The sequence below is a fragment of the Nocardia sp. NPDC055050 genome, assembly GCF_053608345.1.
In genome coordinates this window covers 1-55,626 of record NZ_JBSGVG010000042.1, presented here as the reverse complement: position 1 = coordinate 55,626, position 55,626 = coordinate 1, and the positions used below count along the sequence as shown (strand labels likewise).

Annotated in this window: 57 protein-coding genes (1 of these 57 only partly in view); 30 read left to right on the top strand and 27 right to left on the bottom strand. The window is 68.2% G+C overall.

What is annotated here, in order from left to right:
- The 3 genes from ACWGCN_RS30365 to ACWGCN_RS30355 all read right to left on the bottom strand — a co-directional run.
- A protein-coding gene (locus tag ACWGCN_RS30365; RefSeq protein ID WP_452460296.1) for a trypsin-like peptidase domain-containing protein crosses the window boundary here: on the bottom strand, positions 1–175 show its 5' portion. It extends 1,313 nt beyond the left edge of the window; only the first 175 of its 1,488 coding nucleotides appear in the window; its start codon is at positions 173–175; its stop codon lies off the left edge, out of view.
- Positions 176–268: 93 nt separating this feature from the next.
- Positions 269–1,723 carry a sensor histidine kinase gene (locus tag ACWGCN_RS30360; RefSeq protein WP_378993264.1) on the bottom strand — a complete coding sequence of 485 codons (1,455 nt, stop codon included), beginning with the start codon at positions 1,721–1,723 and terminating at the stop codon, positions 269–271.
- Positions 1,724–1,732: 9 nt separating this feature from the next.
- On the bottom strand, positions 1,733–2,419 hold the full coding sequence (locus tag ACWGCN_RS30355) for a response regulator transcription factor (protein WP_358071318.1): 687 nt from the start codon (positions 2,417–2,419) through the stop codon (positions 1,733–1,735).
- A gap of 292 nt (positions 2,420–2,711) precedes the next feature.
- Between ACWGCN_RS30355 and ACWGCN_RS30350 the strand changes: the two genes are divergently transcribed.
- The 6 genes from ACWGCN_RS30350 (at position 2,712) to ACWGCN_RS30325 (ending at position 8,373) form a co-directional block, all read left to right on the top strand.
- The gene (locus ACWGCN_RS30350; protein ID WP_452460295.1) at positions 2,712–5,492 is read left to right on the top strand and encodes an ATP-binding protein; all 2,781 of its coding nucleotides are present in this window, start codon (positions 2,712–2,714) and stop codon (positions 5,490–5,492) included.
- Positions 5,489–5,893 carry a roadblock/LC7 domain-containing protein gene (locus ACWGCN_RS30345; protein ID WP_056813970.1) on the top strand — a complete coding sequence of 135 codons (405 nt, stop codon included), beginning with the start codon at positions 5,489–5,491 and terminating at the stop codon, positions 5,891–5,893. Before ACWGCN_RS30350 ends, ACWGCN_RS30345 begins: the two co-directional genes overlap by 4 nt.
- Before the next feature lie 6 nt (positions 5,894–5,899).
- The gene (locus ACWGCN_RS30340) at positions 5,900–6,271 is read left to right on the top strand and encodes a DUF742 domain-containing protein (RefSeq protein ID WP_056813973.1); all 372 of its coding nucleotides are present in this window, start codon (positions 5,900–5,902) and stop codon (positions 6,269–6,271) included.
- Positions 6,272–6,275: 4 nt separating this feature from the next.
- Complete coding sequence (locus ACWGCN_RS30335) at positions 6,276–6,875, top strand: GTP-binding protein (protein WP_266295760.1); 600 nt, start codon at positions 6,276–6,278, stop codon at positions 6,873–6,875.
- Positions 6,868–7,644, top strand: a complete 777-nt coding sequence (locus ACWGCN_RS30330; protein ID WP_452460294.1) for an MHYT domain-containing protein — start codon at positions 6,868–6,870, stop codon at positions 7,642–7,644. Before ACWGCN_RS30335 ends, ACWGCN_RS30330 begins: the two co-directional genes overlap by 8 nt.
- 504 nt (positions 7,645–8,148) lie before the next feature.
- On the top strand, positions 8,149–8,373 hold the full coding sequence (locus tag ACWGCN_RS30325) for a hypothetical protein (RefSeq protein WP_336084385.1): 225 nt from the start codon (positions 8,149–8,151) through the stop codon (positions 8,371–8,373).
- 76 nt (positions 8,374–8,449) lie between these two features.
- Here the strand turns inward: ACWGCN_RS30325 and rpmF are convergent, their stop codons facing one another.
- Genes rpmF through mrf form a run of 3 tightly spaced genes read right to left on the bottom strand, consistent with a single transcriptional unit; the run spans position 8,450 to position 10,194 of the window.
- Positions 8,450–8,623 carry a 50S ribosomal protein L32 gene (gene rpmF / locus ACWGCN_RS30320; protein WP_378635926.1) on the bottom strand — a complete coding sequence of 58 codons (174 nt, stop codon included), beginning with the start codon at positions 8,621–8,623 and terminating at the stop codon, positions 8,450–8,452.
- A 3-nt stretch (positions 8,624–8,626) separates the two neighbouring features.
- Positions 8,627–8,893, bottom strand: a complete 267-nt coding sequence (locus ACWGCN_RS30315) for a type B 50S ribosomal protein L31 (protein WP_378635925.1) — start codon at positions 8,891–8,893, stop codon at positions 8,627–8,629.
- A complete protein-coding gene (mrf, locus tag ACWGCN_RS30310) occupies positions 8,890–10,194 on the bottom strand; it encodes a ribosome hibernation factor-recruiting GTPase MRF (RefSeq protein WP_387445796.1) in 1,305 nt (434 codons plus the stop codon). Before mrf ends, ACWGCN_RS30315 begins: the two co-directional genes overlap by 4 nt.
- Positions 10,195–10,297: 103 nt before the next feature.
- Here mrf and rpmB point away from each other — a divergent pair, with 103 nt between their 5' ends.
- From rpmB to rpsR, 4 genes are read left to right on the top strand one after another with little or no spacing between them, the layout of a single operon-like run.
- On the top strand, positions 10,298–10,534 hold the full coding sequence (gene rpmB / locus ACWGCN_RS30305; RefSeq protein ID WP_194826729.1) for a 50S ribosomal protein L28: 237 nt from the start codon (positions 10,298–10,300) through the stop codon (positions 10,532–10,534).
- A 9-nt stretch (positions 10,535–10,543) separates the two neighbouring features.
- A complete protein-coding gene (gene rpmG, locus ACWGCN_RS30300) occupies positions 10,544–10,714 on the top strand; it encodes a 50S ribosomal protein L33 (protein WP_452460463.1) in 171 nt (56 codons plus the stop codon).
- A complete protein-coding gene (gene rpsN / locus ACWGCN_RS30295) occupies positions 10,714–11,019 on the top strand; it encodes a 30S ribosomal protein S14 (protein WP_378993269.1) in 306 nt (101 codons plus the stop codon). Before rpmG ends, rpsN begins: the two co-directional genes overlap by 1 nt.
- Before the next feature lie 36 nt (positions 11,020–11,055).
- Entirely contained in the window at positions 11,056–11,313 is a 258-nt protein-coding gene (rpsR, locus tag ACWGCN_RS30290) for a 30S ribosomal protein S18 (protein ID WP_067449582.1), read from the top strand.
- Positions 11,314–11,372: 59 nt separating this feature from the next.
- Here the strand turns inward: rpsR and ACWGCN_RS30285 are convergent, their stop codons facing one another.
- Positions 11,373–11,930: a LysM peptidoglycan-binding domain-containing protein gene (locus ACWGCN_RS30285; protein ID WP_452460464.1), complete on the bottom strand. Its 558-nt coding sequence runs from the start codon at positions 11,928–11,930 to the stop codon at positions 11,373–11,375.
- A gap of 170 nt (positions 11,931–12,100) precedes the next feature.
- Between ACWGCN_RS30285 and ACWGCN_RS30280 the strand changes: the two genes are divergently transcribed.
- Positions 12,101–12,544: a hypothetical protein gene (locus ACWGCN_RS30280; protein ID WP_452529148.1), complete on the top strand. Its 444-nt coding sequence runs from the start codon at positions 12,101–12,103 to the stop codon at positions 12,542–12,544.
- 54 nt (positions 12,545–12,598) lie between these two features.
- Here the strand turns inward: ACWGCN_RS30280 and purH are convergent, their stop codons facing one another.
- The 6 genes from purH to sucC form a co-directional block, all read right to left on the bottom strand.
- Positions 12,599–14,164, bottom strand: coding sequence for a bifunctional phosphoribosylaminoimidazolecarboxamide formyltransferase/IMP cyclohydrolase (purH, locus tag ACWGCN_RS30275; protein WP_378993273.1), 1,566 nt, complete (start codon positions 14,162–14,164; stop codon positions 12,599–12,601).
- Complete coding sequence (gene purN, locus ACWGCN_RS30270; RefSeq protein ID WP_378636340.1) at positions 14,157–14,837, bottom strand: phosphoribosylglycinamide formyltransferase; 681 nt, start codon at positions 14,835–14,837, stop codon at positions 14,157–14,159. Before purN ends, purH begins: the two co-directional genes overlap by 8 nt.
- A 36-nt stretch (positions 14,838–14,873) precedes the next feature.
- Entirely contained in the window at positions 14,874–16,388 is a 1,515-nt protein-coding gene (locus ACWGCN_RS30265) for a cell division protein PerM (RefSeq protein WP_452460475.1), read from the bottom strand.
- A 114-nt stretch (positions 16,389–16,502) separates the two neighbouring features.
- Positions 16,503–17,537 carry a DUF5336 domain-containing protein gene (locus ACWGCN_RS30260; protein ID WP_378993276.1) on the bottom strand — a complete coding sequence of 345 codons (1,035 nt, stop codon included), beginning with the start codon at positions 17,535–17,537 and terminating at the stop codon, positions 16,503–16,505.
- Between the two features lie 204 nt (positions 17,538–17,741).
- Positions 17,742–18,659: a succinate--CoA ligase subunit alpha gene (sucD, locus tag ACWGCN_RS30255; RefSeq protein WP_378993277.1), complete on the bottom strand. Its 918-nt coding sequence runs from the start codon at positions 18,657–18,659 to the stop codon at positions 17,742–17,744.
- Between the two features lie 12 nt (positions 18,660–18,671).
- Positions 18,672–19,841, bottom strand: a complete 1,170-nt coding sequence (gene sucC, locus ACWGCN_RS30250; RefSeq protein WP_358109230.1) for an ADP-forming succinate--CoA ligase subunit beta — start codon at positions 19,839–19,841, stop codon at positions 18,672–18,674.
- A 517-nt stretch (positions 19,842–20,358) separates the two neighbouring features.
- Here sucC and ACWGCN_RS30245 point away from each other — a divergent pair.
- Positions 20,359–21,399, top strand: a complete 1,041-nt coding sequence (locus ACWGCN_RS30245) for a M23 family metallopeptidase (protein WP_378993280.1) — start codon at positions 20,359–20,361, stop codon at positions 21,397–21,399.
- Between the two features lie 238 nt (positions 21,400–21,637).
- Positions 21,638–23,017 carry a DUF1731 domain-containing protein gene (locus ACWGCN_RS30240; protein WP_452459094.1) on the top strand — a complete coding sequence of 460 codons (1,380 nt, stop codon included), beginning with the start codon at positions 21,638–21,640 and terminating at the stop codon, positions 23,015–23,017.
- Between the two features lie 52 nt (positions 23,018–23,069).
- Here the strand turns inward: ACWGCN_RS30240 and ACWGCN_RS30235 are convergent, their stop codons facing one another.
- Positions 23,070–25,652: a UvrD-helicase domain-containing protein gene (locus tag ACWGCN_RS30235; RefSeq protein ID WP_452459095.1), complete on the bottom strand. Its 2,583-nt coding sequence runs from the start codon at positions 25,650–25,652 to the stop codon at positions 23,070–23,072.
- A gap of 377 nt (positions 25,653–26,029) precedes the next feature.
- Here ACWGCN_RS30235 and ACWGCN_RS30230 point away from each other — a divergent pair, with 377 nt between their 5' ends.
- Positions 26,030–26,323 carry a chorismate mutase gene (locus ACWGCN_RS30230; RefSeq protein ID WP_056816138.1) on the top strand — a complete coding sequence of 98 codons (294 nt, stop codon included), beginning with the start codon at positions 26,030–26,032 and terminating at the stop codon, positions 26,321–26,323.
- Positions 26,324–26,425: 102 nt separating this feature from the next.
- Here ACWGCN_RS30230 and ACWGCN_RS30225 read toward each other — a convergent pair whose 3' ends face one another.
- A complete protein-coding gene (locus tag ACWGCN_RS30225) occupies positions 26,426–27,880 on the bottom strand; it encodes an NAD-dependent succinate-semialdehyde dehydrogenase (RefSeq protein WP_378993284.1) in 1,455 nt (484 codons plus the stop codon).
- A gap of 190 nt (positions 27,881–28,070) precedes the next feature.
- On the opposite strand from ACWGCN_RS30225, the gene pgi reads away from it, so the two are divergent.
- Positions 28,071–29,714 (top strand): glucose-6-phosphate isomerase, encoded by a 1,644-nt coding sequence (pgi, locus tag ACWGCN_RS30220; RefSeq protein ID WP_452459096.1) that lies wholly within the window; start codon positions 28,071–28,073, stop codon positions 29,712–29,714.
- On the opposite strand, the gene ACWGCN_RS30215 is transcribed toward pgi, so the two are convergent.
- Genes ACWGCN_RS30215 through ACWGCN_RS30200 form a run of 4 tightly spaced genes read right to left on the bottom strand, consistent with a single transcriptional unit; the run spans position 29,683 to position 33,274 of the window.
- Positions 29,683–30,249: a potassium channel family protein gene (locus ACWGCN_RS30215; RefSeq protein ID WP_378993286.1), complete on the bottom strand. Its 567-nt coding sequence runs from the start codon at positions 30,247–30,249 to the stop codon at positions 29,683–29,685. The two genes, pgi and ACWGCN_RS30215, sit on opposite strands and share 32 nt — an antisense overlap.
- Before the next feature lie 59 nt (positions 30,250–30,308).
- A complete protein-coding gene (locus ACWGCN_RS30210; protein WP_452459097.1) occupies positions 30,309–30,974 on the bottom strand; it encodes a nucleoside/nucleotide kinase family protein in 666 nt (221 codons plus the stop codon).
- Positions 30,975–31,021: 47 nt separating this feature from the next.
- Positions 31,022–32,650, bottom strand: a complete 1,629-nt coding sequence (locus tag ACWGCN_RS30205) for an acyl-CoA dehydrogenase family protein (protein WP_452453911.1) — start codon at positions 32,648–32,650, stop codon at positions 31,022–31,024.
- Between the two features lie 18 nt (positions 32,651–32,668).
- A complete protein-coding gene (locus tag ACWGCN_RS30200; RefSeq protein WP_387445789.1) occupies positions 32,669–33,274 on the bottom strand; it encodes a TetR/AcrR family transcriptional regulator in 606 nt (201 codons plus the stop codon).
- 64 nt (positions 33,275–33,338) lie between these two features.
- Between ACWGCN_RS30200 and ACWGCN_RS30195 the strand changes: the two genes are divergently transcribed.
- Positions 33,339–34,151 (top strand): crotonase/enoyl-CoA hydratase family protein, encoded by an 813-nt coding sequence (locus tag ACWGCN_RS30195; RefSeq protein WP_378993291.1) that lies wholly within the window; start codon positions 33,339–33,341, stop codon positions 34,149–34,151.
- A complete protein-coding gene (locus tag ACWGCN_RS30190; RefSeq protein ID WP_452459098.1) occupies positions 34,151–35,518 on the top strand; it encodes a hypothetical protein in 1,368 nt (455 codons plus the stop codon). The genes ACWGCN_RS30195 and ACWGCN_RS30190 overlap by 1 nt, the downstream gene beginning before the upstream one ends.
- Here ACWGCN_RS30190 and ACWGCN_RS30185 read toward each other — a convergent pair whose 3' ends face one another.
- The gene (locus ACWGCN_RS30185) at positions 35,519–36,208 is read right to left on the bottom strand and encodes a TetR/AcrR family transcriptional regulator (protein WP_378993294.1); all 690 of its coding nucleotides are present in this window, start codon (positions 36,206–36,208) and stop codon (positions 35,519–35,521) included.
- Between the two features lie 57 nt (positions 36,209–36,265).
- Here ACWGCN_RS30185 and ACWGCN_RS30180 point away from each other — a divergent pair, with 57 nt between their 5' ends.
- Positions 36,266–36,940 (top strand): DUF4386 family protein, encoded by a 675-nt coding sequence (locus ACWGCN_RS30180; RefSeq protein ID WP_387445786.1) that lies wholly within the window; start codon positions 36,266–36,268, stop codon positions 36,938–36,940.
- Here the strand turns inward: ACWGCN_RS30180 and ACWGCN_RS30175 are convergent.
- On the bottom strand, positions 36,889–37,581 hold the full coding sequence (locus ACWGCN_RS30175) for a TetR/AcrR family transcriptional regulator (protein ID WP_452459099.1): 693 nt from the start codon (positions 37,579–37,581) through the stop codon (positions 36,889–36,891). The genes ACWGCN_RS30180 and ACWGCN_RS30175 overlap by 52 nt on opposite strands.
- A gap of 44 nt (positions 37,582–37,625) precedes the next feature.
- Positions 37,626–38,924: an alpha/beta hydrolase gene (locus tag ACWGCN_RS30170; protein WP_449970277.1), complete on the bottom strand. Its 1,299-nt coding sequence runs from the start codon at positions 38,922–38,924 to the stop codon at positions 37,626–37,628.
- Positions 38,925–39,056: 132 nt separating this feature from the next.
- Between ACWGCN_RS30170 and ACWGCN_RS30165 the strand changes: the two genes are divergently transcribed.
- Positions 39,057–41,159: a bifunctional lysylphosphatidylglycerol flippase/synthetase MprF gene (locus tag ACWGCN_RS30165; protein ID WP_452459100.1), complete on the top strand. Its 2,103-nt coding sequence runs from the start codon at positions 39,057–39,059 to the stop codon at positions 41,157–41,159.
- A 17-nt stretch (positions 41,160–41,176) separates the two neighbouring features.
- Here the strand turns inward: ACWGCN_RS30165 and ACWGCN_RS30160 are convergent, their stop codons facing one another.
- Entirely contained in the window at positions 41,177–41,869 is a 693-nt protein-coding gene (locus tag ACWGCN_RS30160; protein WP_452459101.1) for a pyridoxamine 5'-phosphate oxidase family protein, read from the bottom strand.
- 79 nt (positions 41,870–41,948) lie between these two features.
- On the opposite strand from ACWGCN_RS30160, the gene pdxR reads away from it, so the two are divergent.
- The 3 genes from pdxR to ACWGCN_RS30145 are packed head-to-tail and all read left to right on the top strand — an operon-like array spanning position 41,949 to position 45,081.
- Positions 41,949–43,343: a MocR-like pyridoxine biosynthesis transcription factor PdxR gene (gene pdxR, locus ACWGCN_RS30155; RefSeq protein ID WP_452459102.1), complete on the top strand. Its 1,395-nt coding sequence runs from the start codon at positions 41,949–41,951 to the stop codon at positions 43,341–43,343.
- A gap of 50 nt (positions 43,344–43,393) precedes the next feature.
- On the top strand, positions 43,394–43,639 hold the full coding sequence (locus tag ACWGCN_RS30150) for a DUF2630 family protein (RefSeq protein WP_101465668.1): 246 nt from the start codon (positions 43,394–43,396) through the stop codon (positions 43,637–43,639).
- Entirely contained in the window at positions 43,636–45,081 is a 1,446-nt protein-coding gene (locus ACWGCN_RS30145) for a dihydrolipoyl dehydrogenase family protein (protein ID WP_452459103.1), read from the top strand. Before ACWGCN_RS30150 ends, ACWGCN_RS30145 begins: the two co-directional genes overlap by 4 nt.
- Here the strand turns inward: ACWGCN_RS30145 and ACWGCN_RS30140 are convergent.
- Both ACWGCN_RS30140 and cobF read right to left on the bottom strand, forming a co-directional pair.
- Entirely contained in the window at positions 45,074–45,943 is an 870-nt protein-coding gene (locus ACWGCN_RS30140; RefSeq protein WP_378993308.1) for an Fpg/Nei family DNA glycosylase, read from the bottom strand. The genes ACWGCN_RS30145 and ACWGCN_RS30140 overlap by 8 nt on opposite strands.
- 18 nt (positions 45,944–45,961) lie before the next feature.
- A complete protein-coding gene (gene cobF, locus ACWGCN_RS30135; RefSeq protein ID WP_452459104.1) occupies positions 45,962–46,720 on the bottom strand; it encodes a precorrin-6A synthase (deacetylating) in 759 nt (252 codons plus the stop codon).
- 58 nt (positions 46,721–46,778) lie between these two features.
- On the opposite strand from cobF, the gene ACWGCN_RS30130 reads away from it, so the two are divergent.
- The 6 genes from ACWGCN_RS30130 to ACWGCN_RS30105 all read left to right on the top strand — a co-directional run bounded on the left by ACWGCN_RS30130 (position 46,779) and on the right by ACWGCN_RS30105 (position 51,049).
- The gene (locus ACWGCN_RS30130; protein ID WP_378993310.1) at positions 46,779–47,582 is read left to right on the top strand and encodes a thymidylate synthase; all 804 of its coding nucleotides are present in this window, start codon (positions 46,779–46,781) and stop codon (positions 47,580–47,582) included.
- Positions 47,579–48,064 carry a dihydrofolate reductase gene (locus ACWGCN_RS30125; RefSeq protein ID WP_378993312.1) on the top strand — a complete coding sequence of 162 codons (486 nt, stop codon included), beginning with the start codon at positions 47,579–47,581 and terminating at the stop codon, positions 48,062–48,064. The genes ACWGCN_RS30130 and ACWGCN_RS30125 overlap by 4 nt, the downstream gene beginning before the upstream one ends.
- Positions 48,065–48,168: 104 nt before the next feature.
- Positions 48,169–48,495 (top strand): cupin domain-containing protein, encoded by a 327-nt coding sequence (locus tag ACWGCN_RS30120; RefSeq protein WP_101465662.1) that lies wholly within the window; start codon positions 48,169–48,171, stop codon positions 48,493–48,495.
- Positions 48,496–48,572: 77 nt separating this feature from the next.
- Positions 48,573–49,628, top strand: coding sequence for a Dyp-type peroxidase (locus tag ACWGCN_RS30115; protein ID WP_379313120.1), 1,056 nt, complete (start codon positions 48,573–48,575; stop codon positions 49,626–49,628).
- Complete coding sequence (locus ACWGCN_RS30110) at positions 49,629–50,426, top strand: family 1 encapsulin nanocompartment shell protein (protein ID WP_378993315.1); 798 nt, start codon at positions 49,629–49,631, stop codon at positions 50,424–50,426.
- A 95-nt stretch (positions 50,427–50,521) separates the two neighbouring features.
- Positions 50,522–51,049 (top strand): hypothetical protein, encoded by a 528-nt coding sequence (locus ACWGCN_RS30105; RefSeq protein WP_101465660.1) that lies wholly within the window; start codon positions 50,522–50,524, stop codon positions 51,047–51,049.
- 6 nt (positions 51,050–51,055) lie between these two features.
- On the opposite strand, the gene ACWGCN_RS30100 is transcribed toward ACWGCN_RS30105, so the two are convergent.
- Positions 51,056–51,976, bottom strand: a complete 921-nt coding sequence (locus ACWGCN_RS30100; protein WP_378993316.1) for a GlxA family transcriptional regulator — start codon at positions 51,974–51,976, stop codon at positions 51,056–51,058.
- A 203-nt stretch (positions 51,977–52,179) separates the two neighbouring features.
- Between ACWGCN_RS30100 and ACWGCN_RS30095 the strand changes: the two genes are divergently transcribed.
- A complete protein-coding gene (locus tag ACWGCN_RS30095; RefSeq protein WP_452459105.1) occupies positions 52,180–53,001 on the top strand; it encodes an alpha/beta fold hydrolase in 822 nt (273 codons plus the stop codon).
- A 37-nt stretch (positions 53,002–53,038) separates the two neighbouring features.
- Here ACWGCN_RS30095 and ACWGCN_RS30090 read toward each other — a convergent pair whose 3' ends face one another.
- Positions 53,039–53,710: a TetR/AcrR family transcriptional regulator gene (locus tag ACWGCN_RS30090; RefSeq protein ID WP_378993320.1), complete on the bottom strand. Its 672-nt coding sequence runs from the start codon at positions 53,708–53,710 to the stop codon at positions 53,039–53,041.
- Between the two features lie 217 nt (positions 53,711–53,927).
- On the opposite strand from ACWGCN_RS30090, the gene ACWGCN_RS30085 reads away from it, so the two are divergent.
- Positions 53,928–55,463, top strand: coding sequence for an amino acid permease (locus ACWGCN_RS30085; RefSeq protein WP_452459106.1), 1,536 nt, complete (start codon positions 53,928–53,930; stop codon positions 55,461–55,463).
- The last annotated feature ends 163 nt before the right edge of the window (positions 55,464–55,626 follow it).

The window sequence follows — 55,626 nt, the reverse complement described above, 5'->3', positions numbered from 1 at the left end:
GCGGCTGGTCGCCGAAGGGAGCCGGTCCGGCATGCTCGCCGTAGCGCGGCTGGTCGCCGAAGCCCGGCGCCTGCCCCTGGTGCCCGGCCGGTAGCCCCGACTCGGTGGGATGGCCCGTGTCGCCCGGCCCGGTAGCGGCGGGCCGGTCAGCGGGGTGCTGGGGATCGTCGGTCATGGTGTCTGTCTCCTCACGCTTGCTGACCAGCTTCCTGACGGCTACTGAGAGGCGCCTGAGATCGGACTATCAGTTCGCCGTGACTGACGGCGATCACCCGGCGTCGGACTCGTCGAGAACGATCGGCGCCTCCCCCGGCAACACGATGCGCACCAGCGCGCCGCCCCGATCGGAGGTGTCGACCGCGATGGTGCCGCCGTGTTTGGTCACCACCTGCTTGACGATGGCCAGCCCGAGTCCGGAACCGGGCATCGAGCGCGAGGCGGTCGTGCGGTAGAAGCGTTCGAAGACCAGTTCGCGTTCGCCGGTGGGGATGCCGGGGCCCGCGTCGCCGACTGCCAGTTCGAGCAGTCCGGGGCCGGCCGGGCGCATGGTGATCCGCACGACCGCGTCGGGCGGACTCCACTTGGCCGCGTTGTCGAGGACGTTGAGGACGGCCCGTTCCAGCCCCGCCTCGTGCCCGTAGACGAACCAGGGCGCCAGATCGGCCACGAAGGTGATCCCCACCCGTCTGCGGCGCGCACGTTCGAGCGCACGCTCGGCCACCTCGCCGAGATCCACCCGCTCGTACACGGTTTCGGGGGCATCCTCACGGGCCAGGTCGACCAGGTCGCCGACCAGCGTCGACAGCTCACCGATCTGGGCGACCACATCGGCGCGCAATTCGGCCATGTCCTCGTCGGGCAGCCGGGGCGCGCCCGGCCTGCCCGAGGCGATGAGCAGCTCCATATTGGTGCGCAGCGAGGTGAGCGGCGTCCGCAGTTCGTGGCCCGCGTCGGCGACGAGCCGACGCTGACGATCGCGTGATTCGGTCAGCGCCCGCAGCATCGTGTTGAAACTCTCGGTGAGTCTGGCCAATTCGTCGTCACCGGTCACCGGGATCGGCGTCAGGTCGTCGGTGCGGGCGACGCGCTCGGTGGCCGCGGTGAGCCGGGCGATCGGGCGCAGACCGGTACGACCCACCGCGGTTCCGGCGGCGGCGGCGAGCACGACGCCGCACGCGCCGACCACGAACAGCAGCCATGCCAGCTGATCGAGCACCTCGCGGGTGCGGTAGAGCTTCTGCGAGATGATCAGCGTCGCGCCGCTGTGCGTACGCGCGGCGAGTACCCGCTGGTCACCGACGGTGCGCAGCGAGGAATTGATCTTGCCGTCGGCCACCGCGAGCTCCTGGGCGCCGACCGGTGGAATTGTCTGCTGGGGTGGCATATACGGCTTGTGACCGGCATAGATCAGCGCGACGCCGACATCGTTGGAGAACAGCCCGGCCAGCACGATCGACTGGAAACCGGCGGTCTCGAAATTGTTGTTGATCATCGTCGCCGCGCGGGCCTCGAGCTGGGCGTCGACGTCGGCGTAGAGCGCGCGCGCCACCATCGCGTAGGCGGCGATCGAGGTGACCGCGACCGCGATCAGCACCACCGACGCGGCCAGCAGGGTCACCCGCCAGCGCAGGGACACCGAGCGGGTGAGCGGGGTAGGGGGACGCATCTCACTCGCGTCCAGCGGCCTGCCGAGAACGGCGACCGCGGGTTCCTTGTGTGCCATCTCGCCCGCCTACGGAGGGGTCTCGCGCAGCACGTAGCCGACGCCACGCACGGTGTGGATCAGTCGTTCCTCGCCGTCGGCCTCGGTCTTGCGGCGCAAATAGCCGATATAGACCTCCAGCGCGTTGCCGGAGGTCGGAAAGTCGTAGCCCCAGACCTCTTCGAGGATTCGTCCGCGAGTGAGCACTCGGCGCGGATTGGCCATCAACATCTCGAGCAACGAGAACTCGGTACGCGTCAGACTGATCGCGCGTTCGCCGCGCGAAACCTCGCGGGTGACCGGATCCAGCGACAAGTCAGCGAACACCATCGCCTCCGACGCTTCACCGGGATCGGGCGTTCGACGACGCAGCAACGCCCGTAAACGCGCCAGCAATTCCTCCAACGCGAAAGGTTTCGGCAAATAATCGTCGGCGCCCGCGTCGAGGCCGGCCACTCGTTCGGACACCGAATCGCGCGCGGTCAAAACGAGAATCGGCAGATCGTCGCCCGTACTGCGCAGCCTTCGGCACACTTCGAGGCCGTCCAGGCGCGGCATCATGACGTCGAGAACCAGCGCATCGGGCCTGGCCGCGGTCACTTTCTCGAGTGCGTCCAGACCGTCGACAGCGAGGTCGACGGTGTAGCCGTTGAAGCTCAGTGACCGGCGCAGTGATTCCCGCACCGCGCGATCGTCGTCGACTACCAGAATGCGCATGTGCTGTAGTTTGCCGTGACCGACTGAGAACGTACTGAGAGGCCTCGGCGCGCCGAACGTCGTGTTCTCGCCGGAGGTATGTTGTAGGTCTTGACAAACCCGAACGAATCGTCGTTGTGTCAGCGCATATTCGGCGAATTACAGACCGTGTGGCCCGGATTGCCGATGCCCACTCGGCACGGTATCTTTCCTGCGGTAAAAGAAGACCTCCAGTTGGTTCTGCGCTCGCATCGCTCCGCGACCTCCCCGCGCGGGCCGGGGTCACACGTGGAAGCAGAGGCAACGCACGCGGATGGAACCTGCATCGCGCTCCTGGCAATTCAGCCTGTCCAACTGGTCGGTTACGCGCAAGGTCGGTGTGGTGCTGGTGCTGCCGGTGATGCTCGCGACCACCTTCGCCGTGCTGCGGATCAACAACGAACTGCAGACGATGACGCAGCTGGGCGCGGCCACCGAACAGGCCACCGTCATCCGTCCCGTCGTCAAATTCGCCACCGCCACCGAACAACTCGCCGTCGCCGCGACGGCCAACTGGGGTGCGATCGCCGACCCCCAGACCGACGCCGCGCTCACCACCTACGACCAGGCCCTCGCCGAGGTGCAGAGCGCGCTGCGCTCGGCCCGCATCGACCCTGTCGTCGCCAGTGAACTCACCGCGGCCACCACCACCGGCGCCACCCTGCGCAATACCGTGCGCGGCGGGTCCCCGGCGATGGTCGGCGAGCAGACCGACGAGATCGGCGAACGGATCGGAAAGGCGCTGTCCAAGACCCCGCAGGTCCAGGACTTCGTCGTGCAGCGCTACTTCCTCCAGCTGGCCGCGCTGCACCAGGCCCGCCGGGTGCTCACCCGCGAGCGCACGCTGGTCGTCTCGCCCGAATCCGGTCGCAGCCAGAGCGCGCGAGCGAAGATGCTCGTCGAGCTCGGCTCCGAATCGAACATGATCAAGACCTACGCGATGGTCTTGCCCGACCAGGCGGGCAGCATGGCCGCGCTGCTCGACGCGGTGCAGACCCGGATCAGTGTGTTCAGCCAGAACAGCGGTGATCCGACCACCAACGCGGCGGTGCTCAACACGCTCCAGGTGAGCGCCGACACCTACGCCTCCACGATCTCCGCGCTGCTCGACAACATCGACCACACTCTCGACAGCAACACCGCGACGGCACAGACCGGCGCCCTGCGCGAGACCACCCTGGTGCTCGGCATGCTGCTGGCGGGCCTGGCGCTCGCGCTGGCCGTGGCCCGCACCCTGGTGGTGCCGGTGCGCAGGCTGCGCCGCGACGCGCTCGAGGTCGCGCATGTGAAGCTGCCCGACGAGCTGGCCGTGGTCCGCAGCGGCGGCGCGACGCCGGAGATCATGCCGGTGGGTGTGCACTCCACCGACGAGATCGGTCAGCTGGCCCGTGCCGTCGACGAGATCCACGAGCAGGCGCTGAATCTGGCGGGCGATCAGGCCCGCCTGCGCCTGCAGATCGGCAACATGTTCGAGACGCTGTCGCGGCGCAGCCAGTCGCTGGTGGAGCAGCAGCTCGCGCTCATCGAGGAACTCGAGCACGACGAGGACAACCCCTCGCGCCTGCAGACGCTGTTCCGCCTCGACCACCTCGCCACCCGCATGCGCCGCAACGGCGACAACCTGCTGGTGCTCGCGGGCACCGTGCTGCGCCGCGGTCATCTGCCGCCGGTGCCGCTGTCGGACATGCTGTGGAGCGCGGTCTCGCAGGTGGAGGACTACCAGCGGGTCGAGATCGGCAATGTGCCCGACGGCGTCGTGGCCGGTGAGTCCGCGGTCGATATCGAGCACCTGCTCGCCGAGCTCATCGACAACGCCCTGCGCTACTCCCCGCCGAGTACATCGGTGGCGGTCATCGTCGGCCGGGCGGTCGACAGCGGCTATCTGATCGAGATCACCGACCGCGGCCTCGGCATGTCGGCCGAGGATCTGCAGACGACCAACGACCGGCTCGCCTCCGGTGGTGAGGTGACCATCGAAACCGCCCGTCGCATGGGTCTTTTCGTGGTCGGCAGGCTCGCCAAGCGACACACCATCACGGTCAGCCTGCGCCGTACCAGCGGTGCGGCCCCGCAGCCCGGCATCACGGCCAGCGTGCATCTGCCCAGTGCGCTCGTCGCGCCGTCGCCGCCCATGTCGTCGGGTCCGGCCACCGGGCCGAATCCGATCGTCCCCGCCGGGATCGGCCCGTACGCGCTGACTCCGGCCGACATCACCGGCCCGAATCCGATCATGCCGACCGGACCGCGCCCCTTGGTCTCGCTCGACGCCGTGACCGATCTCGACCTGCCCGCCTCACCGCTTCCCGCGCTGCCGACGTTCGCGGATCCGAATCCGCTCGTCCCGGCCAACGGCGCGAGCACGCCCAAGAACCCACTCACCAGTGTCGGTCTCCCGCAACGTGTTCCGGCCGCGGTACCGGCGCCCCCGCCGGAACCGGCCATCGTCGAACCCGACGAGGACGCGGCACCGGCGGGCATGTGGGCCGAGCACGATCACGACACCGACGATCTCCCGGTGACGACCGATCCGGCGGCCCCCGCTCCCGACTCGTCGCCGTTCGGCCTGCCGCAGCGCATCCCCGCGACCGCGCTGGCCGAGCTCGCCGCGTCGTCCGCACCGGCCGCGCCCCAGGAGCCGCAACCCGCGCCGCGTCCCCTCGACGTCGACCCGATGCCGACGACGAGCACCCGTTTACAGCCGGTCTCCGGCCCGGCGCCGACCCCGATCTACCAGCGGATGGTCTCGGAGTGGCTCGTCGAACCCGCCTCAGCCCCCACCGAATCCGGTAACGGCAACGGCGCGTCGTGGAGCGCCCCCGGCGACGCGGGCTGGTCGGCCGCCGCCGAGGCGGACCACCCACCTACGTCCTCGCGAACGAGCGGCGGGCTGCCGATCCGCAAGCCGGGCGCTCAGCTCGTCCCCGGTGGGCTCACCCCCGCGGAGGAAGCGGGCGCTCGCGACCCCGAGGAGATCCGCAACAACCTGACCAGACATCTCAGCGGCGTCCGCAGCGGCCGTGCCGAGATCCAGTACAACGACGGAGGCCTCGAATGAGCAACGCGCACCCCACAGACGAGAATCTGAACTGGTTGGTCGCCCGCTTCACCCGCGACGTACCCGGCGTCTCACACGCGGTGCTCGTCTCGGCCGACGGACTGCTCCAGGCGACCAGTCCGCATCTACCCGCCGACCGCGCCGAGCAATTGGCCGCGGTCACCGCCGGTCTGGCCAGCCTGTCGATGGGTGCCGCGCACCTGTTCGACGGCGGCAAGGTGATGCAGTCGATCGTGGAGATGCAGCGGGGCTATCTGCTGGTGATGAGCGTCGGAAACGGTTCGCACCTGGCCGTTCTCGCCAACAAGAGCCACGACATCGGCCGCATCGGCTACGAGATGGCGTTGCTCGTCGACCGGGTGGGCTCGGCGGTTACCGCCACCGCCCGCTCCGCCGGCTGAGGTGAGATGTCGAGCCCTTACGGATCCGATCACCGGCCGACTACCCGGGTCAGGCCCTATGCCCTGACCTCCGGCCGCACCGAGCCCGCGATCGCGCTGCCCTTGGAGGCGGTCGTCGAGACGGTATCTTATACAGCGCACAACGACTGGTCCGCAGGCGATTTGCGGATCGAAATCGTGCGTCTTGCCACACATCGGCTTTCTGTCGTCGAGATTGCCGCATACCTTGGTCGCCCACTGGGTATGGTCCGGGTGATGATCGGTGATCTCGTAGTGGGCGGGATTCTTCGAGTGCATTCGACGCTGACCGAACAGGCGAGCTACGACGAACGCCGATCACTGATGGAGAGGACTTTGCGTGGACTCCGTGGCCTCTGATGGCATGCGCCCGCCGGCACAAGAACAACGGGTCGCGTCGACCAAGATCGTCGTAGCGGGCGGATTCGGCGCCGGTAAAACGACTTTCGTCGGTGCGGTGTCGGAGATCGTGCCGCTGCGCACCGAGGCGATGGTGACCCATTTCTCCGACGGCATCGACGATCTCGCCGAGACGCCGGAAAAAGAAACCACCACCGTGGCCATGGATTTCGGGCGCATCGTGCTGCCCGGCAACCTGGTGCTCTACCTGTTCGGCACCCCGGGCCAGAAGCGCTTCTGGTTCATGTGGGACGACCTGATCCGGGGCGCCATCGGCGCGGTGGTGCTGATCGACACCCGCAGGCTGGAAGACAGTTTCGCCGCCGTCGACTTCTTCGAGGCGCGTGGACTGCCGTTCCTGATCGCGGTGAACCGCTTCCCCAACGCTCCGCGCTTCCCCATCGCCGAACTGCGCGAAGCGCTCTCGGTGCGCGAGGGCATCCCGATCGTCGACATCGACGCGCGCAATGCCGTCGAGGTCCGTCAGGCACTGGCGGCGGTGACCGAATACGCCATCGCCCAGCTCGAGCCGCAGCAGTTCGAAGGAGCGGGCAGGCGTGCCTGATCTGCTCGCCGCGACCGGTGCCGAGACATTCGCGCACGGCACCGGGATCGCGTGGCTCGCGTTGGACCTGTCGGCGCTCGGCGCGCTGGTGGCGTTCGCCTGTATCCGGCATGCGAAGTACTCGATCCGGTTCCGGCTGATCTGGCTGACGATGGCCGCGGTCTCGCTCGGCGGGGTCGGGCTGTGGCTGGCGAATTCCGTCGCGCTGCTGGCGATGCGGGTGAACGACAGCACGATGCGCTACAACGTCGCGCTCGGTGCGGCGGCACTGGCCATCGCGGTGGTCGGCGTCCTGGCCGGATTGCTGATCAGTGGCCGGACCCCCCAGGTGCCGCGGCTGATCATCGGTGGGCTGACGATGGGGTTGAGCATCGGACTGTCGACCTATCTGACCCTCGACGCGCTCGCCGTGCAGGGCACCGTCGACGAGTCACTCGGCCTCATCGGGGTGTCGGTGCTGGTGTCGATGGCGCTGTGCACCGCGACCCTGTGGGTATCGCAGGTGGTCCGGCGGGTGCCGATGCGGGTGCTGGTGTCGGTGCTGTTCGCGCTCGGCGTCGCGGCGGTGTATTACACGGCCATCGCCGCGCTGAGCTTCGCGATCGATCCGGGTATCCGGACACCGGCCGGGATGCCCCTGTTCGACCTGGTGTTCCCGATGTTCGTGATCGGTGCGCTCGGCCTGACCGTGCCGATCACCGCGGTGCTGGTGGCGCCGGATCGACGCGATGTCGCGGTCCCGGTGCGTCAGCCCGTTCCGGCCCGTTGACCGCAACCAGCTAACGTCCGGTTTGTCGGAATATTTCCGGTCTTCCGCCCCGCTGATCCGAGCTCTCGCAACCTGCGGCGAACTGCCGCGAAAACCGCCTCTGAAGTGGCGATGAGCGGGTTCCCCATACTCGGGGAACCCGCCCTCCCGCACGAGAGTACATACCTGTGAGGGACTCCGCATCAGTGGTTCGGGAATTTTCTTGTGGCGAAAAACAAACCGAGAGTTGGTAATTCGACCGTCAGCAAATACTCCGCAAGCCCTTGCGCGCGTTCGTGCCAAGTGGCGTGCATCACACGGTTAACGGGGCGGTTGCCCCACACCCTTCCCTAGGGCCCTGAACAGGCAGAACAGCACCGCAGTAAGTCCCCTGGACAGATGGCAGGGCAGAACGAACCGCCGAGCCCCCGGAAGCCCACCACCTGGTGCGCCAACCGAGTTATGGTCGCTGATGGGCGCATCCGTCTCGCCCGGCACATCCAAGGTTCGTTCGAAGGAGTTCGCATGGCCGTCAACGTGGTGCTCGACAAAGTCCTCGACAAGGAATTCGAGAACAAGACGCTCGCCGAAATTCTCGCCGCGCCCCCGTCGGCGCTGGCCGGCCTCACCGAGGCGCACGACAAGCAACTGCTCGAGGCGCTGAAGATCAAGACCATCGCCGACCTGGGCAACAACAAGTTCTTCCAGCTCGCCGCGACCCTCGTAGCGCTGGCCGAACGAGAAGGATGACGCGGGCCGCAAACCCAGGGCGGTAGAGACAGGCAACGGCCTGCCGGGCGGTTCCGGCAGGCCGTTGTCGTCGGCGTCAGAGCCGGGCGGGGTCGATCATGCCCTTGCGGACGGCGTTGACGATGCGGCGTGGTACTCGGTACTCGACACCGCCCACTGTCACCGGGACCAGCTGCGGGACTTCCGCTTTCCACTGCGCGCGTCTGCTTCGGGTGTTCGAGCGCGACATTCTGCGCTTGGGGACCGCCATGATTCAGCCTTCCTTGCCTGCGCGCGAGCGCTTTCCGTACTTGCGCTCGAACTTCTCGACCCGGCCCTGGGTGTCGAGGTTGCGGGCGGTGCCCGTCCAGAACGGGTGCGAATCCGAGGTCACGTCGACCAGCATGAGCGGGTAGGTGTTCCCGTCGGCCCATTCGATCGTGCGGTCGCTGTTCGCGGTCGACCTGGTCAGGAACTGCTTGCCGGTGCTCGCGTCCTCGAACACGACGGGGTGGTAGTCGGGGTGGATGCCCGCTTTCATGCCGTTTCTCCTCTCGGGTTTGTGCGCTCGCTCGCCGAGGCCGTTGCCTCGGTGGGATCGGCGCAGGGATCTTGATGCCAGTCGCCGAAGGGGTCCTCCCACAACGCGACTCGTTCCGGCGCCCGGTCGACGAGCAGCAGTTCGTCGTCCTCGACCAGCGCCCAGTGCAGGGCGTGCCGGATCTCGGCGGGGTCCGCGTCGTGAGCCAGGATCACCAGCGACACATCGCGATCGCCGAATCGCTCGTCCCAGCCCAGCGCGCCCATCGCCCGCCGATCCGGGTCGGCGCCGGCCTGTTCCTCGGCGCTCATCGTGGCCAGCCAGCGACCGGCGCCGCCGACCCGCAGCCCGCCACCGGCCGACTCGAGCCAGACCACGTGGTCGGGCTGGGTCGCCAGCCAGATCCGGCCGCGGGCGGTGACCACGCCGTCGAGGAGTACGTCGAGGGCTTCGTGCAGCCGCTCGGGATGAAACGGCCTGCGCGCGGCGAATTCGACGATCGAGACGCCGCAGTCGGTGCTCAGCGGCGGCTGTCCCCGCAGCAGCGGTGCGTGCGCGTCGAAGATCCGGCCCCGGCGTGAGTCCGCGGGCACGCGGGTCAGCAGCGCACCGATCTCGATGGCGTCGAAGCCGGACAGGTCGGGTAGCCAGGCGACCGGCGCCGCGGGTGCGAGGCGGGCGAGCACGGCTGCCAGCCGCTCGTGATCGAGCGCGTCGGCGCCCGCGGTGAGTACCACCAGCGCGTCGGCGAAGTCGACCTGGCCGACAGCCACCTGCGCGACCGTGCGCTCATCGTCGGCCGAGGCGAGCCCGCGATCGGCCAGCACCTCGTCACCGGTGGCATCGGCGAGCCACTGCTGCCCGTCCAGGCAGGTCAGCACGGCTTCGATCCGTACGCTGCGGCCCGCGGGCCCGTCGACACGATCGGCCACCCCGCTGACCTCGACATGCTCGATCGCGTGGCACAGCGCCTCCGCCTCGATGCCGGGATCCAGCGCGAGCACGATCCGCTCGACGTGATCGCGGGTGGCGAGCGTGCACAGCATCGGCAGCAGATCGGCGCGCAGCGTGCACGACACGCACCCGTGCGCCAGTTCGAGCACCGTGGTGCTCACGTTGCCCGCGGTCCGCACCGTGCGCCGCACCACTCCCTCACGTAGCTCGGCGAGGTCGTGATGCACCACCACGGTGCCCGCGTCCTCGCTCAGCGTCGCCGCGATGTGCTCGACGCCGCCCATGGCGGGTCCGGAGAAGCCGGCCAGCAGCACCACGGGCGTTCTCCGGTCTGACTGGTCCAGCACCCGATACCCCTTTCGACAATGATTTTCATTTACCTCACGGCGACTGTACAGTGCGGAATAATCGTTGTCGAAAATGGTTGTCATAACCATGGAAGGAGGTCGCATGTCGGCCCACTGCCAGGTCACCGGTCGCAAGCCCGGCTTCGGAAAAGCCGTCTCCCACTCGCACCGGCGCACCAACCGACGCTGGAACCCCAACATCCAGCACAAGACCTACTACCTGCCCAGCGAGGGCCGCCGCATCACGCTGACGGTCTCCACCAAGGGCATCAAGACCATCGACCGCGACGGGATCGAGGCCGTGGTGGCCCGCATCCGCGCTCGTGGGGACAAGATCTAGGAGCTGAACATGGCCTCGAAAGCGACCGATATCCGGCCGATCGTCAAGCTGAAGTCCACCGCGGACACCGGCTTCACCTACGTCACCCGCAAGAACCGCCGCAACGACCCCGACCGGCTGGTTCTGCACAAGTACGACCCCGTCGTGCGCCGCCACGTCGACTTCCGGGAAGAGCGCTGATGGCGAAGAAATCCAAGATCGCCCGCAACGAGCAGCGGCGCGAGATCGTCGAACGGTTCGCGGCCCGGCGCGCCGAGCTCAAGGAGATCATCCGCAAGCCGAGCACCGGCGAGGCCGAACGCTCGGCCGCCCAGGCCGAACTGCGCAACCAGCCACGCAATGCCAGTCCGGTACGATTGCGCAATCGGGACGCTGCTGACGGCCGCCCACGCGGCTATCTCCGCAAGTTCGGCCTCTCCCGTGTTCGTGTGCGCGAGATGGCCCATCGGGGTGAGCTTCCCGGGGTCCACAAATCGAGCTGGTAGAGACTCCCCAAACTGATTCGTGAGAAGGAATATCCCATGGCAGTGAAGCGAGCACCGTCCAAGAAGGCACGCGCCGACCAGGGGCGTAAGCCGAAGAAGAATCCGCTGATCGCCGCGGGCATCGAGTACGTCGACTACAAAGACGTCAACCTGCTGCGGACCTTCATCTCCGATCGCGGCAAGATCCGCAGCCGCCGCGTCACCGGCCTGACCCCGCAGCAGCAGCGTCAGGTCGCCGTCGCGGTGAAGAACGCGCGGGAGATGGCGTTGCTGCCGTTCACCACCACCAAGTAGCGCCGTGAACACGAGAATGGCCCCGAAGCTGTTGCCTCGGGGCCACTTTCGTCTGCGCCTTACGGGATGGTCAGTACCTGACCGGCGTTGATCAGATCCGGATTGTCGATACCGGAGGCCGCGGCGATCTCCTGGTAGCGGTTGCCGTCACCGTAGAAGCGCTCCGAGATCGCCCACAGGGTGTCGCCCGACTCGACCGTGTAGGTCTGCGCGGCCGGCGGCGGCGGGACCTCCTCGGCGATCGGGGACGCCGCGACCGGCTCCGGCGCGGGCAGCGGGTTGTCGGTGTTGGTGGCGGTGGCCCACGCGACCGAGCCGTCGGTGCCGTAGAGCACGACGTTGCGGTCGGGCTGCACGACCAGCTTCTCGACGTTCTTGCCGCTGGTGTCGGTCGCCCAGATACGCGCGCCGCCACCGCTGTAGACGACGAAGTCGCCGTCGTGCTGCAGGGCCGCGCGCTGCGCGTCCTGCCCGTGCGTCATGGCGGCCCAGACGACGTTGCCGTCGGGCTCGGTCAGCACCAGGTTGCCATCCGGCTGCAGAGCCAGGGTGTACGCACCGCCGGTCAGGGACTGCCCCAGTCCCAGTTCTTCGCCTACGCGCAGCGTGTCGGCCACGTTGTTCCTTTCGAAGATCGCCAATTGCTTCAGCCCAACAGAAGATGCCGGCCGATTGCCGCAGAGCCGCATCGAAGCCGAATGTAGTCGCCGCGGCCGGGAAATGGAGGAGTTATGCGCAGGGTTCGCGGAAAGTTCACGGCCGGGCCGGGCCGTCTAGGGTCGACACCATGAGAACGATGTCGCGCTACACCGCCGCCGCGGCAGCCGTGGCCGTGCTGATCGCACCGCTCACCGCCTGCGGATCCTCGGATGATGCTGCGCCCCAACCGAATACATCGACAACAAACACCCGGCCCGAAGACCCGAACCCCGGCATCGGGCAGCCCTTCACCGCGGATCCCACCCTCGTCAACCCGCACCCGATCCCGTTCACGTCCTGGAACCGGCTGAGCGAGAACAAGATCAGCGTCAACTTCCAGACCGGCAACCCCGAGTGCTACGCCGTGGACGCCTCCGTCACCGAAACCGCCGAGGTGGTCACCGTATCCCTGCGCTCCGGGACCCGAGCGGACTCCGTGAACAAGATGTGCACCATGAACGCCGTCTTCGGCACCTTGGAAATCCCCTTGAGTTCCCCGCTGGGCAGCCGCGAGGTAGTCGACCCCGGATAGCCGAAACGGGTGCCGCACCGAGGATTCGGTGCGGCACCCGTTTCGGGTTCGGACTCAGTGAGCGAAGTGGCGTGCGCCTGTCAGGTACAGGGTGACGCCGGCTTCCTTGCAGAGTTCGATGGTGTCCTTGTCGCGGATCGAACCGCCGGGCTGCACGATCGCGCGAACACCCGCGGCCACCAGGATCTCCGGCCCGTCCGAGAACGGGAAGAAGGCGTCGGAGGCGGCGACGGAACCCTTCGCACGCTCACCCGCGCGCTCGACGGCGAGCTTGCAGGAATCGACACGGTTGACCTGGCCCATGCCGACGCCGACCGCGGCGCCGTCCTCGGCGAGCAGGATCGCGTTCGACTTCACCGAACGGCATGCGCGCCAGGCGAATTCGAGGTCGGCCAGGGTGGTGACGTCGGCCGGGTCGCCCGCGGCGAGAGTCCAGTTGACCGGATCATCGCCCTCGGCGTCGAGAACGTCGCGGTCCTGCAGCAGCGCACCGCCGCTGATCGGGCGCAGCTCCACGCCCTTGCGCTGCGGCGCGTCGGCCACCAGCACGCGCACGTTCTTCTTGCGCTGCAACACTTCCACGGCACCGGGCGCGTACCCGGGGGCGATGATCACCTCGGTGAAGATCTCGGCGACCTGCTCGGCCATCTCGACGCTCACCTCACGGTTGGCCGCGATCACGCCACCGTAGGCACTCACCGGGTCGGTGGCATGCGCCTTGCGGTGCGCCTCGGCGATATCGCCTGCCACGGCGATGCCACACGGGTTGGCGTGCTTGATCACCGCGACCGCGGGCTCGTCGAAGTCGAACGCGGCCCGCCAGGCGGCGTCACCATCGGTGTAGTTGTTGTACGACATCTCCTTGCCGTGCAACTGCTTCGCCTGCGCGATCCCGACCGTGCCGTCGTTGCTGGTGTACAGCGCGGCGGCCTGGTGCGGGTTCTCGCCGTAGCGCAGCACCGCGGCGCGCTCCCACGAACCGGCGACCCAGCCGGGGAACTGCTCGGTCTCCTCGGCGACGGCGGGCACGGCGACCGAGCCCATCCAGCTCGCGACGGCCACGTCGTAGCTCGCGGTGTGCTGGAAGGCCTTGGCCGCCAGCGCGGTCCGCTCGGCGAGGGTGAACCCGCCGGACTTCACCGCGGCGAGCACGTCGTCGTAGTCGGTGACGTCGACGACCACACCCACCGACGGGTGATTCTTCGCCGCGGCACGCACCATCGACGGTCCGCCGATGTCGATCTGCTCCACGCACTCGTCGACGCTCGCGCCACTGGCCACGGTCTGGGTGAACGGGTACAGGTTCACCACCACCAGCTGGAACGCCTCGACACCCAGTTCCACGAGCTGCTCGACATGCTCGGCACGACGGGTGTCGGCCAGGATGCCCGCGTGCACGCGCGGATGCAGCGTCTTGACCCGGCCGTCGAGGGTCTCCGGGAACCCGGTCAGATCCTCGACCTTGGTGACCGGAATCCCGGCCTCGGCGATCTTGCCCGCGGTAGACCCCGTCGACACCAGCTCCACACCGGCCGCGTGCAGCCCGGTGGCGAGCTCGACGAGCCCGGTCTTGTCGTAGACGCTCACCAGCGCCCTCTGGATCGCCTTACGTTCACTCACCGGCGTGCTCGCTCACTGGTATTTCTGCCTTTCGTCCGTCGGAGACAATGCCTCGCGTCGCGACGGCGGCGATGACCTCCGCCAGTAACCGTCGCTCGACAACCTTGATGCGCTCCTGCAGCGTGTCCTCGTCGTCGCCGGGCATCACGGCGACCGCTTCCTGCGCGAGGACCGGGCCGGTGTCCACGCCCGCGTCGACCAGGTGCACGGTGCAGCCGGTGACCTTGACGCCGTAGGCGAGCGCGTCACGCACCCCGTGCGCGCCGGGGAACGACGGCAGCAGCGCGGGATGGGTGTTGATGAGCCGGCCGCCGAAACGTTCCATGAACGCGGGGCCGAGGATTTTCATGAAGCCGGCCAGGACCACCAGATCGGGCTTGTGCGCGTCGACGGCCTCGGTGAGGGCGACGTTCCAGGCGTCCCGGTCGGAATAGTCTTTGAGCCCCACCTTGAAGTGCGGCACACCGGCGGCCTCGGCGTGCGCGGTGGCCGGGCAGTCGCGGTCGACACCGACGGCCACGATCTGCGCCGGGTAGCCGGGCTCGCGTGCGGCGGCCAGCAGTGCGTTGAGCAGCGAGCCGGTGCCCGAGGCCAGAACGACGACGGTGGCCGGTGTTCTGGCGGGCTTCCACGGGGCAAACGAGGACGTCAGCGCTCTACTCCTGCGTGTGATCGGGCGGCGGCGATGGCGACAGGCGCCGGGTCGAGCTTAGCGACCGGGGGTCTTGTCCTCGTCCGGCAGGTCCGACTCGACCACTTCGACGTCGACGATGTCGTCGGCGGGCTCGTCGGTCGAGCCGGGCGCGGCGATGCTCACTTCGAGGTCGTCGTCGAAGTCCTCGACCAGTTCGCCGTCGACTTCGACTGCGGGATCGTCGTATTCGACAGCATCGGCGTACTCGTCGGGATCGTCGTCCTCGTCGTCGTACTCGTCCTCGTCGTAGTAGTCGTAGTCCTCGTAGTCGTCTGCGTCGTCGTAGTCGTCGTACACCTCGGCCGGCGCGGTCGGTGCCAGGAAGCGGCGGGCGAACACCATGCCGACGAAGCCGCCGAAACCGAACCAGGTGACCATCAGCACGACCAGCATCAGCAGATCGACGCCCACCCACCCGACGGCGCCGAGCTGACCGCTGCCGAGGATCGCGAGCATCAGGAACGTCAGCGTGGACAGCGCGGCGCAGGTGAGCGTCGCCCACGGCGCGCCGGGCCGGTCATCGCTGGTGCGGCCGAGTTCGATCCCGCCGAGCACGCCGACGGCGAGCGGGACCAGCAGCAGCGCCGCCCACCACGGGGACGCGGGGCCTTCCGGCACGGGAATCAGCGCGGGCAGGACCGGCATGTGCCCGCCGGTCACGCCGAACAGCCCGACCGAGCCCGCTCCGAACAGCACCGCGGCGCCGCTGAGGATCCCCGCCGCGCCGATCACCACATTCGGCAGATAGAGCAGGGAAAGCAAGGTCATACCCAGCACGTCGGTGACGTTGTGGGCCTGCTGGAAGGCACCGTCGAGCCGGGACAGATGCACGAAGAAGGAGATCACGGTGGCCAGCACGGCGCAGCCGAGCATGCGCAACACGGTGCGACGCGCCGCGCGGGCGCCGAGGACCGCCCATTCCGGGATCTCGATCGGCACCAGCGCGCACACCGAACTCCACGCCCGGCCGGCGATCCCGGCGGCGGCCGCGAACAGATACAGCACGAACACCCAGCCGAACGCCGCGATCGGACCCGAGGATTCGAGCGGGGTGACACCCGCGGCATCGCCGGTGACCGCGAGGCAGACGGCTGTCATCAGCAGCGGTCCGGCCAGCACGGCACCGGTCAACCAGCCCAGCTCGACGGGAGTGGGGCGGTTCGGAACGGCCCGCGCGCATTCGCGGGCGGCCAGCCAGACCAGCACGGCCGTCGGCGCCAGCGGCAGCAGGCCGAGGGTCGTCCTGCCGACCGTGAGCGGAACCTGGTGGGCGGCAAGCCACGTCGCGGCGACCGCGGCGGGCGCACTGGTGAGATCGGTGCCGGTGGTGAGCATGACCACGAGGACGAGCAGCACCGTCGCCGCCAAGGCGGTGATCGTCGGCCTCGCCGCGACCAGCAGCAGGGTTCGCGCCCGCTCGGGCGAGAGCGACCACCAGCCGGGCTCCTGCCCGGGCGGTGATGCGGCGACTGTCTCCCCGGTGCCGCGTGACCCGGAGGTCCGGCGCACGAGGGCGTTACGGGAGCTCATGACAATTCAGCGTGGCAGCTTCCCCGGCGGCCGCGGGTCAGGCGCGCCGCGAGCCCACAGGCGTTCCGCTGGGGGGGCGCTCGAAACAGAACCACCGTGCGGCAGCCGTCGGTTTTACTTGTTGTCGTCGTTCGGACGGAACGCGGTGGTCGCATCGGCCGCCGGGTCGGCGGTCTGCTCGCCACCGAACGGCTGCGGCTGACCGGGCGACGACGGCTGCGCGCCACCGTAGGTCGGCGCACCGAACGGCTGGCCCTGCTGCTGCCCGCCGAACGTCTGCGTCGCGCTCTCGTCGGGACGCGGCTGTGCCTGCGGCGCAGCACCATACGGCGAGGGCTGCTGCTGCGCCTGCGGGGCACCGTACTGCTGGCCGTACGGCGACTGCTGTGCCGGCTGACCGTAGGACTGCTGGCCCGGCTGGCCGTAGGCCGGCTGCTGCGCCTGCGGCACCGACGGCTGGCTCTGCTGGCCGTACGGCGACGGCGACTGCGTCGGGTACTGCCCACCGGTCTGGGCCTGGCCGTAACCGGTCTGCCCGTAGGGCTGCTGGCCGGTGCTCTGGCCGTAGCCCTGCTGGCCGTAACCCTGCTGGGCGTACTGGCCGTACTGGTTCTGCTGCTGTTGCGGCTGGGCCGGTTTCGGCGCCGGCACCTTGATGATGCCGAGCCCGAACAGCAATGCCAGCACCAGCAGCACGGCGACGATGAACGAGAACGCGGCCACCGCGAACGCGCCCCACTGCAGTTCCATGCCCTCGCCCACGCTGATCAGCGAGACCACGACGCCGAGGAACGAGGCCACGGCCAGCGCCGCGGCGACGCCGAGAACGTTCTGCTTGGGTAGCAACGACAGCCCGGCCAGCAAGGCGGCGGCCAGGATCAGCGTCGCGAGGGCGCCGCTGCTCGACTCGAACATGCTGCCGGTGGTGGTCTCACGCAGCGCGGTGAAGCCGACATACGGCGCGAAGCCGAGGAGGAAGGTGACGACGCCGAGTCCGGCGGCGGCCGCGGTCAGGATGAACGGCAGTCCTTTGCCATCCGAACCGGTCGCGGTCGATGGCGAAGCCGCGGCGGCTCCGGTACTCGGGCCCTGAGGCGCGGCGGGTGTCGCGGGTGTGTTGTACCCGGAGCCCCCGGTCGGGTATGACATGTCTCGTCGTCTCCTTGTCGAGTCGTGCGCATCGGTCGCGTCGAACTGACTGGTGCCTGATCCGATACCTGACGCTACTGCACGCCACGGCCCCGGTCATCACCTACCGATGCAGGCTGTGGATAAACCACCGCCTGTGGATGAATCGACGAAGGCCGCCCAGGTTAAACCTGAAGGCGGCCTTCGACAGTGTGAGATTTCAGATCACGCAGAAGCGATGGACGCCTTCTCCAGGATCTCGCGAGCGAGCGCGGCGGTGGCGGACGGCGTCTTACCGACCTTCACGCCTGCGGCCTCGAGCGCTTCCTGCTTGGCCTGCGCGGTGCCGCCACCACTGGAGACGATGGCGCCTGCGTGGCCCATGGTCTTACCCTCGGGCGCGGTGAAACCGGCGACGTAGCCGACGACCGGCTTGGTCACGTTGGCCTTGATGTACGCGGCCGCGCGTTCCTCGGCGTCGCCACCGATCTCGCCGATCATGACGATGATCTTGGTCTCGGGGTCCTTCTCGAACGCCTCGATGGCGTCGATGTGGGTGGTGCCGATGACCGGGTCGCCGCCGATGCCGATCGCGGTCGAGAAACCGAAATCACGCAGCTCGTACATCATCTGGTAGGTCAGGGTGCCCGACTTCGACACGAGGCCGATCGGGCCCTTGCCGGTGATGTTGTTCGGGGTGATGCCGACCAGCGCCTCGCCGGGGGTGATGATGCCGGGGCAGTTCGGGCCGATGATGCGGGTCTTCTCGCCCTTTTCGACGTTGTAGGCCCACGCGAAGGCGGAGTCCTGCACCGGGATGCCCTCGGTGATGACCACGAGCAGCGGGATCTCCGCGTCGATGGCCTCGATGATGGCGTCCTTGGAGAAGGCGGGCGGCACGAACGCGATGGAGGTGTCGGCGCCGGTCTTCTCGATCGCCTCGGCGACGGAGGCGAACACGGGCAGCTCGATCGCGTTGCCGTCTTTGTCGGTGTGCTTGACCGTGGTGCCGGCCTTGCGCGCGTTCACGCCGCCGACGACGTTGGTGCCCGCCTTCAGCATCAGCGCGGTGTGCTTGGTGCCCTCGCCGCCGGTGATGCCCTGGACGATGACCTTGTTGTCCTTGTTCAGGAAGATGGACATGTTCGCTGTTCCTTACTTGGCGCTGAAGGCGAGTTCGGCGGCCTTGTCGGCGCCCTCGTCCATGGTCTGGGCCAGCGTCACCAGCGGGTGGTTGGCCTCGGCGAGGATGCGGCGACCCTCTACGACGTTGTTGCCGTCCAGACGAACGACCAGCGGCTTGGTGGCCGCGTCACCGAGCACCTCGAGGGCGCCCACGATGCCGTTGGCGACCGCGTCACAGGCGGTGATGCCACCGAAGACGTTGACGAACACGCTCTTGACCTGCGCGTCGCCCAGGATGACGTCCAGGCCCGCGGCCATCACGGAAGCCGAAGCGCCGCCGCCGATGTCGAGGAAGTTGGCCGGCTTCACGCCGCCGTGGTTCTCACCGGCGTACGCGACGACGTCCAGGGTGGACATGACCAGACCGGCGCCGTTGCCGATGATGCCGACCTCACCGTCGAGCTTGACGTAGTTGAGGTCGTTTTCCTTGGCCTTGAGCTCGAGCGGGTCGGTCGCGTCGACGTCGGCGAACTCGAGGTGGTCGGGATGCCGGTACTCGGCGTTCTCGTCCAGGGTGACCTTGCCGTCGAGGGCGAGGATCTCGTCGTTGGGAGTGCGCACCAGCGGGTTGACCTCGACCAGGGTGGTGTCCTCGTTGACGAAGACCTCCCACAGCTTCTGGATGGTCACGGCCGCGGCGTCGAGCACGTCGGCGGGCAGGTGGCCCTTCTCCGCGATCTCACGGGCGAAGGCCAGGTCGACACCCTTGACGGCGTCGACGGCGATCTTGGCGAGGCGCTCGGGAGTCTTCTCCGCGACCTCTTCGATCTCCATGCCGCCCTCGACCGAACACATGGCCAGGTAGGTGCGGTTGGAGCGGTCGAGCAGGAAGGAGATGTAGTACTCCTCCGCGATGTCCTTGGCCTCGGCGACCAGGAGCTTCTTGACGATGTGGCCCTTGATGTCGAGGCCGAGGATGTTCTGCGCGTGCGTGAACGCGTCTTCCGGGGTGGCCGCGTACTTGACGCCGCCAGCCTTGCCGCGGCCGCCCACCTTGACCTGCGCCTTGACCATCACGGGCTTGCCGATTTCCTCGGCAATGGCGCGTGCTTCTTCGGCCGTGTCGCAAACACGACCCTCGGACGAAGGCACTCCGTGCTTAACGAAGAGCTCCTTCGCCTGATATTCGAAGAGATCCATGTACTCACCGTCTCGTCTGCGTTGCTATGACAACGTCTTTGTTGGCGGCCCGACGTCGGTAGCGGGTCGGATCGGACTGTAGCTAGTCACGGGGAGGGGTAAACGACCACGTTCATAGTAAGTGGCGCAGGTCACGACCCATAACGGGAGCCCCGGAAAACCGCTGGCCAAGGCTACTGGCGAGTAGTTTTTGGATGTTTCACAACGCCTTGGCAGGTCGGGCCGCCTAAAACCGGAACCCCCCGGCATCTACTACGTTATGTCGTCGACAGACCTCACCCGAGATGCCGGAAAACGGTGAGATATTCCATGGCGTTACGGTGACGAATGTCACACACGCGTGTAGGTTTTCAACCAGCGCTTGCCACTCTGCAATCGCTTCGTTACCGTCAATGCGGTCGAAGTCACAACCAGGTCACGACAACCAGGTCACGACTGGCAAGTCAGGACTGAGGAGGACGACAAGCTTGAGGTACTTCAGTACTCGCTTGGAACAGCTGGCGAATCGGCACGGCCGATGAACCACCGCTCCACCCTTCCAGTCGAAAATCGCACCAACTCCGGCCACCGTTACCGGTACGCCGACGAATACACGTCGCATCCGCAGGCCCGCCGGGCTCCCGCCGCCGCATGGCCGCAGACCGACGACGCGTGGCGCGACCAGAACTCGTGGTCCGACGACGCGGCGTGGACGCCCGCCGAGGACGAATGGACCGCGGACGAGTCCTATGACACCGGCACGTACGGCACCGACTGGGCGCCCGCGGCCGAAGAGACCACCGCGGAAGAATCCCCCGCGCCGCGCCGCGCCGAACGGCGTGGTGGCGCACACCGCGTCCCCGCACCGCCCGCCGCGCTGAAGGGCCGCGCCGCGGTCATCGCCGTCGCCGCCGGCGCGGTTGTCGCCGCAGGTCAGGCGGCCATGGCCGATCCGGGCCAGCCCGCGCACGGTATCGATTACGAGGCAGCGGGTCAGGTCCACGAGATCGCCGCCCAGTCCATGAGCACGGCCGACGTCGGCGACCCGGGCACCGGCGCGGCACCCCAGGTACTCGACGCCACCACCATCGCCGACAAGAACCACTTCGACGACATCCTGGCCAAGGGCGCCAAGTTCGCCGAAGACCTCGCCGCCCAGGAATCCGCCAAGCTGCGGCCCCTGTTCACCAAGTTCGCCGCGGGCAACTACACCTCCGGTTTCGGCGCCCGCTGGGGCGTCCAGCACCTCGGCATCGACGTCGCGGGACCGATCGGCACCCCGATCTACGCGGTCGCCGACGGCACCATCATCGAAGCGGGCCCGGCGTCCGGTTTCGGCATGTGGGTCCGCGTCCTGCACGACGACGGCACCGTCACCATCTACGGCCACATCGACACCGCCACCGTCTCGCAGGGCGAGCGCGTGATGGCGGGCGACCAGATCGCCACGATGGGCAACCGCGGCTTCTCCACCGGCCCGCACTGCCACTTCGAGGTCTGGCTCAACGGCACCGACAAGATCGATCCGGTCCCGTGGCTGGCCACCCGCGGCATCAGCCTCGGCGCCCAGCGCGATTAGTGATCACCGGTAAGAACAGGGATAACTCGCGGTCCGCCTTCCCATGAATTCAGGCCGGACCTCAGTACTGGTCGGCTTGCTGTGACTGCCGTCGGGATGCCGACGCGTGGTCGGTGAAAAAGACCGATCATCTTTTGTTCGCCCGGCTGTTGCGTAATCGAGGCAGCTTGTGGACGGTCTTGTTGCGTGACCAGCGGCACGCTTCCCCTGAGCAGGTGGCGGGGTTAGCGTTTCGGCTATGGCTGGTACGACGAAGTACACGCAGTTCATCGGGCTCGCACCGGAATTGGTGTGGGGGGTGCTCGGGGATCTCGAGCAGTGGCCGGAGTGGAACCCCGGGGTGCGGTCGGTGCGGATGCACGGGCCGGTTGCCGTCGGCGCCACCGGCGACTATCTCCCCGATGGCAAGGTCTCCGCGCGGATTCACGGGCGGTTCGCGGAACCGTTCACTGTCACCGTGTTCGAACCGAATCGTGAGCTCGGCATCGAGCAGCCCGAACCCGCGGGCACCATGCACCTCACCTGGCGGTTGACTCCGCGCGACGGCGGCACCGAGATCACCCAGGAACTGCGGTTCACCGGCCCTTCCGCCGCCGCGGCGCGCACCATAGTCCGTCCGTTCATCGAAACCGATGCGCGCGTGAACTTCTCGCGGCTGGCCCGGCTGGCCGGACTGGCTCCCGTCGACGACGCGCTGAATGTCGTCATCGCCGGTGGCACCGGCGCGCTCGGTCTCCAGATCGCCGCCGATCTGACCTGCCGCGGACAACGTGTCACCCTGCTGACCCGCCGCCGCAACCCGGATCTGCCGTTCCGCCAGACCGAGTGGGACGGCCGCTCGGTCGGCTCCTGGTCCGCCGAACTGCGCGAACCAGGGCGCCTCGCGGTGATCAACCTCGCCGGGAAACTGGTCGACTGCAGGCCGACCGAACGCAATGTCGCCGAATTACGCTCCAGCCGAGTCGATTCCACCACTGCTCTCGTCGCCGCGGCCCGCCTGCGCGACACCCCCGTCGACTACTGGGTCCAGGCGAGCACTACGGCCATCTGGTCCGACGCGGGCGAAACCCGGTGCACCGAAACAACTCCTCTGCCCGTCGGCCTCCCGCAGATGACCGGCGTCGCCCAGCCATGGGAGGAGGCGTTCGACCCCGCTCGCGCCGACCACTGGACGATCCTGCGCACCTCCATCGTCCTCGACCCCGACGCCCCCGCCCTCAAACGCCTGGGCCAGCTCACCAAGGCAGGTCTCGGCGGTCGCGTAGGCCCCGGCGATCAATGGTTCAGCTGGATCCACATCGAGGACTGGCTGGCCATCGTCCGCGCTTCCCTCGGCCTCGACCCCTCCGTCACCCTCCCCGACGGCATCCTCGTGGCCGCCACCGAATTCCCGGTCCGCAACACCGAACTCATGGCCACCCTCCGCCGAATCCTGCACCGCCCCCCATCACCCCCCACGCCGAAGGCAGTGCTCACCGTCGGCGCCGTCTTCCTCCGCACCGACCCAGCACTCGGCCTCACCGGCCGCCACGCCACCTCCGAAGTCCTCCACAAGGTCGGCTTCGACTTCCGCTACCCCACCCTCGACGAGGCCCTGACAGACCTGTTGCCCCACTGACCCGACCCGCGCCCACGCTCCGCATGCCGGGAGCGTGGGCGGGGGCCCACCATCACAACTTCACAATCGTCCGGCTGAACTGCGGAATCAGCCGAATCTTGCCCGCCGACCCGAAGTCGATGGTCACCGTAGCCAACGGCCCCACCCCATCGGCGGCCACAACCCGCCCCAACCCGTACTTGTCATCGGTAACCCGATCCCCCACGGCAAGAACGAGTTCGGTGTTGTTCCGCTTCACCGCCCCGCCCGGCGCGGGCCGGCGCTCGCCGGATCCGCCACGCACACCCGGCCGCTGATCCCAGCCACTCCCACTGGTCCAATCCCGATCGAACCCGCTGTCCTCACCCCGGCGCCGCCCGCGCTGCACCGGCGAGACAACCGGCTCCAATCTGCGCCAATCCAGCAGATGCTGCGGGATCTCCTGCAGGAAACGGGATTCCGGGTTCGACACCGGCTGCCCCCAGCCGGACCGCACCACAGCGCGCGAGAGATAGAGCCGCTGGCGAGCCCGCGTGATCCCCACGTAGGCCAGACGACGTTCCTCGGCCAGCTCGTTCGGGTCCCCCAGCGCCCGCATGTGCGGGAATTGCCCGTCCTCCCAGCCGGTCACGAAGACCACCGGGAATTCCAGCCCCTTGGCTGTGTGCAGCGTCATCATGGTGACCACGCCGGTGCCCTCATCGGGGATCTGATCCGTATCGGCGACCAGCGACACCCGCTCGAGGAACGCAGCCAGCGACCCCGGCTCGGGTTCGCCGTCGCCCGCCTCCGGCACCAGCCCTTCCTCACGGGCGGCCTCGGCGTTGTTGAATGCCTCGGAACTGAATTCGCGTGCGACGCTGACCAATTCGTTGAGGTTGTCGAGCCGCGCACCGTCCTGCGGATCGTCGGAGGCTTCCAATTCACCGCGATATCCGGTGCGGTCGAGCACTGCCTCGACGACATTGCCCACATCGGGATAGTCGCTGTCGGCCCGTTTTCCGGCCACCCGGATCTCGTCGAGCAGATCGAGGAATCCCGCGATGGCCCGCTGCGCGCGGGTATTCAGCAGGGCGACTTTGCCCTCGGCGGCATCACGCAGCGCCGCGGCGAAACCGATACCGCGCTGTTCGGCATGCACTGCCACGCACGCCTCCGCACGATCGCCGATCCCGCGACGTGGAGTGTTGAGAATGCGGCGCACACTCACCGCGTCTTCGGGATTCTCCAGCACGCGCAGGTAGGCAACCACGTCGCGCACTTCTTTGCGCTCGTAGAACCGCACACCACCGACGACCTTGTACGGCAGGCCCATGCGGATGAAGATCTCTTCCAGCGCACGCGAATTGTTGTTGGTGCGATAGAACACCGCCACGTCGCCGTAGTTGGCCTCGCCCGTGTCGACGAGCCGATCGATCTCCTTGGCGACGAAGGACGCTTCGTCGTGCTCGTTGTCGGCGACGTAGCCGGTGATCAGTTCACCTTCGCCGGAATCGGTCCACAGTTTCTTCTCGCGCCTGCCCTCGTTGCGCGCGATCACCGCGTTGGCGGCGGACAGAATGTGCTGGGTGGAGCGGTAGTTCTGTTCCAGCAGAATGGTTTCCGCGTCCGGGAAGTCGCGTTCGAATTCCTCGATGTTGCGGATGGTGGCGCCACGGAACGCGTAGATGGACTGATCGGCGTCGCCGACCACGCACAGCTCGCTCGGCTCGACCGCCTGCTCCTGCGCCGTGCTGTGGTGCCCCACCAGCTCACGCACCAGCACATACTGGGCGTGGTTGGTGTCCTGGTACTCGTCGACCAGCACGTGCCGGAACCGGCGCCGGTAGTACTCGGCGACCTGGGGATGGTTCTGCAGCAGGGCCACCGTCTCGCCGATCAGATCGTCGAAGTCCATCGCGTTGGCCGTGCGCAGTCGCCGTTGGTACTCGGCGTAGACCCGGGCGACCAGCGCGGGCAGTTCGGTGTCGTCGGCTTCGGCGTCGGCGGCGGCCTTTTCCGGACCGATCAGTTCGTTCTTCAGATTCGAAATGGCGGTCGACAGCAAACGCGCCGAATACTTCTTCGTATCGATCTCGAAATCGCGACTGATCATCGTGAGCAACCGACGAGAATCGTCGGCGTCGTAGATCGAGAAATTCGAATTCAGGCCGGGCAGCAGGGCCGCCTGCATCCGCAGAATGCGCACACAGCTGGAATGGAAGGTCGACACCCACATGCTGGCCGCCCGCGGACCGACCAGCCCCGCGACCCGTTCCCGCATCTCGGCGGCGGCCTTGTTGGTGAAGGTGATGGCCAGGATCTCCCCGGTGCGTACGCCGCGCGCCGCGAGCAGATAGGCGATCCGGCGGGTGAGCACGGCGGTCTTGCCCGAGCCCGCGCCCGCCACGATCAGCAGTGGGGAGCCCGCGTGCATCACCGCGGCACGCTGGGGCGGGTTGAGCCCGTCGAGCAGACGCTCGATCTCCTCGGCGCGCTGTTGTTCCCGCTCCTGACGACGCTGTGACTGGTCGGCGCTGTTTCTCGCCGCCGCCTGAGCCAGCGCGGACACGCCGGTGCCACCCCCGTCCCGAGGCGCTGGCACGGCACCCTTCGCCGCGGGCGCGGGTTCGCTGGGATCGGTGGCTGAGGCGTGGGGAGCGACCGTGATATCCATCGTGTGTCCACGCTACCGGCGGGCACCGACAAGCCGCGAACTGCCGCTGCCGCGATGACCGGACAGCGACAGCCGGGCAAACTTCCGGTGAACCCGGCCAGGTCGACGCGGGCGACGCTTGGTGAACGTTCTCAGCGAATTCACAAACAGAACTGTTTTGCCTACCTAGCGCCCCGTGGCAGACTGAGCCACATGGTCAGCGCTTCTCCGCATGTCCGGGTCGGCAGCCGATCCGATATCGTGGCGGGGAGTACTGATCGCGCACTCCCGGGGGGATCCAGTACTGCCCATCGGGAAAAGTTTCAGGGTGACGGAACAGATCGGGTAACAGGCCGTTCGGTTTGACCGATCCAAGTTCTGACACGAGGAGATGAATGATGAGCACCCCTGCTACGACCACCGGCTCCGATTCGGCCTTGCCGCAGTCCGAAGCTGAGATCGACAAGCTCCGCCTCGAGATCGATCAGCTCGATGCCACGATCCTCGCCGCGATCAAACGCCGCAGCGAGATCTCCCGGATCATCGGCCGCACCCGGATGGCCTCCGGTGGTACGCGCCTGGTCCACAGCCGTGAGATGAAAGTTCTCGAGCGCTTCAGTGAGCTGGGCCAGGAGGGCCACACCCTCGCCATGCTCCTGCTCCGCCTCGGCCGCGGCCGTCTCGGCCGCTAGCCCCCAGACCACAAACCATGCGGCGGACCAGCCAGTTCGCCGCTTCCGAAAAGCCGCCCCGGGTGCGACACCATCCCCGGGGCGGTTATTTTTCTGTCCGGCTCAGGTCAGGGCGATGTATTTGGTGTTCAGGTATTCCTCGATGCCCTCGGTGCCGCCCTCGCGACCGAAGCCCGATTCCTTGACGCCGCCGAACGGGGCGGCGGGGTCGGAGATGACGCCGCGGTTCACGCCCACCATGCCGCTCTCCATCGCCTCCGAGATGCGCAGCGCACGGTCGAGATCTCGGGTGAACACGTAGCTGACCAGCCCGTATTCGGTGTCGTTCGCGGCGGCGACGCCCTCCTCGTCGGTGTCGAACGCGACGATCGGGGCGACCGGACCGAACACTTCCTCGCGCAGGATGCGGGCGGACGGCGGGACATCGCCCAGGATCGTGGCGGGGTAATACCACCCTGGACCGCCGGGAACCTTGCCGCCGATCAACGCTCGCGCGCCCACGGCGACAGCATCGTCGACCAGGTCGCTCACGATCTCGCGCTGATCCTCGCTCACCAGTGGGCCGAGGGTGGTCGCGGCGTCGGTGCCGGGGCCCATCACGACGGTGTCGGCCATCGCGGCGACGAACTTCTCGGTGAACTCGGCGACCACACCGCGCTGGACGTAGAACCGGTTGGCGGCGGTGCAGGCTTCGCCGCCGTTGCGCAGCTTCGCCTGCATCGCACCGGCCACGGCGGCGTCGATATCGGCATCGTCGAACACGACGAACGGCGCGTTGCCGCCCAATTCCATGGACGTGCGCAGCAGCCGGTTCGCGGACGCCGCAACGAGCTTCTTACCGACTTCGGTGGAGCCGGTGAAGGTGAGCTTGCGCAGCCGCGGATCGTCGATCAGCGGGCCCGTGACGGCCCCGGAACGCTGGGTGGTGATCACCGACAGCACCCCGTCGGGCAGGCCTGCCTCGCTACAGAGCTCGGCCAGCGCCAGCATGGTCAGCGGCGTCGCCGAGGCGGGCTTGACGATCATCGTGCAGCCCGCCGCCAGCGCGGGCCCGATCTTGCGGGTGCCCATGGCCAGCGGGAAATTCCACGGTGTGATCGCCAGGCACGGACCCACCGGCTGCTTGGCGACCATGATCCGCCCGGTTCCCGACGGCGCGTTCAGATACCGCCCGTGGATCCGCACGGCCTCTTCGCTGTTCCAGCGGAAGAACTCGGCGCCGTAGCGCACCTCGTTGCGGCTCTCCGACAGTGCCTTGCCCATCTCGAGCGTCATCAGCAGCGCGAATTCCTCCGCTCGCGCGGTGAGCTGCTCGAACACCGTCCGCAGGATCTCGCCCCGCTCCCGCGACGGCGTCGCCGCCCACGCCGGTCCCGCCGCGACGGCCGCGTCCAGCGCCCGCATCGCGTCCTCGGGAGTCGCGTCGGCGACCTGCGCGATCACCGTCCCATCGGCCGGATTGTGTACGTCGAAAGTGCCACCCCCGGTGGCGTCGACGGGACCGGAGCCGATCCACAAACCCTTGGGTACGAATTCGAGTACATCGCGTTCAGACACTGTCCCGCCTCTCCGAGAATGTAGCGCGTCGTCCGGGAGCTCGACTGGCAGCTCTCGGCCCTGCGTCGCGTGCGCGGCAGTGGGAGGCGGTGGGGCCTCGTGCCCGGCACACTCCCAGACCGTACCGGTGGCTTGTCGGGGTCGTCGACACCCGCGCGCCTGCCCGCCGGTAACGCGGTACCCTCGGCTCGTGAGCAGCAGCGACATCACCGCGTCGGCGGCCTGGCAGGCACTGCACAGCAATCACCGCACCGTTGCGCCGATGCACCTGAGGCAGCTGTTCGCCGATGACCCGGCACGCGGTCGCGAGCTGACGATGCAGGTGGCGGACCTGCACATCGACTACAGCAAACATCGCGTGACCCGCGAAACCCTGCGCCTGCTCGTCGATCTCGCGCGCACGGCGGGTGTGCCGCAACGCCGCGACGCGATGTACGCGGGCCAGCACATCAACACCTCCGAGGATCGCGCGGTCGGCCATATCGCCCTGCGCCTACCGGTCGGCGACCAGCTCTGCATCGACGGCACCGACGCCGATGCCGAGGTGCACGACGTCCTGCGCCGGATGGGCGAATTCGCTGATTCCGTGCGCTCGGGCGCGTGGCGCGGCGCGACCGGCGAACGCATCGAGACCATCGTCAATATCGGCATCGGTGGCTCGGATCTGGGCCCCGACATGGTGTATCGCGCACTGCGCCACTACGTCGACGCGGGCATCGGTGCCCGTTTCGTCTCGAATGTCGACCCGGCCGATCTGGTCGCCAAGCTCACCGGCCTCGATCCGGCCACCACCTTGTTCATTGTCGCGTCCAAGACGTTCTCGACGCTGGAAACCCTCACCAACGCCACCGCCGCGCGCCGCTGGCTGGTCGACGCGCTCGGTGAGGAAGCGGTCGCCAAGCATTTCGTCGCGGTGTCGACGAACGCGGAACGCGTGGCTGCCTTCGGCATCGACACCGCGCACATGTTCGGCTTCTGGGATTGGGTCGGCGGCCGTTACTCGGTGGATTCGGCGATCGGCCTCTCGGTGATGGTGACCATCGGCAAGGACCAGTTCGCGGAATTCCTCAGCGGAATGCACGCCATAGACAAGCATTTCGCCACCGCGCCGCTGGCGGAGAACGCGCCGGTCCTGCTGGCGATGCTCGGTGTCTGGTACTCGAATTTCTTCGGCGCGGAATCCCGTGTGGTCCTGCCTTATTCGAATGACATGGCCCGATTCCCCGCCTATCTCCAGCAATTGACGATGGAGTCCAACGGCAAGTCGGTCCGCGCCGACGGCACCCCGGTCACCTCGTCGACCGGCGAGATCTTCTGGGGCGAGCCGGGTACCAACGGCCAGCACGCTTTCTACCAGCTCCTCCACCAGGGCACCCGCCTGATCCCCGCCGATTTCCTCGGCTTCGCCAGGTCCACCGACGACCTGCCGACCCGCGACGGCACCGGCAGCATGCAGGACATCCTGATCAGCAACCTGTTCGCGCAGTCGAAGGTGCTGGCGTTCGGCAAGACCGCCGAGGAGATCCGCGCCGAGGGCACCGACCCGGAACTGGTGCCACACAAGGTGATGCCGGGCAACCGGCCCAGCACCACGATCCTGGCGGCGGAGCTCACGCCGTCGGCGCTGGGTCAGCTGATCGCGCTCTACGAGCACCAGGTGTTCGTCGAGGGCATCATCTGGGGTGTCGACAGTTTCGACCAGTGGGGTGTCGAGCTGGGCAAGCAGCAGGCCCTCGCCCTGATGCCGCTGCTGAGCGGACCGGAAAAGCCGGTGTCGGTGGGTGATTCGTCGACCGACGAGCTCATCGAGTGGTATCGGGCGCATCGCCGCTGACCTTGTGCGCGGCACGGGTCGCGGCCTGGATCCGGCCGGTCACGCTGGTAGTGATGATGGTGAGCAGGGTGCCGAGCACCACCAGGTCGAACACGATCTGCACCATCGTGGCGATGCGCGCGGCCTGACCGACGGCGTGCACGTCGCCGAATCCGACGGTGCCGAGGGTGACGAGCGTGTAATACAGTGCGTCGGTGCGAGTTTCGAGCCCGGCGAACTGATCCGGATGAAGCTGCTGCAAGCGGTAGTAGAACAGGGCGAACACCACACCGACGATGCATACGAGCAGCAGCAATCCGTCGACCTGTGCTCCCGCGGCGGTCGGCTCCCGCAGATAGTTGTCGATCCGCCGCCAGACCAGCCAGCCCAGCCCCGCGATCCCGCCGGCGAAGAGGACCACCCCCACCAACCGCCCCGGCCACGCGTCGAGCTCGAACATCCAGCCCACCGGCACGCTGTAGTACAACAGCACCGCGCACAACGCCGCCGCGCCGTTGCGCATCGCATGCCCGGGGAACCGCCGACCTCGCGTCATCACTCCATGATTGCCCCGAAGCCGCCGATTTCCGTGCCACACGCGCCGTTCGACACGAATCAGGTCACGCGATAGCCGTCCCCCACCGCGGTCAACACGTGGTCAGCGCGGTTCCTGCTCGCCGCGATGAGATCGGCGTTGCGCAGATCGCTCCCCAGCACCTTCTCCTGCGCCTGGTCCGGTGTTCGCCCGCCCGCGGTGTGCCGGTCCATGAGTCGTTCGGTGAGCACCTGCCGCGGCGCGTCCAGGTACCAGCAGGCGTCGAGCAGCCCGCGGACATCCGCCCAACCCGGTGCCTCGGTCTCGGTCAGCAGCAGATAGTTGCCCTCGATGACGACCACCCGCTCGTCACACACGACAACACCGCCATCGGTCGGCTCGTCGATCGCACGATCGAACAGCGGCCACGGCACCGGCGCTCCGACCGGCGCTTCCCGCAGCAACCGCAGATCCGCGACGAACCCGCCCGCATCGAAGGTATCCGGCTCACCCTTGCGCGCCAGGGCGTTCCGCGCCCGCAACACCTCGTTTCGCAGGTGATAGCCATCCATCGGCGCCACCGCCGCGGGCCGCCCCGACCGGCACAGCTCGACGCGAAGCCGCTGCGCCAGTGTCGATTTCCCGGCTCCCGGCGGCCCGGCGATCCCCAGCAGAAACCGCTCAAGGCGCACCGGGATTCGTTGCGCCAGTTCGCCCACCGACAGCACCTCGTTCGCCCAGGTCACGGGCCCACCCTACGCACCGGGTGGCAGCACGTGAGGACAAGACGGACTCAGCGAACGTCGACGAAGCCTCGCTCGAGGATCGCACCGGTGTCGACGCCGACGGGCAGCGTGCCGAAGGCGATGCCCCAGTCGGCGCCGAGTCGGGTGGCGCAGAAGGCATCCGCGACGGCGGGATGCCCGTGCCGCACCAACTGTGCGCCCTGCAGGACGAGTGCCATCAGTTCCACGACGCGGCGGGCACGATATTCGATATCGGACAGGTCCGTGAGTTCCTTGCCCACCCGGTCGATCGCGTCGTCGAGGCGCGCATCGGCGCCGCGGGCGAGTCCGACCTCGGCGAAATAGGCCTCGACCGTCTCGGGCTGACGTCCCATGGCGCGCAACGCGTCCAGCGCCGCCACATTGCCCGACCCTTCCCAGATCGACATGAGCGGCGCCTCGCGATACAGCCGCGGCATGCCCGACTCCTCGGCATAGCCGTTGCCGCCCAGGCATTCCAGTGCTTCGGCGGCGTGGGCGGGAGCACGCTTGCAGACCCAGTACTTGGTGATGGCGAGCGCGATGCGGCGCAGCGCGGCCTCGGCCGGATCGCTGCCCGCGCGGTCGGTGGCCCCGGCCAGTCGCATCATCACCGTGGTCGCCGCATCCGATTCGATGACGAGGTCGGCCAGCACATTGCGCATGGCGGGCTGGTCGATCAGCTCGGCGCCGAAGGCTTTTCGGTGGCGGGCGTGGTGGATCGCGGTGACCGCGCCGAGCCGCATGCCGGTGGCCGAGCCGATCACGCAGTCGAGACGGGTCATGTTGACCATCTCGATGATCGTCTTCACGCCTGCCCCCTCGGCGCCGACGAGCCAGCCGGTGGCGTTCTCGTATTCGATCTCCGAGGACGCGTTGGACTTGTTGCCCAGCTTGTCTTTCAGCCGCTGGATGCGGAGGGGGTTGCGGGTGCCGTCGGGCAGTACCCGGGGCAGCAGGAAACACGACAGGCCGCCCGGGGCCTGCGCGAGCGTGAGGAACATGTCCGACATGGGCGCCGAGGTGAACCACTTGTGCCCGACGATGCGGTACGAGCCATCGGGTTGTGGTGTGGCGGTGGTGGTGTTGGCCCGGACGTCGGAGCCGCCCTGCTTCTCCGTCATCGACATGCCCGCGATGAGACCTGCCTTGGTCGATGGTTCACGCAAGCCGAAATCGTAGGTGCGCGAGCCGAGCAGCGGCTCGAAGCGGGCCGCCAGTTCGGGGTTGTGGCGCAGCGCGGGCACCACCGCGTAGGTCATCGAGATCGGGCACATGTGTCCGGCGTCGGCGGCGCCCCAGGTGTAGAACTTGGCGGCGCGCGCGGTGTGCGCGCCGGGCCGCTCGTCCAGCCACGGCGAACCGTGCAGCCCATGTGTCACCGCGACATTCATCAGGTCGTGCCAGTGCGGGTGGAATTCCACCTCGTCGACACGATTGCCCCACCGGTCGTGGGTGTGCAGCACCGGCGGGTACTCGTTGGCGAGTCTGCCCCACTCCTGCGCCGCGAAACCGCCTGCCAGCGCTCCGAGTTCGCGCACTTCGGCTTCGGCCCAGCCCGCGCCTTCGCGGTGCAGACCTTCCAGCAGCGCGGGGTTGCGCGCGGCATCGAAGGGGATCAGTGGTGGCGCCTGGTTGAAGACTTCGTGGGTCGGCATATCCGGTAACTCCTTCGACTACAACGTTTCCGGGCGCGCACCGAGTGCGCGCACCGCGAAAGCGACCAATTCGGGGATGACGGTCTCGGCGTGCGGCGCGGCGGCCAGCGGGCCGACCAGCACCTCGCCGATCGCGCCGACGAGGGCGGCGGCGGTGAGGCTCGATTCCTGGGCAGGCAAGCGGCCTTCGGCGACACCGTGTGCAATCGCGGTCTCGAACGACGCGGCGAACGCCCGCCGGAATTCCAGCCGCTGCGCGTCGACGGCGGCGTCGACGGGCTCGGCCAGCAGCACGTAGGCAAGTTTCGGATTCTTCATCGCGCGCCCGGCGAAGGTCTCCACCGCGGCGGTGACCCGCCCCACCACGTCACCCTCGGCCACCGCGGCCCGGACCGCGTCGACCTCGCGGGCGACGACCGTCTCGAAGACCGCCGCGACCAATTCGGCCTTGTTCTCGAACTGCTTGTACACGGTGCCGGTCGCGATGCCGGCCTCCGCCGCGACCGCCGCCATCGACAGCCCGGCGAACCCGTCACGGGAGAGCACGCGGGTGGCGCCGTGCACGATCAGCGCCCGTTGCGCGTCGAGCCGGGCCTGTACGGCCGGGGTCCTGCGGTACACCATGTGAAGAAGTGAACCATTGATTCACCTCTTCACACAAGGGGCACCGTGGCCGTATGGTCGAGGAATGGAAACAGGTTCACCCGCCGAAACCAGCGCATCCGGTCCGGCGAATTCCGTGCGCGTCGAACACGCGGGCCCGGTCACGACGGTGATCCTGGATCGCCCACACGCCCGCAACGCGGTGGACGGCCCGACCGCTCGCGCGCTGGTGGAGGCGTTCCGCGCGTTCGACGCCGACCCCACCTCCTCGGTCGCCGTGCTGTGGGGCGAACACGGCACCTTCTGCTCCGGCGCCGACCTCAAAGCTCTGGGCACCGAGAACAGCAATCAGGCCACCGAGGACGGTGACGGCCCGATGGGCCCGACCCGGCTGCGCCTGTCCAAGCCGGTGATCGCGGCGGTGTCCGGGTACGCCGTGGCGGGCGGGCTCGAACTGGCCCTGTGGTGTGATCTGCGAATCGCCGAGCAGGACTCCATCTTCGGCGTCTTCTGCCGCCGCTGGGGCGTCCCGCTGATCGACGGCGGCACCGTGCGCCTCCCGCGCATCGTCGGCGAAGGTCGCGCACTCGACATGATCCTCACCGGCCGCCCGGTGAGCGCGCCCGAGGCGCTACAGATGGGCCTGGTCACCCGGGTCGTGCCCACCGGCGACGCCCGCCGCGCGGCAGAGGAACTGGCCGCCCAGCTCGCCGCGCTCCCCCAGACCTGTCTGCGCACCGACCGCGCCGCCCTGTACGACCAGTACGGACACACCGAGGAGGAGGCGCTGCGCGTCGAATTCCGGCACGGCATGACCGCGCTGACCGGCGGCGCACTCGACGGCGCCGCCCGCTTCGCCGCGGGTGAGGGCAGGCACGGTAGCGCCGACCACCGCTGATGGACCGCCTCACGGTCGTCGACGAGATCTTCCTGCGGACCCACCGCGGGATGGGCACCCCCATCGCGCTACAGGGTCTGTGGCGTACTCCCGATGCGATGGAACCCGCGCTGTTGCAAGCGATTCACGATCACTTGCGGCTGGGCAGGCTCGGCCGCAGAGTGGTCGGCTCCCGGGTTCCGGGCGCCCGCAGAGGCTGGCAGCCCAACACCAGCGCCCACCCCCTCGACCTCCTCCCGAACCGGACCGCGATCTCCGAGACCGGCTGGCCGGCAATGCCGATCGCCCAGCACGATTCCGGTCGCGGTATCGGCCCACTCCCCGCCCACGCGGTCCTGCCATGGGCCGACAGCCTCGGCACCGATCTGGACCCCGAGTTCGCGCCCGGCTGGCGCCTGTCCGCTGCCCGCCTCGACGACGGCGGAACCGTTGTCGCCCTGACCTGTTCGCATGTCCTGGCCGACGCCCGTGGCCTGATCCACGCTGTCACCGCCGCCCTGCGCTCGCTCGATCCGGCGCACGCCTCGATCGGCCCAGCGCCCACCAGCGAAACGCGTTACTGGACAACGTCGTCGGAGTGGACGGATGCGGTCTCCCAGTGGGTCACCATCTTCGGCGGCACGACCCGTGCGCTGTTACGCAGGTTCCCCCGGCGGGCGGCCCGACCGACCACGGACCACGTTCCGCGCGAGTCGGCCTCCAGCAGCGCTGCGCCGGCGAATCCCGGTTCGACCGGCGACCGGCACCTGCGCCCCCTCCTGCTGACCTTCGATGCCGCCCACTGGGACGCCACCGCGAGCACTCTCGGCGGGACCCCGAACAGCCTGTTCATCCACTTGATCGCGAACATCCTGTGGCAGAACGGCTTCCCGAACCCGATCATCACCGCGAGCCTGCCCGTCGACACGCGCGAGGAACCCCGAGTCGACAACGATCTCGCGGTGACCGAGATCGCCATCCACCGCGTCGACACTCCCGCGACCATTCGCGACAAGGCGAGGTCCGCCTATCAGCACCGAATGTCCAGCCCCGCGGGCCTGCCCGAGGAGATCCTCCAGGTGATCCCCGACCGCTGGGCCTACACCCTCAGCAAGGGCGCGGGCGAGCGAGACATCCTGTGCTCCAACATCGGAACCCTCCCCGACGCGGTGCGAAGAGTCGGCCCGCACGACTGCACCCGGGTGGCCGCCCGCGCGATCCATCCCGGCATCACCGCCTTCCCCCGCACCCAGCTCGCGGGCTACCTCTCCCACCTCGGCGATACCTACACACTCGCCCTGGTCAGCCTCGCCGCCGACAACGATTCCCTGCCCGACGCCGTCGACAAGGCCTGTGCGGCAACGGGATTACATCCCGCGCCCTGGTAGTCAGCCGGCAGCGATCCCCGTGAGCAAGGCACGCAGCCCCCATACGAACTGATCCTCGGAGTTCCACGCCGCCATCGCGTCGACCTGTGCTGCCGAGCGTGGCCAGCGATCGCCGTCGAGCAGGGCCAGCCCCTCGCGACGTTGCGCGACCCGCTCGGATTCCGGGGTGAGCGGCGGCTTTCCGTCGGTCTCGGCGACCGTGAGCGCGATGCCGCCGAGCACCTGCACGATCAGCGAGTACACACCGTTCGCCTGCCTCGCCTCGGACAAACCGCCTCGAGCCAGGCACCCGAACAGCGCCTCGCCGACATCGCTCGCCGACGGCCCGTCCATCGGCCCCGACATCATCAACAGCGCGACCGCCGGATGCGCGAGCAGCTCCGCGCGCAGGCCGCGCGCGAACTGGATCACCGCGTCGGCCCACTCCACGCCGGGGTCGCGCAGGGGTTCGAGGGCAACCGCCGAGAGCACGCGTTCGATCACGGCGCGCTCCAGATCGGCCCGGCTCGCCACGTAGGTGTACACGGCATTGGGATTCACCCCGAGCTTGCCCGCCACCGCCCGGATCGACAGCGCCCCGGTCCCGCCCTCATCGAGGAGCTGTAGCGCGATGTCCACCACCTGCTCTTCGGTGAACGAGCGCCGCGCCGGCCGCGCCGCGCCGCCACCTGTTGACTTCGCCTTCGACATGCGGTGGACTGTACCCCGTACAGCTACCTGTACTCCGTACAGCCAGAATGGATTCTCGTGCACAACAAGCCATGGACCACCATCACGCTGCTGATCGGCGCCCCGATTCTGATGAACCTCGCCTTCGTCGGCCTCGGGATGACGTTCGACTACCCCGACGTCCTGCAATTGCCCGCCACCGAGGTCCTCGCCCGATTCCGGGCCGAGCAAGCCACGATCGTCACGCTGTTCGCCCTCCTCGCGGCCGCGGCGTGCGCTTTCGTCCCGTTGTCCGTTCTGATCGGGCGCCTGGACGACTCCCCCACGATGCGCTGGGCGGTGCGAGCCGGCATCGCCGCCGCCCTCGTACAAACCATCGGCCTGCTGCGCTGGCCGCTACTGGTCCCCACCCTGACCGACGCGGACACTTTCGAACGACAGCACACCCTGCTCGGCACCCTCCTGGGCGAAACCGCCGGCTACACCCTCACCGCGATCTGGACCGCACTGGTCATCGCGGCCCTGCGCACCCCGCGGTGGTTCGCCGCACTCGGCTACACCAGCGCCGCCGCCATCGCGACCGGCGTCGTCATCCCGCTCGGCATCGAGCCCGCCGCCGTCGTCAACTTCCTCGGCTACGTGTTGTGGAGCGGGTGGCTGCTGGCCTTCGCGGCCCTGCTCGGCCGCGGCGCGTTCGCGCGTCAGGTCGCCGTCATCCCGACGAGCAGCACACGAAGCCCCCAGACGAACTGATCCACCGAGGTCCAGGCGGCGATCTCCTCCAGGTGCGCCGCGGTGCGCGGCCACCTGGTTGGATCCAGGTCTCGCAGCGCCGCGCGGCGGGCCGCGATCCGCTCCGATTCGCCTGGCAGCGGCGGCTTTCCGTCGGTTTCCGCCACGTCGAGGGCGATCGAACCGAGCACGTACACGAATACCGCGTAGACCCCGTGCGCACGGATGGGCGCCTGGAGGCCGCCGCGGGCGAGGCAGACGAACAGCGACTCGGTCATATCCCGCGCCACCGGTCCATCGGCCGACGGACTGTCCATCGACCCCGACATGATCAACTCCGCCACGGCGGGGTGGTCGAAGAGCCGAGCGCGCATGCCGAGCGCGAACTGGATCACCGCCGCGGTCCACTCCACACCGTCGTCGGAGAGCGGCCCGAGCGCCACCGACGACAGCACGTTGTCGATCACCGTGCGTTCGAGGCCGTCCAACCCACCGACGCGGGCGTGCACAGCGTCCGCGTCGACCCCGAGCCGTCGCGCCACCGCACCGACGGACAGGGCCCCCGCGCCGTCCGCGTCGACGATGGCGAGCGCGGCCTCGGCGATCTGCTGCTCGGCGGGCGGGCCACCAACGTCCGTACCTGGGGTTTTCGCCTCGGACATGCGTCGAACTGTACTCCGGGGACCCTTGCGGAATCCGTCGCCGATCAGGGTGTCAGGCCGAGCCGGGTAGCCAGCCACGGCAGCTGATCACGCAGCCCGAACTCCCACAGCGCGAAGCTGTGTCCGCCGGGCAGAATCCGTAACCGCACGTCCATCCCCGCGTCCTTCGCCGCCTGATACATCCGCTCCACCTGCGGCCGGTACGTCTCGTCATCGGCGCCGACCACGAACGCGCCGGCGGAGTCCGGATACGCCCGCGTCCGCAGCAGATCGAGCGGGTTGACCCGCAGCAGCGCCGCGGTATCCCCACCGAACGCGGCGTCCACCGTGCGCTGACGGTCCCCCAGGGTCGGCTCGTCCTCACCCGACATGTCGAGGAAGGTGGGATAGACGGCGGGGTAATTGGTGGCGAGTTGCAGTGCGCAGGTGCCGCCGTAGGAGAGTCCGCCCACCGCCCAGGAACGCGGATCCGGGTCGATCTGCAGATTCGCTCGCGTCCAGTTCGGCACGTCGACGGCCAGGTACGTGGCGACATTGCCGAGTTTCGAGTCCAGGCACAGCGGGTTCGCCAGCTGGGAGCCGGTCCCGTCGGCCACCACGACGACCGGTGCGAGCCCGTTGTGCGCGCGGGCGAACGAATCCATGGTCTCGACCAGCTGCCCACCGACGAACCAGTCCTGCGGCGCACCCGGCTCACCGGCGAGCAATACCAGCACCGGCAGCAGCGGACGTGGATCCGCGAAATAGGCGGGCGGCAGATAGATCTGGGCATCGCGCGCGGTGAATCCGGACGCTGTCGGCGGCACCGTCGCGGTCAGAACTCGCCCGCCGTCGGGCAATCCACCGGGCGCGGGCCAGGCCGGCTCGAGCGGACGCGCGCTGATCACCTGCTCGCGCCGGGTCAGCTCACGCGCGTCGACCCGGTCGATCTGTTCGACCCCGAGCGCCGCACCCACCGTCGGATACGACGCGTACTCCAGGTTGATCCTGACTCCCACCGCCACCAGCACCGCCACGGCCGCGAGCACAGTCACCACGCCGGTCCACACCGTCCGGCGCACCAGGATTCGCGGCACCACCAACAGCACTGCCGCCACCGCGATCCCGATCAGCACGTACACCGACACGGCGATCGGATCGGGAAAGGGCCGCCACACCTCCTCCACGAACAAGTACAGCGCCACGGTGAGCACCACCGCGGCCAGCACCACGATCGGCATGATCGTCGTGACATATCGTCGTACGCGAGGTAACAGCAACCAGACCGCACCCAGGGCGCCGAGGACCGTCAACGCCACCGGCAGCCATCCGGTGAGCAACGACAGATCGGTGATTCGCGTCATCTCTGACCTCCACAGATGCCACCTCGACTGCCCTGGCGCGCGCATCGCGGTCCTGGTACGACCGCGATGACATACGGTACACAGACGACCTCACCGCGCCGGTGCGGCGCACTCGCAGCAAAGGGTGGTTCTATGAACGACAACGCGGCTGCCCCCGAATCGGCGCCCTCGCGCGGCGTCACCATGGCGCACACTGTGATCCGCCGGATGCCGTTCACCCTCGGCTTCCTCGTCGTGGTCGCGATCCTCGGCATCGCCGGCGGTGGTCTGTGGCGCAGGCTCGACGAGCGTTCCTGGTATCCCGATATCGCCTACGGCTGGCCGCCGCTCACCGAGGGCAAGTGGTGGACGCCGCTGTCCGGCTGGTTCTTCGGACTCACCCCCTTCCAATACTTCTGCATGACAGTCATTTTCGCGGCGGCAGTCGGTTGGACGGAGTGGCGGCTCGGCACCGTGCGCACCGCACTGGTCTGTCTGTCGGGCCAGCTGATCGGCATTCTCGGCGCGTCGGTGACGGTAGGGCTGCTGGCCCACACCCATCTCGGTTGGGCCGACCGGCTTTCCGAGGTCCGCGATGTCGGATTCACCACGGCCGCGTTCTCGGCACTGGCCGCGGTCTCGGCAACGCTGCGGTCGCCGTGGCGCCTGCGGGTACGCGCTGTGCTGATGGCGCACGTGGCGCTCACGTTCCTGTTCGAGTCGACCTTCGCCGATCTCATGCATCTCATCGCGATCGCCGTCTGGCTGCCCGCGGGCGAAAAGCTGTTCAGCCGCACCGAACACGGCTTCTGGCCCCGCACCCGACGTGAGGTTCGCATGCTTGCCTTCATCGGCCTGCTGGTGATCGCGACGGCCTCGGTGGCGGTGTACTTCTTCCCCGGCAACAGCCTGCTCGGTCCCACCGAGAACGAACGCGGCTCGCTGTGGAGCACGATCCTGACCGTGGTGGTGATCACGGTGGTGGCCGAGCAACTGCGGAAAGGCAGGCACTGGGCGTGGTGGGGCACTCTCGCCTACGGCCTGCTGCACGTGGTGTTCACGCTGGTGCTGCTCGGCGTGGCCATCGGCACCGACTTCGAGACCGAAGGCGCGGTGACCTTCGGAACAGGTCTGCTGTGGGCGGTCGAGGTGGCGCTGCTCTACAGCGGCCGCGGCGCGTTCCGGGTGCCCGTGCGGCGCAAGATCACCGACGGCGCACTCACCGGCACCGATCCCGGACATGCGGTGCGCGCCTTGCTCGCGCGCTACGGCGGCAGCACCATGTCGTGGATGACGACCTGGCCGGAGAACAAATACTGGTTCGCCGCCGACGGTGAACGCTGCGTCGCCTATCAGCGTCACGCGGGCACTGTCATCGTGCTCACCGATCCGATCGGCCCCGCGGATCTCCTCTCCGCCACCATCGCCGGGTTCACCGATCGCTGCGAAGCCGACGGACTCGTCCCGTGCCTGTTCTCCACCACCGAGACGGTCGCCGAGATCGCGGGCGAACTCGGCTGGCGCAGTGTGCAGATCGCCGAGGACACCATCGTCGACCTGCCGCAGCTCGAGTTCAAGGGCAAGGCGTGGCAGGACATCCGGTCCGCGATCAACAAGGCGAACAAGGAGGGCATCGAGTTCCGGCTCGTCGAGCTGGCCGACGAACCGTTCGCGGTGATCGCCCAGGTGCGCGCCATCTCCGAGGAGTGGGTGGGCGAAAAGGGGCTGCCCGAAATGGGATTCACCCTCGGCGGCGTGGAGGAGGCACTCGACCCGGCCGTGCGGGTGGGGCTGGCCGTCGACGCCAAGGGCAGCGTGCACGGCGTCACCTCGTGGTTGCCCGTCTACGGCCCCGGCGACGAGATCCGCGGCTGGACCCTCGACGTGATGCGCAGGCGCCCCGGCGGTTTCCGGCCGGTGGTGGAATTTCTCATCGCCTCGTCCTGCCAGGAGTTCAAAGAGGAAGGCGCCGAGATCGTTTCGCTCTCGGGCGCACCGTTGGCGCGCAGTGCGAGGACCGACGGTGCCGAGCCCATCGACCGTCTGCTCGAAGGGCTCGGCGCCGCGATGGAGCCGTATTACGGCTTCCGGTCACTGCATACGTTCAAGGCCAAGTTCCAGCCCCGCCACGAGCCGGTGTACCTGTGCTACCGCGACGAGGCAGACTTGCCCCGCATCGGCATCGCTCTGACGAAGGCATACCTACCCGAGGTCTCGGCCAAGGATCTGATGACTCTCGGAGCGTCCGGCAAATAGACGCCGACGCGCGGATCTCAACGCGCGGGCACCGCGACCGGCGTAACCCGGGCGCTGACGTCAGCGGGTACGTCGATGCCGGGTTCGAGGTCGCCGGCCGGGATCGGCTCGCCCCACACCTGACGCAGCGGCAATACGCCCGCCCACACACCGCCGGTCGCGATATCGCCCTCGTCGTCGTTCGGCCCGCCCGAACGCACCTTCACCGAGGCCTCGGTGAGGTCGAGCGCGAGCACCATCGTCGCCGCCATCTCCTTGCGGTTGGGCGGGCGCACCCGATCCCAGGCGCCGGGCGCGGCGTGCTCGACGATCACCCGCAGCGCGTTGTCGCGCTCGGCCTCGTCGGTGACCAGCACCGCCCTGCCCCGGATCACCGCGGAGCGGTAGTTCATCGAGAAGTGCATGGCCGAGCGCGCGTACACCAGCCCGTCGACGTGGGTCACCGTCAGGCAGATGTCGGTGTCGATCGCGGCGCGCATATTGCCCGCGCCGGTGGATCCGTGCAGGTAGAGGGTGTCGCCGACGCGACCGTAGATGGTGGGCAGCGCCACGGGCGAGCCACCGAGCAGCACGCCGAGGTGGCAGACCAGGCCCGCGTCGAGCACCGCGTCCAGTGCCGCGCGGTCGGTGGCGCCGCGTTCCTTGGAGCGCGTCAGCGTGGTGCGCGGGGTCGGTGACAGGGGGTTGCGGTTGACGTCGTGCGTGCTCATAAGATGAGCTTCGCCGAAGAAGTGGACTGCGCGTAGGTCCAATCCAACAGAATTTCAACAGGCCAATTCCAGGTGGACGATGCTCGACGACCTTCCGATCCCGCTCGACCGCACCGCCCCCGAACCGCTGTCGGTGCAGGTGGCCGATGCCCTGCGCGCCGCGGCGACCGATCGGGTGCTGCGCATCGGCGACCGTCTACCGTCCTCGCGCGCCCTGGCGCAGCGGCTCGGCGTGAGCCGGGCGGTGGTGGCGGGCGCCTACGACCAATTGCACGCGGAAGGCTGGCTCACCGGCAAACACGGCTCCGGCACCTACCTCAGCACCGCCCCCGCCACCGCGCCACCGTCCACCGGCGCGGGCCACGGTGCCGATCCCGACGCGGGCCTGCTCGATCTGGGTCCGGGCGCACCGTGCGCCGAGGCGGTCGACTCCGCCGCCTGGCGCCGCGCGTGGCGGGCGGCCGGCGACCAAGCTCCCGAGGCCCGCAAGAACCGTGCGGGCGAACCGGACTTCCGGGCGGCGGTCGCCGATCACCTCCTGCGCCATCGAGGACTGGCGGCAGGCGCCGGATCGGTGGTGCTGGCCACCGCCGGTACCAGCGCGGCGGTGGGTGAGCTCGCCACCGCGCTGCTCCGTCCCGGCGACACCGTCGCCATCGAGGATCCCGGCTACCTACGCGCCGTCGGCGCGCTGCGAGCCGTGGGCATCGAGGTGCTGCCGGTGCCCGTCGACGCCGGGGGTTTGTGTGTGGATCGGATTCCGCCCGGGGTCCGCGCGGTGTATTGCACACCGGCACACCAGTTCCCGATCGGTGCGATGATGCCCGCAGCGCGCCGGGTCGAGCTCATCGAATTCGCGAGAAGAACCGGAGCTTTCATCATCGAAGACGACTACGACGGCGAATTGCGTTACGACACAGCACCATTACCGCTGCTCGCGGCGATGGCGCCGGATGTCGTCGTCCATCTCGGCACCACCAGCAAGATCATCGCCACCACCCTCGGCGTGGGCTGGCTCGTCGCCCGCCCCGACATCACCGACGCGGTGCTGGCCCATCGCGCGGAGATCGGCAGTTCCCCGAGCCCCGCCGGGCAACGGATCCTCAGCGAATTCGCCCGCCACGGCGACCTGTCCCGGCACCTGCGCCGGCTCCGCAGAGTCGTCCCGCCACGACGCGCCCTGGTCGTCGACGCGCTCACCCGCCGCGGGCTCCCCGTCATCGGCGACGACGCGGGCTCACACGTCGTCGTCGAACTCCCCGGTCCCGCCGCCGAGCGCCACGCCGTCGACGCCGCCCGCGCCCGCGGCGTCCTGCTCGACGGTCTGGCCCGCCACCACCTCGGCGAACCACACCACTTCGGCATCGCCATCGGCTATACCGCGCTGAACAGCACCGACCTCGCCCGCGCCATGCCCATCGCGGCCCGCTGCCTCGCCGAAGCAGCACGCCCCGCCGGACCCGCGCGGTCGTAGCATGGACCAGGAACCGGCACGACCCCTCCGACTATCGAAGTGGTGAGAGCATGACCGATCAGGACATTCTGGCGCGGATCAAACAGCTGGTCGACGACGAGCACTCGCTGCGAGCCAAGGCCACCGCGGGCGAGATCGACCCGGTAGCCGAACGCAAGCAGCTGGCCGAACTGGAAGTGATGCTCGATCAGGCCTGGGATCTGTTGCGGCAGCGGCGCGCCCGCAGCGGCTCCGGCGAATCTCCCGAGGACACCGGGCTGCGTTCCCCCCGTGAGGTCGAGGGCTATCTGCAGTGACCGAGCTCGAGTACGACGTCATCGTCATCGGCGCGGGCCCGGCGGGTGAGAACGCCGCCGCCTACGCCATCGCGGGCAGCGACCGCACCGCCGCCCTGGTCGAGCGGGAACTGTTCGGCGGCGAATGCAGCTACTGGGCGTGCATTCCCAGCAAGGCACTGCTGCGCCCCGGCGCTGTACTCGACCTCGGCGAGGCGATGCCGGGGGTGAGCGCGAGCGGCCCGCAGGTGGCCGACATCCTCGCCCGTCGCGACGCCTTCGTGCACGACCGCGACGACAGTTCCCAGGTGGAGTGGGCGAAATCGACCGGCATCGACACCGTCCGCGGGGCCGGCCGTCTGGTCGGCGAACGACTCGTCGAGGTAACCACCGACGACGGCGTGAAGCGCTTGCGGGCCCGGCACGCCGTCGTCCTGGCGACCGGCACCACCGCCACCATTCCCGACATTCAGGGCGTGCGCGAGGCGCTGCCGTGGACCTCCCGCGACGCCACCAACCTGACCGTCGTCCCGCGCCGGGTCGCCATCATCGGCGGCGGTGTCGTCGCCTGCGAAACGGCGACCTGGCTGGCCGAACTCGGCGCCGAGGAGGTGACCCTGCTGGTCCGGGGTGACCGCCTGCTGCCGCGCAGCGAATCGTTCGCGTCCGAGCTGGTGCTGCGGGGCTTGCGTGACACCGGAATCGTCGAGGTGCGGTTCCACACCGAGCCGTTACTGGTCTCGCGCCGCGATCCCGAGGACACCGGCGTCGGCCGCCTCCACGGCGGTCCGGTCACCCTGGTGCTCGGCGACGGCGAACTCGAGGTCGACGAACTCGTCGTCGCCACCGGCCGCAGCCCCGCCACCGCGAATCTCGGCCTCGACGCGGTGGGGCTGCCCGCCGGCTATGTCGAGGTCGACGATCAGCTGACCGCGCGTGCGGTGTCCGGCGACTGGCTCTACGCCGTCGGCGACGTGAATCATCGTGTGGCGCTGACACATATGGGCAAGTACCAGGCCAGGGTGTGCGGTGACGTGATCGCCGCCCGCGCGGAGGGCAAGCCACTCGACGGCTCGCGGTTCACCGCGAGCGCCGACCATCAGCAGGTTCCCCAAGTCGTCTACACCGCACCGGAACTCGCCTCCGTGGGCCTCACCGAACACGAGGCGCGCACCGCCGGACACGCGGTGGACACCGTCGAGCTCGACATCGCCGTCGCGGGGTCCGCGCTCTCGCGTGACGACTTCCACGGCCGCGCGAAACTCGTGATCGATACCGCCGCCGACCGTATTCTCGGTGCTACCTTCGTCGGCCCCGATATGGGCGAGCAGTTGCACGCGGCCACCATCGCGGTGGTGGGACGGGTGCCCATGGAGACGCTGTGGAACGCGGTGCCCGCCTTCCCCGCCGTCAGCGAATTCTGGCTCCGGCTGCTGGAAGCCTGGCGCGAGAAGACTATTTGAGCAGCCGCGACATCCGCCGGTCGGCGAGCACCTTGCCGCCGGTCTGGCAGGTGGCGCAGTACTGGAAGGACCGCTCCGCGTAGGACACCTCACGCACGGTGTCACCGCACACCGGGCACGCCTGGCCGGTTCTGGCGTGCACCCGCATGCCCGAACGCTTCTCGCCCTTCAAGCGGGCCGCGTCCTGTCCCACCGAACGATCGACCGCGTCGAGCAGCACCGTGCGCATCGCGGTGTACAAGTGCGAAACCTTCTCCGCGGACATCGTTCTGGTGTTCGCGAACGGGGAGATCTTCGCGGTGTGCAGAATCTCGTCGGAATAGGCATTGCCGATTCCGGCGATCAGAGTCTGATCCACGATCGCGGTCTTGATTCGCTGCGATGTACTTTTCAGCAGCGCGGCGAATTCGTCCTCGGTCAGTCCGAGCGCGTCGGGTCCGAGCCGCGCGATCCCCGGCACCAGCATCGGATCCTCGACGACATACACCGCCAGCCGTTTCTTCGTCCCCGCCTCGGTCAGGTCGATCGCGGGTGTGGCGCCCTCGGGCGTGAAGAAATGCACGCGCAGCGCCAGCGGGCTCTTACCGCCCGGCTTGGGTGGCAACGGATTCGGCTCATCGACCCAGCGCAACCATCCGCCGCGCGACAAATGGGTGATCAGCCACAGTCCGCCACAATCCATTCCGAGGAATTTCCCCCACCGTCCCGCACCGGTGACATCGCGGCCGGACAACGCGGTGACCGGCGGATCGAACGTCTTCACCGCGCTCAACGCCGCCACGTCCACACGGCCGACCACAGCGCCGACGGCATGATCCCGAAGGAACTGCGCCAACGCCTCAATTTCCGGCAGTTCGGGCACGGTTGCCAGTTTAGCTATTCATCGTGCGTCGGCGCGGGATCCGTCGCGGAGCAGATAGACATCCATGATCCAGCCTTTGTCCGCGCGCAGTTCCGCACGGCGGGCCACGATGCGGCTTTCGACTTCGCGCAGATCGCCTTCGATCAGGATTTCGTCGGGCATGCCGAGGTAGGCGCCCCACCAGATATGGATGTCGTCGCCACGAACCTCGGTGAACGAGCATTCACCGTCCAGCATCACCACGGTCGATCCGGGTCCGAGCCCTTCTTCGCGCAGTCTGCGCCCCGTCGTGACGTGGACGGACTCACCGATCCGGTGCAGCACCATGCGGTGCCGGGCGGCCAGCGCGGCGATGCTGGTGACGCCGGGGATCACCTCGTAGTCGAAGTCGGCGCGCCCGCGCCCCAGCACGTGCTCGACCATGCGCAGGGTGCTGTCGTAGAGCGCTGGATCTCCCCACACGAGGATCGCGCCGATGCCGTCCACCTGGTCGAACGCGGCTTCGAGGAGCTCGGAGCGCCGTTCGTGCCAATCCACGACGACACCGGCGTAGTCGGCGGGAGTGCGCTCACGCGGCGGATCGGTGATCTCGATGATCCGATGCGGCGTGTCCACGTGTTCGGCCAGGATCGTGGTACGCACGTCGACCAGTTCCTGTTTCTCGGTGCCCTTGCCGATCACGAAGAAGGCCTCGGCCTTTCGCATGGCCTTGATCGCCTGCACCGTCACCTGGTCGGGGTCGCCGGCGCCGATGCCGATCACGTAGAGCTTGCGCATAGCCGAAGAGCTTGCCAGGTGCCGATCCACCGAGCCGACCCCCGTAGAATCGCGAGACGTGGCCACCCCTGATACGCAGTACGAGGATCTGCTCCGGCACGTGCTGGAGCGAGGCACGCCAAAAGCCGATCGCACCGGCACCGGAACCCGCAGCATCTTCGGTCACCAGCTGCGCTACGACCTGGCCGAGTCCTTCCCGCTGATCACCACCAAGCGGGTCCACATGAAGTCCATCGCCTACGAGCTGCTGTGGTTCCTGCGCGGCGACTCCAATGTCTCCTGGCTGCGCGAGCACGGCGTGACCATCTGGGACGAATGGGCCGACGCCAAGGGTGAGCTCGGCCCCGTCTACGGCGTGCAGTGGCGCTCGTGGCCCACCCCCGACGGCACCCACATCGATCAGATCGCCCAGGTGCTGCACACCCTGCGCACCGACCCCGACTCGCGCCGGATGATCGTCTCGGCCTGGAACGTGGCCGACCTGGACAAGATGGCGCTGGCCCCCTGCCACGCCTTCTTCCAGTTCTATGTCGCCGACGGCAAACTGTCCTGCCAGCTGTACCAGCGCAGCGCCGACCTGTTCCTCGGTGTGCCGTTCAATATCGCCAGCTACGCCCTGCTCACCCTGATGGTCGCCCAGCAGACCGAACTCGAGCCGGGCGAGTTCATCTGGACCGGCGGCGACGTGCACATCTACGACAATCACCTCGACCAGGTCCGCGAGCAGCTCACCCGCGAGCCCTACCCGTTCCCGACGCTGCGCCTGCGCCCGGCGACGAGCCTGTTCGACTACGCCTACGAGGACATCGAGCTGTCCGACTACAAACATCACCCCGGCATCAAGGCGCCGGTGGCGGTGTGAAGCGGATCGGCCTGATCTGGGCGCAGGCGAACGACCGGGTGATCGGCGTCGACAACACCATTCCGTGGCGGGTGCCCGAGGATATGGCGAATTTCCGCGACACCACCATGGGGCACCCGGTGATCATGGGCAGACGGACGTGGGATTCGCTGCCCGCGAGCTTTCGTCCGCTGTCCGGCCGCCGCAACATCGTAGTCACTCGCCAGACTGATTGGGCAGCCGACGGTGCCGAACGCGCCGCATCCGTACCCGACGCGCTGACGATGACCGGCGAGTCCGACACCTGGGTGGCGGGCGGCGGCGAGATCTACCGCGCCGCGCTGGCCTCGGCGACGACGCTGCTGGTCACCGAGGTCGACACCACCGTGGCGGGCGATGCGTTCGCCCCGGTCATCGGCCCGGAATGGCATGCGGACGACACCCCGTGGCTGACCTCGAAAACCGGTCTGCGCTACCGCATTCGCCACTACACCCGCGGCTGACAACACACAGCTAACGGTCGCGGCAAAACGCCCGAACGCGTGGGCACCGTCGGGCATACTCCTGGCAAGACCTGCCCGCGAGATGCCTGCGAAAGGCCCGATCCATGGACAAGAAATCGCTGACCGCCGTGGCCCGTCAACAGCTCAAGCTGGCGGCCACGTCGACGAGCGGCCGGAGTTCGCAAACCCTCATCGGCGGCCACACCCACGCGCTGCGCCAGACGGTCGTCGCACTCGCCGAGGGACAGAGCCTGGCCGAACACGACAATGCGGGCGATGCCACCATCCAGGTGCTCTCCGGCACGCTGGTGCTGATCGCGGGCACCGACGAGTGGAAGGGTTCGGCGGGCGATCTCATCGTGGTGCCGCGCGCCCGGCACAGCGTCAAAGCTGTCGACGACGTCACATTTTTGCTGACCGTCGCGAAATAGCAGGTCGATCGTCCGAATTGCTTGACACCGCGAGGTGTTGATCAAACCTGTCGGCACGGAGCCGTACTGTGGACGCCATGGGTGAGCCACAGCCGATCCTCGATCCACTCACGCCGTCCGCGATTTTCCTTGTCGCCACCATCGACTCCGGTGGCGAATCCGCGGTCCGCGACCTCTTGGCAGATCTCTCCGGATTGCGCCGTTCGATCGGTTTCCGGGTGCCCGGTGAAGGATTGACCTGCGTCACCTCGATCGGCTCCGCGGCCTGGGACCGGCTCTTCGTCGGCCCGAAACCCGCTGAGCTGCACGATTTCCCGGGTTACAACGGCCCGATCCACAGCGCACCGGCCACCCCTGGCGACCTGTTCTTCCATATCAAAGGCGAAACTCAGGGCCCGTGCTTCGAACTCGCCATGGTGATCGGCGCTCGCCTCAAAGGCGCGGCGACCATCGTCGACGAGACGATCGGCTTTCGCTATTTCGAGCAGCGCGACCTGCTCGGCTTCGTCGACGGTACCGAGAACCCGGAGGGCCCGAGCGCGGCCTCGGCGGCGCTGATCGGCGACGAGGACCCCGAGTTCACCGGCGGTAGCTACGTGGTCGTGCAGAAGTACACCCACCCGCTCGACCAGTGGAACGCATTGTCGATCGAGGAACAGGAGCGGGTGATCGGGCGGACCAAGCTCGCCGACTACGAACTGCCCGACGACGTGAAACCCGCCGACTCGCACGTCGCGGTGAACACCATCACCGAAGCCGACGGCACCGAACGCCAGATCGTGCGCGCCAATATGCCGTTCGGCACCATCGGCACCGGCGAGTTCGGCACCTACTACGTTGCCTACGCCGCCACCCCGAGCGTCACCGAACGCATGCTCGAACGGATGTTCCTCGGTACCGACGAGGCCGCCTACGACCGCATCCTCGACTTCTCTTTCGCCGTGACCGGCACGCTCTTCTTCACTCCCACCGTGGATTTCCTCGATGACCTGCCCGACGCACCCGACACGGCGGCCACCGAGATCGAGCCGGCGACACTGCCCGAAATCGTCCCCGTCGAACGTGCGAACGCGGCGGCAGCCGCTCGCTCGGACGGCTCCCTCGCAATCGGCACGATGAAAAGGAGTAATTGAATGAACAACCTGCATCGCGAACTCGCGCCGATCACCGGCGAAGCCTGGTCGCAGATCGAGGAGGAGGCGACCCGCACGTTCAAGCGCAATATCGCCGGTCGCCGGGTCGTCGACGTGTCGGGACCGCACGGTTTCGACTTCTCGGCCCGCAACCTCGGCCGGATCACCTCGATCGCCTCGCCCGACGACGGCGTGCAGGCTCATCAGCGCCTGATCCAACCGGTTATCGAGCTGCGGGTGCCGTTCACCCTGCAACGCTCCGAGCTCGACGACATCGAGCGCGGGGCGGGCGACGCCGACCTCGACAACCTCAAGGACGCCGCGCAGAAGATCGCCTTCGCCGAAGACCGTGCGATCTTCGAGAGCTACGCCGCCGCGGGCATCACCGGGATCCGCGATGCCGCCTCGAACTCCCCCGTCGCGCTGCCGAGCAACGTCGTCGACATTCCCGATGCCATCTCGCACGCCCTCACCGGCCTGCGCCTGGCCGGCGTGCAGGGCCCGTATTCGGTGGTGCTCAGCGCCGAGCTGTACACCCAGGTCAGCGAGACCTCCGATCACGGTCACCCGATCCGGACCCACATCGAGCGGCTGATCGACGGCGAGATCATCTGGGCGCCGGCGATCTCCGGCGGTTTCGCGCTCACCACCCGCGGCGGCGACTTCGAGCTCGCGCTGGGCCAGGACCTGTCGATCGGCTACCTCAGCCACGATGCCGAGACGGTGCAGCTGTACTTCCAGGAGACCTTCACCTTCCTCGTCGAGACCTCGGAGGCAGCGGTGTCGCTCGGCTCGTGAGTCCGCGGCGGTGCGCACCGCTAGGGTGAGCCACGAATCGTGATTCGCCGATCGGCGCGAGCATCGGGCCCGGCGAGCTGGAGAGGGAGGTCCGCATGTCGGTCGTGCGTGCCGGTGTGGTGTCCACCAGGCGGAGTCTGTTCTATTGCTTGATCGCGGTCCTGGTCACCACGGGCGTCGTCGGGTTGTTCCTGGCGATGTTCGGGGTGAACCGGGTGATCACCGGCCTGCTGGTCGGGGCGGTGGGCGGGTTCGCGGTGGGTGTCGCGCTGTTCGTCCGTGATGTCATCGAACTGCACGAGCACGCCATCTACGCGCGGACCCCGTTCCGCTCGTCGACCGTGCCGTGGGACCGTGTCGTCGCCGGCCGCTTCACCCTCGACGAGCACGCCCGCTGGGCACTGGCACTCGACCTGAACGGCGAGTCGGCCGACGAGCTCGTACTGCTGTCCATCCCGCCGGTGATCCGCCCCGTCACCGGCGCCTACGACATGCGCAAGCGCGAACAGGTGAGCGAGATCCGGGAAATGCTGCGCGCCAAACGAATCCCGATCACCGTGCTGCCCGAGATCGCGGGCGCGCTCAACCAGCACTGGCAGATCGCCCCGCCGACCGCCCGCTGAGACCCGCTACGCACTCGCCTCGGATTCGAACCTGCGCCGGTAGTCCGAGGGCGACACCCCGAGCCGCGCCACAAAGGCCCGGCGTAGCGCCTCGGCGCTGGCGAAACCCGCGCCGGAGGCGGCCCGGCTCACCGAACTGCCGGCTTCGAGCTCGGCCCGGGCGAGATCGAAGCGCACATTCGCCGCGTACTCGGCCGGGCTGAGCCCGGTCTCCTCGGTGAACAGGCGGGTGAGGTGGCGGACGCTCACATTGACGTATCGCGCCAGGTCCACCACGCTGTGCCGCGCGGCGGGGTCCCTGGCGATCAGGTCGGTGACCACGCGCACCGGACCGGGCGGCAGGGCGACGGCGCGCATGGGCGTCGAGAACTGGGTCTGCCCGCCGGAACGCTGCAGATAGACGAGAAGCCCCTGAGCGACCTGGCGAGCGATGTCGCTGCCCAGATCGTCCGCCACCAGTGCGAGCGCGAGGTCGATGCCCGCCGCGACGCCCGCCGAGGTCGCGATGTCGTTGTCCCGCACGAAGATCCGGTCCGCCTGCACATCGATCCGGGGATACCGGCGGGCGAGCTCGGCGGCGAATTTCCAGTGCGTGGTCGCGCTTCGGCCGTCCAGCATCCCGAGTTCGGCCAGCACGAAGGCGCCACTGCAGATGGAAACAACCCGACGACTGCGCGCCGCGAGAACGCGAGCGGCCTCGACCAGATCGGGACGTACGAACTCGGCGGGGCGCACTTCGCTGCCGGGCACCACGAGCGTGTCGAGCGGGGGCGCGTCCGCCACGGAAGTCGTCACAGCAACTCCCTGGCCCACCGAGCTGTGCACCGGTGCGCCCGTGGGCGAGATCAGCACGATCTCGTAGGCATCGGCGAACTGATTCGCCTCGACGAATACCTCTGCGGGACCGACGTAGTCGAGCGCCTTCACCCCGTCGAACAGGAGAAACCCGATACGCCGTGTACCACTGGATGCACTGTGACGTAGGCGATTCCGGGGTGTGGACATGCCGATAAATCTAATACTCGGCCGGAATGGCGGGATCTTCGGCCGTTCCGGTGGGCGACAGCGCACCGGCGCTCGACAACTATGGGCAACCTATTCCTCCGCATCTCCGACAGGAGCACAGCACAATGCCCTACTTCACCACCACCGACGGCACCGAGATCTATTTCTCCGATTGGGGCACCGGACGACCTGTGGTGTTCAGCCACGGCTGGCCGCTGAGCTCCGACGCGTGGGCGCTGGAGCGCAAGACCTTCGCCGACGCGGGCTACCGCGTCATCGCACACGACCGCCGCGGTCACGGCCGCTCCTCGCAGCCGTGGCAGGGCAACGACATGGACACCTACGCGCGCGATCTCGCCGAGCTGATCGAGTCGCTCGACCTGCGCGATGTCATCGTGGTCGGGCACTCGACCGGAGGCGGCGAAGTAGTGCGTTACGCCGCCCAGCACGGTGTGGACCGGGTCGCCAAGGTCGTCACCATCGGCGCGGTCCCGCCGATCATGGTCGTCACCGAGGCCTATCCCGACGGCCTGCCGATGGAGGTGTTCGACAATATCCGCGCCGGGGTGCTCAGCGACCGCTCCAGCTTCTATCAGGAGCTCGCCCCCTCGTTCTTCGGCTTCAACCGCGAGGGCGCCGTCGTCTCGAAGGGCGCGCAGGACGACTTCTGGCGCCAGGGCATGCTCGCGGGGATCCAGGCCGCCTACGAGTGTGTCGCCGCGTTCTCCGCGACCGACTTCACCGAGGATCTGAAGGCCCTGAAGGTGCCGGTCTTCATCGCGCACGGCGACGACGACCAGATCGTGCCGATCGCGAATGCGGCGCTGAAGTCGATCGAGCTCGTCGAGAACGGGACATTGAAGGTGTACGCGGGCGCACCGCACGGCGTCTTCGGCGCCTATCAGCAGGAACTCATCCAGGACATCCTGGCGTTCATCCGAAGTTGAGGTATCGCGGCGCTCCTCGCCCACCGGGTACGGCCTCTCAGGCGGGAGCGATCTCGCCCAGCCGTGCGAGGAGCGCCGCGGCCGATGCCCGCACCGTACCCGTGTCGCCCGGGTAGCCGACGATGCGCAGCACGGCGTCCGGGATGACGCGCTCGGTGTCCACGCCCGCCGCCCCCTCGTCGTACCTGATCGCGATCACCGTCTCCACCAGCCGGAACGGCAGGATCCGCGCGTCGTCGGATTCCCCCGCGGCCGTCGAGGCCGCGGCGGCCAGGCGCTCGTAGTGTCCGCGCAGTTCGTCACGTCGTCGCCGGAACGCGACGAAGCGTTCCGTGCGCAACTCCGGCAGCAGGTACAGCGCGCCCAGATTCCACCGCGCCGTCCGCAGTTGGCGCACGTCGAACAGGGCAAGCGCGTAGAGCTGGGTCGCCACGTCATCCGGTTCGGTCATCATCCGCTGCGCCAGTTCGACCGGTCCCGCCACTGTTTCGGCCAGTAGTGCGTCGAGGATGTCGTCCTTGGCGGCGAAGTGGTGATACAGCGATGCCTGCCGGATGCCGACCGCGTCGGCGACTGCCCGCGTCGAGGTGTTGGCGTACCCCTTGGTGGTGAAGAGCTCCGCCGCCGCGTCGAGGATCTCCGCGCGCGGCGTAGTTCCCTGTCTGCGCCGCTGTTCCAGCCGGGGACGCCCGGGACCGAGATTCGCCACACCGAAGATTCTGTCATCGGGCCACGACCTGCACCGCAGCGGGCAGCTCACCGGTGAGAATGCCCAGCGGTCGAATTTCTGTCATTTGACAGAAACTCAGGCAACGCAGAAGTTACCGCGGGGCGTCCAGTCGATACACGCACGACACCGTTCGAGCGATCGCGCGCGCAAAACTATCGACTGATAGATATTGGCCGAACCGCTGAAGGACTCCGACATGGCCACGACATTCGAATCCCCCGCCGCCCCACCCGAACTCGGCCGCGACAGCGCCGATCTGGCAGCCTTCGGCTACACGCCGGTCCTGCACCGCAAACTGGGGCGTTACGCGTCCTTCGCGGCAGGTTTCTCGTTCGTCTCCATCCTCACCACGATCTTCCAGTTCTTCGGCTTCGGCTATTCGTTCGGCGGCGCCGCCTTCTTCTGGACGTGGCCGCTGGTGTTCGCGGGCCAGTTCCTGGTCGCGCTGAACTTCGCCGAGCTCGCCGCCCGCTACCCGATCTCCGGCTGTATCTATCAGTGGTCACGTCGGCTGGCCGGTGGGCTGATCGGCTGGTTCGCCGGCTGGATGATGGTGATCGCGCAGGTCGTGACCGCCGCCGCGGCCGCCATCGCGCTCCAGGTGGTGCTGCCCTCGATCTGGAGCGGATTCCAGCTCATCGGCACCGACACCGCGCTCACCTCCCGCGACGGCGCGATGAACGCGGTGCTGCTCGGCAGCGTGTTGCTCGTCGTCACCACCACCATCAATGTGATCGGCATCGACCTGATGTCGAAGATCAATTCGATCGGTGTCACCGTCGAGATCGTCGGTGTGCTGGCGATCATCGCGCTGTTCTTCGCCAACACCGAGCGCGGCCCCGATGTGGTGTTCCAGACCGACCAGGCCTCCCCCGGCCCGTACTGGGCGGCATTCCTGGTCTCGGGCCTGATGGCCGCGTACGTGATGGTCGGATTCGATTCCGCCGGTGAGCTTTCCGAGGAGACCAAGAACCCGCGCAAGGTCGCTCCCCGCACCATCCTGCTCGCGCTGGCGGTCTCGGCACTGGGCGGTGGCCTCATGCTGCTCGGCGCGCTGATGGCGGCTCCGAGCCTGTCCGACGGCGAATTATCCACCGGTGGACTGGCTTACGTCATCACCTCGAAGCTCAACAGCCCCGCCGGTTCGGTGCTGCTCGGCTGTGTCGCGGTCGCGGTGATCGTGTGCACCCTCGCCATCCAGACCGCCGGCTCACGCCTGATGTTCTCGATGGCCCGCGACGGCAAACTCCCCTTCGCGAAGGCCCTCTCCACCGTGCACCCCCGCTTCGGCACCCCCGTGTGGCCCGCCGTCGCGATCGGCGCCCTCGGCATCGGCCTGCTGGTCCTGAACCTCGGCAACCCCGCCATCTTCGCCACCCTCGCCAGCGTCTGCATCGTCAGCCTGTACCTGGCCTACCTCCTGGTCACCGTGCCACTGCTGCTGCGCCGCGTCCAGGGCCTGCCCGCCCCCGACGACAAGACCCTGTTCCACCTGGGCCGCCTCGGCATCCCCGTCAACGCCCTCGCCGTCGTCTGGGGCATCGCCATGGTCATCAACCTGGCCTGGCCCCGCCCCGAGGTCTACACCCCCGCCGGCGGCAGCTGGTGGCAACTCTGGGCAGGCCCCCTGTCGGTAGCCGTAATCCTCACCACCGGCGCCATCGTCTACCGCTCGGTAGTAGCAGCCAAAACCCCTACTCCCCGCACCGAAACCGCCCCCGCCACACCCTGATCCGCCACACCCAGCCCGTCCCCGTCTTCAACAACCCACCCAACCCAGCCACCGCACTCCCGACCCCTAGGGAGGGACGGCCACGCAGTGGCCGGTCCGCGGCCGGGCCGCCGGTCAGGCGCCGGGGCGTAGGCGACGAAGGAGCAAGCCCCGGTGGCTAACC

Bases quoted from the DNA above. Each gene is read 5' to 3' on its own strand.
- ACWGCN_RS30280 (WP_452529148.1), top strand. From the start codon at position 12,101: ATGAGAACGATGTCGCGCTACACCGCCGCCGCGGCAGCCGTGGCCGTG.
- ACWGCN_RS30340 (WP_056813973.1), top strand. From the start codon at position 5,900: ATGTCGAGCCCTTACGGATCCGATCACCGGCCGACTACCCGGGTCAGG.
- ACWGCN_RS30110 (WP_378993315.1), top strand. From the start codon at position 49,629: ATGAACAACCTGCATCGCGAACTCGCGCCGATCACCGGCGAAGCCTGG.
- ACWGCN_RS30355 (WP_358071318.1), bottom strand. From the start codon at position 2,419: ATGCGCATTCTGGTAGTCGACGACGATCGCGCGGTGCGGGAATCACTG.
- ACWGCN_RS30190 (WP_452459098.1), top strand. From the start codon at position 34,151: ATGGACCGCCTCACGGTCGTCGACGAGATCTTCCTGCGGACCCACCGC.
- ACWGCN_RS30345 (WP_056813970.1), top strand. From the start codon at position 5,489: ATGAGCAACGCGCACCCCACAGACGAGAATCTGAACTGGTTGGTCGCC.
- ACWGCN_RS30085 (WP_452459106.1), top strand. From the start codon at position 53,928: ATGGCCACGACATTCGAATCCCCCGCCGCCCCACCCGAACTCGGCCGC.
- ACWGCN_RS30105 (WP_101465660.1), top strand. From the start codon at position 50,522: ATGTCGGTCGTGCGTGCCGGTGTGGTGTCCACCAGGCGGAGTCTGTTC.
- ACWGCN_RS30195 (WP_378993291.1), top strand. From the start codon at position 33,339: ATGGAAACAGGTTCACCCGCCGAAACCAGCGCATCCGGTCCGGCGAAT.
- ACWGCN_RS30245 (WP_378993280.1), top strand. From the start codon at position 20,359: ATGAACCACCGCTCCACCCTTCCAGTCGAAAATCGCACCAACTCCGGC.
- ACWGCN_RS30265 (WP_452460475.1), bottom strand. From the start codon at position 16,388: ATGAGCTCCCGTAACGCCCTCGTGCGCCGGACCTCCGGGTCACGCGGC.
- ACWGCN_RS30120 (WP_101465662.1), top strand. From the start codon at position 48,169: ATGGACAAGAAATCGCTGACCGCCGTGGCCCGTCAACAGCTCAAGCTG.
- ACWGCN_RS30260 (WP_378993276.1), bottom strand. From the start codon at position 17,537: ATGTCATACCCGACCGGGGGCTCCGGGTACAACACACCCGCGACACCC.
- rpmG (WP_452460463.1), top strand. From the start codon at position 10,544: ATGGCCTCGAAAGCGACCGATATCCGGCCGATCGTCAAGCTGAAGTCC.
- ACWGCN_RS30360 (WP_378993264.1), bottom strand. From the start codon at position 1,723: ATGGCACACAAGGAACCCGCGGTCGCCGTTCTCGGCAGGCCGCTGGAC.
- rpmF (WP_378635926.1), bottom strand. From the start codon at position 8,623: ATGGCGGTCCCCAAGCGCAGAATGTCGCGCTCGAACACCCGAAGCAGA.
- ACWGCN_RS30230 (WP_056816138.1), top strand. From the start codon at position 26,030: ATGAGCACCCCTGCTACGACCACCGGCTCCGATTCGGCCTTGCCGCAG.
- ACWGCN_RS30235 (WP_452459095.1), bottom strand. From the start codon at position 25,652: ATGGATATCACGGTCGCTCCCCACGCCTCAGCCACCGATCCCAGCGAA.
- ACWGCN_RS30160 (WP_452459101.1), bottom strand. From the start codon at position 41,869: ATGAGCACGCACGACGTCAACCGCAACCCCCTGTCACCGACCCCGCGC.
- ACWGCN_RS30150 (WP_101465668.1), top strand. From the start codon at position 43,394: ATGACCGATCAGGACATTCTGGCGCGGATCAAACAGCTGGTCGACGAC.
- rpsR (WP_067449582.1), top strand. From the start codon at position 11,056: ATGGCAGTGAAGCGAGCACCGTCCAAGAAGGCACGCGCCGACCAGGGG.
- ACWGCN_RS30170 (WP_449970277.1), bottom strand. From the start codon at position 38,924: ATGACGCGAATCACCGATCTGTCGTTGCTCACCGGATGGCTGCCGGTG.
- cobF (WP_452459104.1), bottom strand. From the start codon at position 46,720: ATGCGCAAGCTCTACGTGATCGGCATCGGCGCCGGCGACCCCGACCAG.
- ACWGCN_RS30185 (WP_378993294.1), bottom strand. From the start codon at position 36,208: ATGTCGAAGGCGAAGTCAACAGGTGGCGGCGCGGCGCGGCCGGCGCGG.
- sucC (WP_358109230.1), bottom strand. From the start codon at position 19,841: ATGGATCTCTTCGAATATCAGGCGAAGGAGCTCTTCGTTAAGCACGGA.
- rpmB (WP_194826729.1), top strand. From the start codon at position 10,298: ATGTCGGCCCACTGCCAGGTCACCGGTCGCAAGCCCGGCTTCGGAAAA.
- ACWGCN_RS30315 (WP_378635925.1), bottom strand. From the start codon at position 8,893: ATGAAAGCGGGCATCCACCCCGACTACCACCCCGTCGTGTTCGAGGAC.
- sucD (WP_378993277.1), bottom strand. From the start codon at position 18,659: ATGTCCATCTTCCTGAACAAGGACAACAAGGTCATCGTCCAGGGCATC.
- ACWGCN_RS30095 (WP_452459105.1), top strand. From the start codon at position 52,180: ATGCCCTACTTCACCACCACCGACGGCACCGAGATCTATTTCTCCGAT.
- ACWGCN_RS30115 (WP_379313120.1), top strand. From the start codon at position 48,573: ATGGGTGAGCCACAGCCGATCCTCGATCCACTCACGCCGTCCGCGATT.
- ACWGCN_RS30215 (WP_378993286.1), bottom strand. From the start codon at position 30,249: ATGACGCGAGGTCGGCGGTTCCCCGGGCATGCGATGCGCAACGGCGCG.
- ACWGCN_RS30165 (WP_452459100.1), top strand. From the start codon at position 39,057: ATGAACGACAACGCGGCTGCCCCCGAATCGGCGCCCTCGCGCGGCGTC.
- ACWGCN_RS30240 (WP_452459094.1), top strand. From the start codon at position 21,638: ATGGCTGGTACGACGAAGTACACGCAGTTCATCGGGCTCGCACCGGAA.
- ACWGCN_RS30175 (WP_452459099.1), bottom strand. From the start codon at position 37,581: ATGTCCGAGGCGAAAACCCCAGGTACGGACGTTGGTGGCCCGCCCGCC.
- ACWGCN_RS30325 (WP_336084385.1), top strand. From the start codon at position 8,149: ATGGCCGTCAACGTGGTGCTCGACAAAGTCCTCGACAAGGAATTCGAG.
- ACWGCN_RS30200 (WP_387445789.1), bottom strand. From the start codon at position 33,274: ATGGTGTACCGCAGGACCCCGGCCGTACAGGCCCGGCTCGACGCGCAA.
- rpsN (WP_378993269.1), top strand. From the start codon at position 10,714: ATGGCGAAGAAATCCAAGATCGCCCGCAACGAGCAGCGGCGCGAGATC.
- ACWGCN_RS30350 (WP_452460295.1), top strand. From the start codon at position 2,712: ATGGAACCTGCATCGCGCTCCTGGCAATTCAGCCTGTCCAACTGGTCG.
- ACWGCN_RS30335 (WP_266295760.1), top strand. From the start codon at position 6,276: ATGCGCCCGCCGGCACAAGAACAACGGGTCGCGTCGACCAAGATCGTC.
- ACWGCN_RS30205 (WP_452453911.1), bottom strand. From the start codon at position 32,650: ATGCCGACCCACGAAGTCTTCAACCAGGCGCCACCACTGATCCCCTTC.
- pdxR (WP_452459102.1), top strand. From the start codon at position 41,949: ATGCTCGACGACCTTCCGATCCCGCTCGACCGCACCGCCCCCGAACCG.